Consider the following 57671-nt stretch of genomic DNA (forward strand, 5'->3'; position numbering starts at 1 on the left):
CAGTACGGGTTTGGCAATCTGAGCAATAGCAAAATACCTGCTGCATGGGCTCACCAGTGACTTCGTAGCGCACCTTGCCACACTGACAACCACCTGTTCTTTTCATGTCTACCTCGCATTGTTCCTTAAGTATCCGCTAATTTAACTGAAAGCTAACCTCGGGTTTGTGTCAAATCAGGAAACGTCGCCAATTTATTAGGCTTGTGTACAGTCAGTGGCGATCTCTTGTGGTGCTTTCGCCTTACTTTCTGTCGCCTGCAATACCAAGCAAACCATGATAAGTGCCATGCCAATCCAGCCAATAGGTGCGATAACCTCCCCGACGATTAACACCGCGAAACAGGCTGCGACAACGGGCTCAAATAGGGTCAATAAGGTGGCTTTGCTGGCGTCAACGTGACGAAGTCCAAACCCAAAAGCGAGGTAGCCAACAAACATAGGGATCAATGCCATATAGAGTGAGACGCTGGCATTACTCCAGGTTGAAAACAGGTTATCACCCGTGAATGCCAGTGTCGGCAGCAGCAGTAATGCGCCTAAGCCAAAAATCGCTGCCATGGCTGAATCAGATTTTACGCCAGTATCGATCAGCTGCTTCGCTACCCAAGCATAAATAGCGTAGGACAGACCCGCCACTAGACCCAGCAATACACCGAGTAATTTCTGGCTGCTGTCAGAAGAAACGGCAGTGTGAGCGGATTCCGCAAACGTCAGCATGACAATGCCAATTGTGCCCAGTAAAAAGCTCATCACCCAGCGGAAACTTACTATATTGGCTTTGCCGAAAAGACGGTTAATGACGACCGTCATAAAAGGTGCACTGGCAATCGACACCACAGTGCCGACGGCAACACCAGCCATGCGCATAGAAGAGTAAAAGGCGAGGGGATATACCGCGAGTGCGACAACCCCAATGAGCAAAGCGGCACGAGACTGAAGAATCAGCGACCAATCGGCTTGAAGTGGTTTTCTTGCCAAGAATGCAAGTAATAACCCACTTACTCCCATGGAAAAAGCACCAATACCTAAGGGGCTGATGTCTGGTGCGAAAGCCGCAGCTGTGCCAGTGGTCCCCCAGAGAATCGAGGAAAACAGAATGGCCAGACTACCTTGAAGCGTGCTGTCTATGTTTGTGAAGAAGCCTTTCATCACTCAACGGTCCAAATGTTATACGTTCGAATGACAGAAAGGATAGCGATGAAACTAGTCTAAGACTTTGCAGAAAGGACGCTTGTTGACGCTGAAAGGGCGCTTTATTCCCTATTACCCGCGAAGACTCTTGGTGACATGCCGAAGTACGTTGAAAAACGGCGGCTGAACGCAGAAATATCGCCATAACCCACCCGCTCTGATACTAACTGGACGGGTAAGTCTGTATGCGTAAGTAAGGCTTTTGCTTTTTCCATCCGTTGCAGGGTGATGTATTGAAAAGCGCTCATTCCCAGCATTTCTTTGAAACGCTTTTTGAATTGGGTAGGGCTTAGACAGGCTATGTTAGCCAGAGATTCTATGGAAAGCTCGGCATCAAGATGCTCGACAATGTGAGATTGGACAGCACGAATACGGGGATCCGGCACTTCGTTGTTTTCCTGTTGCGCGAGTAAACGAGAGAAAACATCAAACACCGCGCCTTCCAGTAAATCATCTACCTCATGTTCCAACTGTTTTTCCACGAAATAGAGGTAACTCAACAACGGGGCGCTGATGGAAAACACCGCGAAGTCTGGTGCGGTGATGTTTTTTGGCAGTTCGGTCATGTCCGCCACGATAAACCGGGCAGACTCGTTGGCACGGAAGTGGTGAAAGGTGCCGGCTTGAATAACAACGCATTCGCCAACGCTAACCCCGCCAGAATAGTCATCCAGTTCTATCTGGATAGTACCCTGAATGGGTAAAACCAACTGATGGTAGTCATGTGCATGACCTTGTCGTTGCCGGGTATAGGCGCGAATGCTGAGGCTGTTTTCCATGATTTCCGTGTCATCCTTGAGCGGAAAAAGTGCGTTGCGATGACATCGACAGTATGACAAAAACCAATGCGCCGCAAACCATCCTTTTGAAATCCAAAAGGTAGACGCAATACAAAAAAGGCGGCCAGAGCCGCCTTAAACGTGAGTTAAATGAAATGCTTAAACCAGCTCGCAACCTGTCACAAAGTCGATGCAGTTGGCGTCGAAGCAACCCCAAACATTGTTCACCTGAACAGACGTACCGTCGCAGAAATCCAGGGTGATACAACCGCCTGATTTAGTGATGTTGATCTGGTGAATAGAGGTAGCGAGCGAATCATCAATCTGGATTTTGTCATCCCAGCAATTGAAGTCGGTGATTTTGTCGCAGCCGTCATGAGCATCAAAGTAGAAGGTATCTTTACCGCAATTACCTGTAAGAATGTCATTACCCTGACCGCCAGCAATCAGGTCATTACCCCAACCACCATCGAGTTTGTCGTTACCGCAGCCACCGTCAAGAGTGTCATTGCCACAGTCTCCGTCCAGCTTATCGTCACCGTTCCCGCCAACCAGCTTATCGTCTCCCCAGCCGCCATTCAGGTAGTCGTTGTGGTCGCCACCATGCAGATAGTCGTTATCGCAACCGCCGAACAGCTCGTCGCATCCTGCACCACCAAACAACTGATCATCGCCATAGTAACCAACCAACTTGTCATTGCCGTTGCCGCCTTTCATGACATCATTGCCGCAACCACCATCAAGATAGTCATTCCCATCGCCACCGAAGAGAGTATCGTGTCCATCGCCCCCCCAAAGTTTATCGTCGCCACAACCACCCTGCAGGAAGTCATTTCCCCATTCGCCTTTCAAGGTGTCGTTACCATTTCCGCCATAGAGTGCATCGTCGTCACAACCACCGTAAATCAGGTCATTTCCATCGCCACCCTGAATAGTGTCGCAACCGTTACCACCTTCTAGCTTGTCATCGCCACAACCGCCTTCAATCCAGTCGTTCCCATTACCACCTTTGATGTGATCCTTACTGCCGCTTCCTATGATTTTGTCGTGACCATCGCCACCGTCGATGAGGCATTCGTTGCCATAGGCGATGATGTAGTCATTTCCACCTTTGCCGTAAATCCAATCGACGTTGCAGTCGCTGATGATGGTGTCACCGCAGGAAGATCCATATATGGCTGTCATTTGTTATTTCCTTCTATCTACATTATTGACGTTGTTTGTGCCCAAATGCATGAAAGGCCATACCAATATGACTGTATTAGTGGGCATTAACTTGTGTCGGAGATAAGAATTATCCTACTGAATAAAAACGCGATATTGGATTCTCACAGATGGATTGTTGGTTGTCGGCAGGTTTTAAATTGTCCAGCTTTACAGTCATTTGTGGGTAATAGACACACGTAAAGTGTGGGATGAAACAAAAGTCTTACTAACGCAATGTTTTTATTAAGGAAATAATGAAATTCTAATTCAAAGTACCATAAACAGCTGTGATTTGAGATGCGTCCCGCGATTGATTGTCACAAAACTGCCGATTTACCGTATTGCTTCTCCTTTAATCAATATATTTTGTGTGGGCTATTCATCAGCCTTTACGCCAACTTTTAGAAAGGCATAAAGGGATCATCCAAGGACAGAGATCAGGAGTGACCCATGCAAAATACCTTCGAACATGCACTACCAGATGCACAGGGATATTTCGGTGAATACGGCGGCAGTTTTATCCCGCCGCAACTTGAATCCATCATGATTGAAATTGCGGCGGCCTATGAGGAATGCCGGAAAGACCCAGCTTTCAGAACCGAGCTCGCCCGTCTTTACAAGCATTTTGTCGGTCGGCCAAGTCCCATATTTCATGCGGAAAATCTATCAGCCAAGTACGGTGCTGACATCTACCTAAAGCGTGAAGATCTCAACCACACCGGTGCCCACAAAATTAACCACTGTCTGGGTGAGGCCTTGCTAGCAAAGAAAATGGGCAAAAAGAAGCTGATCGCTGAGACTGGAGCTGGTCAACATGGGGTTGCACTGGCAACAGCCGCAGCATTGGTGGGGCTGGAATGCGACATCTACATGGGTGAAGTGGATATTCAAAAAGAGCATCCTAACGTCGTGCGCATGCGCATTTTGGGTGCGAATGTGATTCCAGCGACCCATGGTCGCAAAACACTGAAAGAAGCGGTGGATTCTGCGTTTGAAGCCTACATGAAAGATCCCGTGAGTCAGATCTATGCGATTGGCTCTGTAGTTGGGCCGCATCCGTTTCCAATGATGGTGCGCGATTTTCAATCGATTATCGGTAACGAGGCCAAAGAACAGTTCAAAGAGATGACCGGTGGTTTACCTGACAACCTGGTGGCGTGTGTTGGTGGTGGCTCTAACGCGATGGGGTTGTTTACGGCCTTTTTGGAAGATGACGAGGTGGCTATTCATGGCGCAGAGCCAGCGGGTCGTTCACTCAATGTGGAAGGGGAGCATGCCGCAACTCTGACGCTTGGTGAGCCGGGCATCATGCATGGCTTTAAGTCCTATATGTTGAAAGACAAAGACGGCGAACCTCAGGAAGTACATTCGGTGGCCAGTGGTTTGGATTATCCTTCTGTCGGTCCTCAACACAGTTACTTAAAAGATGCTGGACGAGTGAATTATGGCACGGTGAGTGATGATGAAGCGATTGATGCCTTCTTTGAGCTTTCTCGTCTTGAAGGCATTATTCCAGCCATTGAATCTTCCCACGCAGTCGCTTACGCCTTGAAGTTGGCTAAACAAGGCGAGAAGGGATCGATTCTTTTAAATCTGTCTGGCCGCGGCGACAAGGATATCGACTTTGTTGTTGAACACTATGGCAAAGACTACGGTATTGAATCATTGATTTAACGCTGAGATTCAAACAAGAACGCCCACCAAACCGGTGGGCGCTTTTGTTTGAATGGGTGCAACAAGTCACCTGCATGGCAAAGGGATAGGTGACCTGTTGCTTTCTCCATCTGAATAGTTATCCAAACAGAGTGCACAGCAAGCTGTACGTCATTGATAGTGAGTGCGTAACTGTCCGAACACAATGCATTGTTAATAAAGTCAGACAAAATTGACACGCCTTGAGAACGAAAACCATTAAGTTTATGTCAGGCTTTGGTTCTTTTTTGGTCAAATTGTGCTGGTTAATTCATACCTGTATGTATTGTTATGAAGACAGTTTAGTGTTGTAAATGCGCTTATTAGTTCCAGCGATCCTGACGTTTGACTTCGTTTTCGAAGTTTGACGAAAAGGCCTTCATTTTGGCCTGCAAGAGCGCCTGTCTTCCTTCCGGTGTTCTTGTGTAGATCAGCTCAGATAAACTGACATGCTGACACCAAGCTTTGTAGAAGATCATGGCTGTTTCTTTCTTTGCCCCAAATCTAAGTGGGACAGCATGGTAGTCATCACGTTTACTGCCCATAAATTTACCTTCGCGAATCACCAGATACCTTGGGTTGTCGATAGGCGAAAGGATTTCGTGCATGCAGTCAGCAAATACCGAGGACTCATAGAAGCTGCAGCCGGATAGGGAAAGATAGAATTGCCCATCTGCCGTTTCATAGACGCTCACTTTCATTCTGCGAATTGAAGTTTCAACAAATCCCGCCTGACAAAGCGCTTCGGCCAAAGCTAACCCCATTTGCTTGAGTGCCCCATCCACCGGTAAGAAACGTAGCAAGGTTTTGGTCGTCGCGACGGTTTGCGGAAATTTGTAGATAAGGGTGGCAGTGAGTGCCATAGCCAGCAGTAACAATACGTTGCTAGAGCTCTGGAATAAGTGCACTGTCCAAAAAACGGTGCCGAACAAGGTGATAAGCAGCTGTGAAAACAAATAGCGCCAGCTGTTTTTGAGCATATAACCGCGGAGCGCCTGAATTTGTGGTGTTTTGACAGATGGCAATACCCGCGCTGAGCCTTCTATCGTCAGTGCCTTTTTCCAGCGCGTACCCACTTGCTCAATATCTTCAAAGCGCTGGGTCATTTGCGAGTTGTTGGAGAAAATCGGCGAGGTCCCTTTTTTGACATAATGATGCTCTAGCCATATAGCCGACATACGGCCAAAGCCACTTTCAATGGTATCGTCTTTCTCAGATAGTCCGACAAAAGTATCGAAACGTCGTTTGAGACTGTAATAGTCAGACCAACCGGAAAAAGCCTTTACGTTAATGGCGGCAAGATGCCAAATCGAACTGATTTTGTCCGGCACGTTTTTGTCAATACGGATTGCCCGTCCGCGCATTTGGTTGGTAAGCATAAATGAACCGACAGAACTGGCGAGGATTAACGAATTGATTGCGGGTGCATCCCAACCTTCGCCCAACAATGAACGTGTACCGACCAATACCTTGAGCTTGCCTTCCATCAGCAGCGCGGTGAAAGCGACGGTGAGTTGGTTCAGCGGAGCGGTGACTTTCTGATATTGCCCTTCATTTCCCATGGCTTGGGCTTTGATTTTGTCATGACCAATATGCGCAATGAGGTCGTGCAATAGTGGAGTGGGGACAATACTCAGACGACCTGTCAGCAAGCCCACCTGCTCACGAATGGGTGAGTCTGAGGTAATGGCTTTAAACACGGGCCAAGCGCCGAGATTGGTCTCTCCAGCATCGATTTCTGATGTCAGGTTTTCGTCGCGGATATAGTCAGTCAAAACGACCTGTCGCAAGGAATCGCCACGTTTTTTCAGTTCAAGGTGATGAATCTTGCTGCAGGCTTCTACCTTGGCGCCACTTAACGCAAGCGATCGGTCATTACGGCGTGAACGTTCAAGTGATAATTCGCGTTTGTAGAGGAGCTCATTGGCTCTTAGCTGCTTCTTCAAATCGTCGATAAATAACTGATGTTCTTCGTTATGCTGGAAGGTGTTGGAGAAGAGTACCGTTTCAATTAACACCTGCCACCAATGCCGGCCAAGCTCTGGAATATCGGCAGTAGTGAGGTCCAACAGTGTTTTTAGCCTTGCATCGAGCGTAAGATTTTTGGCTTTCAGAAAGCTCAGTATTGCAATGGCGATTTCTGGTTGTTTGATCACTGCCTGCTCAATATCACCTTCATTCAGCCAAGGGTGAGCAAGTACGACGGCTTCGAAGGTTGGATTGTCGAACAGTGATTGACAAAGGGCAGATACTTGCTCGTCGTATTCTTCGATTTGTTGGCTTTCTTTTTGGGTCGCATTGCAGGCCCAAACATAATCCTGATGGGCGCAGAGCGTGCCGGCTTTCACCAACTCGGGAACTGAGATTTCTTCGTCAATGGGGCCACATAGCTGTTCGTATCGCGTCCATTCATGGCCTTGGGCGTCGTAAGGTGGTGTGGCAGTCAGGGAGACCAGCGTGATGTCGGGAATTTCCTGACACACTTTTTCCAACGCTCGCCACCACTCATTGCGAAGGTGATGGGCTTCGTCGAGGATCAGAACTTTAATCTTGTGGGTTTGCAGAAGCTGAATAAAGCAGTCAACTTCTTCGCCTTCGAGGCCATCGTCGTCTTCAAGTGTCGCGGCTTCATCTTCCTCACTTTCCAGAACATCGGAAAGCTTGGTGTGCAAAGCCTGATAAGTGATCGACGTGAGTGTTTTTGGCGCTGTAATGGAATTACTGATCCAAGGCAGTTCATGAACATTGTCGGATTCGCAGAAATCTTTTAGGCGATCAATCCACTGGTCCCGAATGACACGGGTTGGGGAAAGCACCAGCGTCGGTTTCGCTAATAAGCGGAACACTTCCAAACCTAACGTCGTTTTGCCTGCACCAGGGGCGGCAACAATATGAAGCCGCTGATCGTTCAGGTGCTCATGAATAGCCTCCAACACACGGGATTGATAGGGACGCCAGGGGTAGCAAAACGACATAGATTTGAACGGCATGGATTCCTTTCCTGAAAAACCTCAAAGTCATCGAGATGTTAACGTATTGATGTTGTGTTCCCTTAAGAGAAAACCTGAAAAGGGGAGCTGGGTTAGGAAATCGCAATGATTTGAACGTTTTCGCCAGTCGGATGAAAAAAAAGCCCGCAGATGCGGGCTTTGCTTTTTGGGGCAAGTGTCAGTTACTGCTCAAGCTTAATATTGCGCACTCGATAGACCACACCAGCTTGCGAGGCATTCCAGTCAGACAAGGTGGCGAACGGCGTATTCACTTTGGTGATATCCAGAGCGCCCGTGTTCAGCTCCGCAACGGGTACTGAAATGGTGTGCCATTGTCCAGTAGCAAGGCTGCCCAACGGATAGTCATTTCCAGAGCCAGCCGTCGATTCCATCTTGACGACCACTTCTTCGGTTTGGGTTTCACCAGGGTTTGCAGGTTCACCATAGGTTTCGATGTAAATATCGAACGTCAGGTTGCCAGAAGTGAAATTAGACAGGTTTAAGGTTTTACCCTGCACCAGCACTAAGCCTTTGTAATACTCAGGGCTTGCCGCATCGTAAGTCACGGTGAACTCATGAGTATTATCCGAAGGGTCGTTGCCAGTCACGACAACATGGTCGGTCAAACCTTCCCAAGTGTCTGTACGCGCTTGCCAAGTGTTGATGTTTGGTTCCCACGTTTCCCAGATATCAACGATATCGCCTTGGAGTGGCGGCTCAACCGGCACTTTCAACTCTTCACAGGTAATAGCGTCTTCTGCAGCATCGAGACTGCGTGGCACATAGCGAACCTCACCCAGATTGAACTCGACTTCCTCATCAGCATAAATCAGGAACGGCGTGTTAAGAATCTGGAATGCCATGCCTTCGTCAGCAAAACACTGCAGTGGGATCTTAATGGTCGTCCACTTGGTTTCATCTTGACCACTTGGCGCTGGAAGCACTTTGTGGATAGGGACTTGACCCAGACAAGGCCACTCACAATGCGTTGCCAGAATCATGCTTTGCGGCGCGGTTGATTTCATGTCGATATCAAACTGCAGGGTAGCATCCGCATTGAGGTAACTTTGTTTGTCGGTCACCTGCTCATCCGCCGTTTGCATATAGATCTGCGCAGGCGCTTCACCCGTGAACTTAACATTCACTGCATCTTGCTGGTGGAGGTGATCGATAGGGGTAGTGGTGAGAGATCCAATGGTGGTTGGTGTACCGTTGGATACTGTCACGCCGACCCAGCCATTCGATGAACCTGCAATGCGAGGTGTAAATTCGTCATCGGCTGAGCGACCAAAGATTTCCAGATTGGTGGTCGCAATGCCGTCATCTGGTGCATCTAGGCCACAACCGTATTCGCGTGGATCGAGTGGAAGATTATCCAGATCGATTTTCAGCTTGCTGCTTTTCTTCTTGTTGTAAGAAAGGCCATAGCCGTATGCGAACAGTGGTGCATGGTCACCTTCGATATCCTGCTCCATCTCCGGTGTTTCATAGTCCATAAGATTCGGCGCTTTGCGGTTGATGGTGGTAGAACACTTGGTTTTTGGCCAGGAGAAAGAAAGACGACCGCGGAAGTCCTTGTCATCAACACCAAACAGCACGTCAGTGATACCACCCGCTTCTGTGCCTGGCAGCCATGCTGCTACAAAGGCGTCAGAGTGGTTGATCTCTTCATTTACATAAAGTGGACGGCCAGAGAAGAACACGGTGACGACTTTAAAGCCTTGCTCTTTGAGCGATTTAATCAGGCGAAGATCTGCGCCATAAGAGGATTTCAGCGTGGCGTATTCCAGCGTCTTAGTTTTGTTGATGTCACCGAACATCTCGGCGTAAGGGTCTTCACCAATCACCACAACAGCTGTGGCATCCTGAGGTGCGGAAGAGACATCCGTAAAGACATTCTCTTCGCCGACTTGCGCCTGCATTGCCATCAGCATGGTTGTCGCACCTGGGAAGTCACGTTCCAGCGTGTTCTCGGTACCTTGCCAGGTCAACGACCAGCCGCCAGTCTGCTTTTGAATGTCATGGGCAGCACTGCCCACCACGAGATATTGCTTTTGAGACGACAAAGGTAAAGCTTTGTCGTTGTTCTTGAGGAGCACCAAAGATTGGGCAACAGCTTTACGTGCCAGCTCGCGGTGCGCGTCTGAGCCCAGGATATCCTGGTTACCTGCCAATCGACGCTCGGTAGGCTGCGGTTTTTCCCAAAGCGCGGCACGCATTTTCACGCGGAGAATACGGGTGACTGCATCATCAATGCGGCTCATTGGAATCGTGCCGTCATTCACCTGGTCAATGACATTGCTATAAAAAGCCTGCCAGTCTTTACGGGCAGTGACCATGAAGATGTCGTTACCAGCGAGCACTGCCTGAGGACAGTTGCCTGCGGTACAACCGTTGATTTCGCTGTGACCGTTCCAGTCTGTGACAACCAGTCCATCAAAGCCCATTTTGTCTTTCAGTACGTCGTTGACGATGTACTTACTGCCATGGAGCTTCTTGTTGTAATTGTCGGTGTCCATCACATCGTAGTTGGCTTCGTTATGCCAAGAGTTAAACGATGTCATGACCACTTGCGCGCCAGCATCCAGGCCCGAGAAGTAGCCCGTTGCGTGAATATTACGAAGGTACTCTTCGCTGTATTCGTTCATGCCACGGTCGACACCATCAGTGGTACCGCCATCACCGAGCCAGTGTTTGACGTTGGAAATAACATGGCGTTCGCTTTTCAGGCCCCTTGTGCCACCTTGCAAGCCTTCAACCATTTTGCCAGCGTATTGATAGACAATTTCAGGGTCTTCTGAATAGCCTTCATAAACGCGTCCCCAGCGATAATCGCGTGGCGTGGCGACGGTGGGGGCGAATGTCCAGTCAAGGCCAGTCGCTGCGACTTCACGTGCAGTCGCTTTACCGATTTGTTTGATGAGCTTGGGATTGTTTGCGGCGCCAAGGCCGATGTTATGTGGGAAGACGGTGGCTTTAAAAACGTTGTTATGGCCATGCACGGCATCAGTTGCCCACATGAAAGGAATACGGAAACCACGGTCTGCGTAAGCTTCCTCAAGGGCGAGATAGTATTTATCAGCTTCCTCAGCCCAATCTTGAGCGGTGGCGTATTTGTTGCCATCAGGCCAGCCGCCACCACCATTGAGCACTGAGCCCAGCTTGTATTCTTTCGCCTCTTCAGGTGTCACGCTGCGAAGGTCAGGTTGGATCATCTGTCCAACTTTCTCTTCCAGCGTCATTTGCGCGAGTATCTCCGCGACCCGGCTTTCTATCTCCGGATCTTTTTTGATTGCACTGTTAATCTGCGGCCAGTCTGGGAAGTACGGGACTTTCGATTCGAGAAAGCACCCCGTCAGAATAGCCAGCGATGTCACTCCTGACACTATGATTTTTCCTTTGAGCATAGAGCCCCTCCGAGGGTAGTCAGTTCTATTTAGACTGCGTGCTCACTATCTTGCTGGCATTTGAAAGCGCTTTCTTTAAATGCAAGATAACTCCCTCGAGCACACTAACTCCTGAGACACCGTGTGTTCAGGAAGCTAGGCATGGTAGGGGCTTTTTCTAATGTTAAACATAGCAAATTAAGCAAATATCTTAGCGCATTTGGCTTTAGCAACACTTTCTCAGATGGTGGAAAAACGTTGTTAAATTGACTGTTACGCATCTCGTTGACGCATATGCAAAAGTTGGAATTGGGTACAAACAAAAAGAAGCCCAGCAAATGCCGGGCGATCTTACTTAGGGGGATTTTCTTAGGTGTGATTAGTTATAGGCGCGGGCAAAAAGACCTTCGCAGCTGGTCTGGTAATCGCCGACATACGCTGGAATGAAAACGGATTCGCCTTTTTGCAAGGTGACCGCTTCTCCATTGCTGTGTGAAACAGTAAGAGGTGCATCAATGGCAAAGAGGATCTCTGCGCTCTGTGTACTCAGCACTTCGTCCTGGGTGTTGCGGTAAACACTGAATTTGAAATCCGGCACAGGAATCGGGTAGTGCTGCGCATTGCCTTGAATGCTTGGTGCCAGCAGAATGGTTTCTTCTGGCATTGGCAAGCATCGTGTGCAGGAAATCAGTTCCGGTACGTCCATATGCTTTGGTGTCAAACCTGCGCGAAGCACGTTGTCTGAGTTCGCCATGATTTCCAGACCTGTACCTTTGATATAAGCATGCGGCGTACAGGCATCAAGGAACATCGCTTCGCCCGGCTGAAGAGTCAGCGTATTCAGGATCAGTGGTGAGAACAGGCCAATATCGCCTGGGTACTGCTCAGACAGCGTCAACAGCAATCCAAACAATTCATCAGTTTGGTTCGCGCCTGCATAGGCCAGTAGTTTAGATACTGCTGCGTCTTTGGTTTCGCCTTCCAGAGAAAGCAGGGCACCAAAGAAGTCACTCAGGCCTTGTTCGTTCTGGTTGTCTTGCAAAGCACTTACCAGAGATGCCAACTCTTCAATGTTGAGCTGATGGAAGAAGCCCAGAATATCGCTGTAATCTCGGAAGCCGTTCATCGCCGTGTAATCAGTCAGCGCGAAAACCAACTCCGGCTTGTGGTTAGGATCTTTGTAGTTTCTGAAGCTCGCTGACAGGGGAATGCCTGCTGCTTCTTCTTTTGCAAAACCGGTTTCAGCCTGAGCTTTGCTTGGGTGAACTTGCACCGACAGCGCTTTTTCAGCACACAGCACTTTGAACAGGTAAGGCAGTTCACCAAATTGTTGGGTAGTGGATGCGCCCAGAATGTTTTCCATGTCTGAGCCAATGAAATCTGACAGCAGGGTTTCTTTGTTATCGACAGTGATTTTTGAACAGCCATTTGGGTGAGCACCCATCCAGATTTCCGCTTGCGGTTTTTTCTCTGGGTTTGGCATATCAAACAGTTCAGTCAGCGAAGTGTAACTGCCCCAGGCATAGTCCTGGATAACGTTTTTCAGAGGGAAAAATTGAGTTGTCATTGTTCTTCTTCAGGTCATTTGCAACTGGCAGAAGTTTATCAAATTCTGCGCTTGTCTTGCCTATATATTCTGCAAATAAAAACGCTCCCCGCAGGGAGCGTTTTTCATCTGACTATGCCGTTGCGACTTCGTTTTGTGCTTTCGCCTGACGCATTTTCTTCAGGGAAACGGCAACCAGTGCGGTCACTACTGCACCCACTGCCATACATGCCAGTGCCAGAACAGGTTTGTTCATTGCACCCAGAAGCGCAACAACTGGGCCACCGTGCGCCACGCTGTTAGTAATGCCGAAGGAGAAGGCCATTACTGCAGCAACCATTGAGCCGATAACGTTCGCAGGAATCACGGACATTGGGTCTTGTGCGGCAAATGGAATTGCACCTTCAGAGATACCCACCAGGCCCATCGCGCCCGATGCTTTACCCGCTTCGATTTCAGACTGTTCGAAGATACTGAACTTGCGGCCGATAACGGTAGCCAGTGCCATACCCAGTGGAGCAACAGGAATCGCACATGCCATTGCACCCATGAACTGTGTTTGACCGCTTGCAATCATGCCTACTGAGAACAGGAATGCCACTTTGTTGAATGGGCCACCCATGTCGAAGCCGGCCATACCACCCAATACAATACCCAGCAGAACAACGTTGCCTGTGCTCATGTTGGTCAGCATAGTATTCAGGCCTTCCATCAGTCCCGCGATTGGCGCGCCGATAACAAAGATGAACAGACCAGCAATGAACAGAGAACCTGTGATTGGTGCAATCATGATTGGCACCAATGGCTGGATAAACTTGTGGTAGTTACGGGTAGCCACCCATTTCACGAAGTAACCCACCAGCAGACCAGCAACTATAGCGCCGATGAAGCCTGTACCCGCTTCTGCGCCGTAGAATGAACCGTTGTTGGCAATCCAGCCACCAATCAGGCCAGGGGCTAGACCTGGACGGTCAGCAATCGCATAAGCAATGTAACCGGCAAGAATTGGGATCATGAGAGTGAAGGCAACCACGCCCACATCCAACACCTTGTTCCACATGCTGCCGGCAGGGATCGCCATGCCCGCTTCGGTAGGCTGACCACCAATTGCCAGAGCCAGCGCGATCAGAAGACCACCTGTTACCACGAACGGGATCATATGAGATACGCCATTCATCAGGTAGCGATATAAATCAGAGCGTGCCTGAGAAGCTTTGCTCTCAGACGATTCAGATGCTTTGTCATCAGCCGAAGCGACATACGCTGGGGCTTCCAGAGCTTGATTGATCAAGCCTTTTGCATCTTTGATTGGCGCTTTAACACCGGTTTTGATCAGGCGTTTGCCCGCAAAACGGGTCATATCCACTTGCTTGTCGCAGGAAACGATAATCGCTTCTGCACGGGCAATTTCTTCCGCAGTTGGACTGTTTTTCACGCCGATAGAACCGTTAGTTTCTACCTTCATTTCAAAGCCCAGTTCCGCAGCACCTTTTTCCAGCGCTTCTGCGGCCAGATAGGTGTGTGCAACACCTGCAGGGCAACCAGTGACACCGATCAGCAAGCCTTTATTGGCTTCCGGTGTTTCCAGTTCTTCTTTCTTTTCAAGCAACAGGGCCAGTGCGTCTTTGGCGGTTTCGGCTTTCATGAAGCTTTCGATGAAGCCATCTTCAATCAGTTTTGAAGACAGTTCAGCCAGCACTTCAATATGGTGGTTCGCACCGCCATCCGGCGACGCAATCATGAAAAAGAGTTTTGAAGGCAGACCATCTTCAGCACCGTATTCGATACCTTCGCGACTGATACCGATAGCGACAGCAGGCTCAATCACTGCAGCACTTTTTGCGTGCGGAAGGGCAACGCCATCTTCGAAACCGGTGTTACCCAGCTCTTCACGGGCGTGAATATCAGCCAGGAACTGTGCTTTATCGTTCACTCTGCCCTGAGCATGCAGAAGTTCAATCATCTCTGCAAAAACGTCTTCTTTGGACGTTGCTTTCAGGTTCAGGCAAATCAAATCTTCATTGATTAGCGATGTAATCATGATGTCTACCCCTCAAAATTTATCGTTATGGCGGTTGTTACCGATAGATATATTTTCCCGTTTTAGGGCGTACTGTTTGAAGAGGAGAGATAAGGCTTTTACTGGATATTTGTAACATTAAAAGTGAGGTGTGATCTTGTTCTCACTAAGAGAGGAGTTATGCTTTTGTAAGGGGGGAACATAAAATGTATAATAATCATTTGTTTATATCTATCTGTTTGTCATCTGTTAGTGCGCAGGATCTGGAGGATTTTCAATGGCGCTAGAGATTAGTAACCTAGAGGTAGTGCCAGAGACCGCATTTTTGGTGAGCCTTGTCACGCAATGAGTACGTGCTGTGGAGATTATGTGGTTGGTTAAAGTATGCGGGCGCATAATCGGCGCGTTATTGGGCACTAGAAACAACAACCATGAGTCAGGTCTTTCAACTACTGCTGGAGAATCTTCTGGCAGAGCGCGAGCACTTCAACCGTATCTGGTTTGCCAGTGATCAGGTGACACCACCACAATTTAGCTACCAGGTTAACTTTCCCCGTGTAGAGCTGGTGATCAGTGGTGAATATCCCAACCTTTTGGAAAACCCTGACAAGTCGATCACTGAATCGAAACTGCTGGCAGGTGACGCCTTATATGTGCCGCCAAACAGCTGGAACAAACCCAACTGGGACACCGACTGTTCCGTTCTGAGCCTTCTGTTCGGCAAGCGCCAACTGGGCTTCAGTCTGGTGAGCAAGGCCAAGAATCAACCTGGCTTCTACGACGTGCAAAAACACAGTATCCAAACCCGAACTGGGCACGCTATCGACCACATACTGGCAGCGCTGAATACGCTTGCCAAAGAGCCCGTGCAAACCCCGATGGATGGATATCTGCTCCACGCGCTGTTGAGCTATTGCCAGCAGATGCTCACTGCGCCGACAGCAGGCACACGCAACCGGGTGGAAGATTTGTATCAGGGGATTTGTATCTACATTCAGGAGAATTTTCACCGCCACATCACGCGTGAATCTATAGCGCATCGCTTCAATATCACCCCGAATCATCTGTCGCGGCTTTTCCGTCAGCAAGGCCATATGCGGATGGCGGATTACATTACCTGGGTACGGATCGACCGCGCCAAGTTCATGTTGAAACGTTATGATTTTCGGCTGGGGGAAGTGGCAACCCGTTGCGGCTTTCAGGACGTGAACTACTTCTATCGCGTGTTTAAGTCTAAAACAGGCATGACACCGTCTGAATACCGGGGCTCAGACTGACGCATTGGAAAGGGAATGGACGATGATGGTTTCCAGAATATCCGTATCCTGATTATCGGTGAGATAGCGGCAAAAATGTTCTTCCAATAGCAATTGAGAAAAACCAGAAAAGGCGACCACATGATCGCGAACAGGCGGCGCCGGGAGCATCATTCCGATCACCCGCGTCACATCACCGCGCTGTGAGCTCCAATCCAGTGGTAACGCTGTGGTCGCAATCATCAGATGTGCCTTACTGACATTCGGTGAAATGATATGGGGCAGTGCAATGCCATGCCCCATGCAGGTTGCTGAAACACTCTCGCGTTTATACAGCGCGTTGAACAAGTCTTCCTGACTGGCAGATTCATTCACTGATACTTTCAGCGCGAACTCTGCCAATAACGCGTGTTTATCTAATGAATATTTATCAATGCGGTGGATACAGCCCGTGAAGGGAAGGGTGACATGATTGGAAGGCTCAAACGGCGCACTGTTTTTGCCACCGGAAAGTACGTGAGCATGTTCATCCAGGAAATCGGTGAGCACCATGGAAGCAAGCTCGGCATCAGACCCTTCAATCAATAACTGGCAGAGATCGCCCGGCTTGATACTCAGGCTCATCATCCTGATAGGATGTTCGACGCTGGCTTGTTTGCGTTGGGAGATATTGCAGAACATAGTGACGGATCGGAAGTACCCCGCCAGTATTTTCAAACGGTTCAGCCTCCATGCTGCCAGGCCTTCTTCATCAACAAAGAAGGTGATCCTCCGGGTGATCATATCGTCTTGCAGCGCTCCAATACTTTCACCGGATCTGTCAGGACTTCTTCAATGGTCACGCAGTGGATTTTGCTGCCAGTGAAACGGGCGCGGTCTTCTACTTCAATGTCGGAGGCAATCAATACGACATTCGCGCGGGCGATATCCTGAATGCTTAGCGGGTTCTCAATACCCATCGCGCCTTGGGTCTCCACTGCGATTTGAATACCGATTTGTTGTGCTGCTTTTTTGAGTTCAGCAGCAGCCATATAAGTATGGGCAATGCCTGTTGGACAGGCGGTGACAGCAACGATTTTCATTCTTCTGGATTGTCTTGTTTGAGTGAAAAAAAGCGGCGTATTTTCAGCTAAGAATGTCAACGAGTCCGTGATTTATCCCACGTTGTTAAAGCCTAATGGTTCTGCTTTGCCGTATGGGCAATGTCGGCAGCCGTTTCCACAACAGTTGCCACGGCGTAAATGGTACCAAGCTGAGAATACATAGAATCCACGTTCGATGGTGTAATCCAGTCCTTCCACTAATTCTTTCTGCTCGCGATAGGGCTTTGCCAGACGAATCAAATCATTGGTGCTGTATTCCTGATAGAGGGTTTCCAGCTTCTCGTTGATGCGTTTAGCCAGACAGGTTTTACACAGACACGAGAGGTTATCTTCGCCAGCAGGAGGAAGAATATTGGGATATTGCATGCACCAGCATTGACCAGACTCAGCAGTGCATTCAAGCGCGTTTCCGCACTCAGGACATTGACTCATGCTTACCACGGATTCAAGAAATGAGTGGGAATTGTACCTGAAAGGACGCTGGCGATCCTTCCCCCCAATACTCTGCGATCAAATTCACTCTTTTTAAGAACTTATTTTACTGCAAAAAGAAATGATAATAATTTGCATTCAATATTGTTTTGGGAGTGAATCTACATGGCAAGTGAACACGCCTTTCATAGTGACCCTTTGTTAAGAGTTCGAGATCTTTGCGTTGACTACATCACGGATGATGGTCATTTCCGTGCGGTGAAATCAGTCAGCTTTGATATTGGCCGAGGTGAAGTCTTCGGGTTGGCGGGGGAATCCGGCTGCGGGAAAAGTACCATCGCATTTTCGGTGAACAATCTGCACAAGCCACCTGCGTACATTTCCGGCGGCGAAATCTGGCTGGAAGAGAGAAACCTACGCACGCTATCCAACAAAGAACTGGCAGCGGTTCGTTGGAGCGAGATAGCTATGGTATTCCAAAGTGCCATGAATTCCCTGAATCCTGTACTCACGATCGAAGAGCAATTCGTGGATGTGATTTGCCACCACAAAGGTTGGACGCGCGCTGAAGCAATTGATCGCGCCTACAAGATGTTGGACTTGGTGAATATTCCCCGTGACAGGTTGAGAGACTACCCGCACCAGTTCAGTGGTGGCATGCGTCAGCGTTTGGTGATTGCGATTGCACTGAGCTTGAGTCCGAAACTTATCATCATGGACGAGCCCACCACTGCGCTGGATGTGGTGGTGCAACGCGAAATCCTTCAGCAGATTTTCACCCTCAAAGAAGAATTTGGCTTCTCTGTGCTTTTCATTACCCACGATCTGGCTTTGATGACCCAGCTGAGCGATCGCATTGCCATCATGCGTCACGGCGAAATAGTGGAAGTAAATACTTCAAAAGAAATTCGCCAGAACCCGCAACACGAATACACCCAGAAGCTTTGGGCCTCCTTCCCGAATATTCACGACCGCGAAGGTAGCAAAGCCAAATTTGAACAGGGGGCAACCGCATGAGCAAGCCAATTATTGAAGTTAAGAACGTCTCAAAAACCTTCCTTGCAGGTGGCGGTTTCTCCAAGAAAGAACCCTTTGAAGCACTGCGCGGAATCAGCTTTGATCTTCACAAAGGGCGCGCATTAGCGTTGGTTGGAGAATCTGGTTGCGGGAAAAGTACCGTTGCGCGTCTCATTACCAAGGTACATGAGATGACGACGGGAGATATTCTCTTCAAAGGGCAGAGTATCGACACCATCAATTCGGGCAAAGCACTGCGCGAATATCGGAGCAATGTACAGATGGTCTTCCAAGACCCATTTGGTTCGCTCAATCCGGCTCACACTATTGATCACCATATTGCTCGACCACTGAAAATCCACAACCAGGCCACGACCGAAGAGGAAGTGAAACAACGCCAACGCGAACTGATGGAACTGGTCGAGTTGGATCCGAATTGTCTCTCCAAGTTTCCTCATCAGCTAAGCGGTGGTCAGCGACAGCGCATCAATCTGGCGAGGGCTCTGGGTGTGGGTGCAGAAGTGATTCTGGCGGATGAACCAACTTCTATGCTGGATGTTTCAATCCGTTTGGGCGTGCTGAACCTGATGCAGCGCATGAAAAAAGAGATGGGCATTGGCTTTCTCTACATCACTCATGACCTAGCGACAGCGCATTACATTGCAGAAGAAACAGCGGTGATGTATCGCGGACAAATCGTGGAGTGGGGCGATACGCAGGAGATTCTCTCCAACCCGCAACACCCATATACCAAGCTTCTGATTTCCGCTGTGCCAGATCCTGACCTGCCCTTTGCGGATCTTATCCATCAAACCGAAAACTACTCCCAGAACGCTGATGAGGTGCGTATTCTCAGCGCGAAACTGCAGCCTGAAATTCAGAAAGTCTCGGACAATCACTTTGTGCGTAATTGGGAGTCGGCGGCATGAGCCAGTCCAATGAACTGACGGTAGATGTCTGGCTGGGCGAAGTTCAGCGTTGGTATTGTAACCAGAACATCAATGAGATTTGCTGTTTGGAAGAAATGGTGAAGCAAGCGCCCCCATCACTGTTTCTTCCATACATTGATGAGTCTAAGAGTCAGGCTATTGGTTACTGGTTGGATGCGTGTATGCGCATCCATCATCATCTTAACGCTCAGGACAGTGTTGAAGGTGCTTACGCTTTCCTCCAATTCGCCTACAGCAAGATGCAGGAAATGGGCAGCAACATTAGGCACGATTTGAAAGTGAAGAAATGGTGCCTGCAACGGATGGATGCCTTAGTTGTGGTATTGCTTGAGTACTGCCAGTGCCAAGAGGGCGAGTACTGGCAAAGTGAAGCCAAAACCTTGATTGAAGCTCACGTGAGTTTCATGACCGCACAGAATCACTTAAACCTTTCCCAGGAAGTCGCAGCAGGATAGAACCTGCTGCAAGACTCATCAATTCTCTGTCTTTATTCCCATGCAGCATATTTCGTTAATGGCTCGTTAACAAAAACTTCAGAATCACTCAAATTCGAGACAAAGCTGAATTTAGATTCACGATATATCTATTGCCAGTTGTGAGAGTACCCGAAATAAGTCGCTCGCTACTGGTTAATTTATAAGCTAATTCAACCACTTTCTCATTGAGTGAATGGAATATCTCTCTTTGTGACTAATTATGCATAATTAGCTAGTGCAAATATTGCCAATTGCCAGTAAGTCAGACAAAAGAAAGGGTTTTCACGACTGCATAACTAAAGTCATGGAGGCAATATGGTAGACGCTGCATCAAACGGTGATGGCAAGATGAGCCTAACCGCGAAGGTAATTGTCGGCTTGGTAGCCGGTATTATCCTTGGACTCGCAATTAACATTCTGGGCTTAAACCCAGCAGGTGGATTTGTTGACACCTATATCACGAACGGTTTGTTCCATGTTGTGGGCAAAATGTTTGTTAACGCGTTGAAAATGATGGTTGTTCCGCTGGTACTCTTCTCGCTAATTTGCGGGGTTTGCGGGATTGGTGACATTAAAACGCTTGGTCGAGTAGGCTCTAAGTCTTTCGGTCTTTACATTCTGACGACCGCCGTAGCAATCGCAGTGGCAATTACTATCGCGTCAATCAGTGGTATTGGTTCTGGCATGCAAATGGCAGCCGATACTGCGTTTTCGGGCCGTGAAGCGCCGCCACTTTCTCAAGTGCTTATCGACATCATCCCTAACAACCCAGTGAATGCGCTTTCCGAAGGCGAGATGCTGCAAATCATCTTCTTCGCCATCCTGATGGGTGTGTGTATTTTGATGGTGGGTAAAGAAGCGAAGAAAGTCGTTGAGCTTGTGGAAGTGCTGAACGAAATCATGATGAAGATGGTTACCCTCATCATGGAAATCGCACCTTACGCGGTATTCTGTCTGATCGCCAAAGCCATGGCCAACCTCGGCTTGGGACTCTTCGTCGAGTTGATTGGCTATGTGGTTGTGCTGATTGGCATCCTGCTGGTTCACCTCTTTGTGGTTATCCCAACCATTTTGAAAGTGTTCTCAGGCCTGAACATCGTGACCTTCATGAAGAAGGCTCGCAATATGCAGGTATTCGCTTTCAGTACTGCAAGCTCGAACGCGACTATTCCGGTCACCCTGCGTACCGTAACTGAGCGTATGGGCGTGAAGAACTCTGTGGGTTCATTCACCGTTCCGTTTGGTGCAACCATCAATATGGATGGTACAGCGATCATGCAGGGTGTGGCGACGGTATTTATCGCCAACATCTACGGCATTGACTTGGGCGTGGGTGGCTTCCTGACCGTGATTCTGATGGCTGTTCTGGCTTCTATCGGTACTGCTGGTGTGCCGGGTGTTGGCCTGATCATGCTGTCGATGGTATTCGCACAGGTTGGTCTGCCGCTTGAAGGTATCGGTCTTATTCTGGGTGTTGACCGTCTGTTGGATATGGTTCGTACCGCGGTTAACGTCACCGGTGATGCGGCAGTCAGCTGTATCGTTGCGAAAAGCGAAGGCAAGCTGGATGAGTCAGTCTTCAACGATCCAAACGCTGGTGTTGTTACGCATGTGGAAATTGACCACGATGCGGAAAAAGAACTGGCAGATATAGCGAAAGGCTAATCTTCCTGTTTGATGAAAAGAGCGCCTTAGGGCGCTCTTTTTTGTGGCGGGCTGTTGGTGAGTTATCTGCTGAGTTTAGGAACCAACCAAGATAACAACACAGCTAATAAGGCAAACCCCAGTGTGGTTGCAGCAAGAATTTCGATGCTTGAGTTGGACACATGCCCAACGCCGCCAATCAACCCGGCAATTATCGCGACACTGACCAATGCCCAAATGAAACCCTTCTTACCTAAAGGTGTATCAATAGCCGGGATTTTCTTTTTGGTCAGGAACAGCATCACAGCGAAAGTCAGTGAAAAAGCCGCACAGTAGAGAAAAGTTGGCTGGATCTGGGTGGCGGCAAGCGGAAGGGCGACAACGCCAATCAGTGCCCATAATATCGGAGAAATAACTTTGCTCTTACGTTGGGTCAAAGCGTGTGAAACTGACACCACCAATGTACCAATCACGGCTCCGGCCAGCACGTCGGTAACATAATGGACACCAAGATAAACACGGCTTAATGCCACCAATACCGACGGTATTAACCAAATAGCGAGATATCCCTTACCTGCTTCTTTCAACCACAGGTAAACCAGTCCCCATACTGCGAAGGCTGTGGCTGTATGGCCACTCGGGAAAGCGAAACCTGAAGCGCCTGTAAGCTGAAGATCTGGGAACAGATAAAAGGGTCTGGGAACAGCAAAATACAGCTTTGCGAAGCTGACAATCAAGGTGACAGCGACGGTTGTAAACATCAATTGAGAAACCCGTTTTACGCCGCCAGATGCCATTGCAATTGGGATAAGCAAGAAGAACAATACGCCGCTTCCCATTGCCGAGGACGCTGTAAGCAGTCCACCAAAAATGGAAGGTATTGTTTTGATGATTTGTTGGAAAGTTTGGTTAATCGATGCATTCCACACATTGAACTCAGCACTCATGTGACTGAACTCTTCGAAGTGGGAGGTTTCACTAGGTGTAGCAGTTTCCAGCCAGGTTGGGATCATTCTTACCTGATCGGGGAATCGGACTTCTTTTATGTCTACTAAGCTTGGTTTCATCATGGAAACGTTGCGAACTTCCCGGCCAAAATGCTCAGCTTGCCAACTGGCCACCATGGCATTGCCATCTTCCTTATTATGGATAGCAATTGGGGATAGGGCGCGACAATCAAACAAAACGGCTCTATCTAATCGTGCAAACTCTTTGACCACTTCAACTGCAATACCCGTCTCTTCGAGGGTTTCGCGGATCGCAGCATCAGCGGGATTATCGCTATCTACAAAGCCGCCCGGTATTGAAATTCGGTTGTTCAGAATATCCCGGGTGACTAACACGCGGCCTTGATCATCTGAGACTAAACAGGCAGCGCCTCTGATGGTTTCCGGTTGTTCGGTAGCAAATGTAGGTGAAAGGGCAAAAAAGCAAAGAAAGAAGGTGAGCAGTTTTCTTGTCATCGTCATGTTCGAATTGTTTTAGATAATGGGCATTCTAGCAGTCGCTGACATTCAGGGTACGAGAAAGTTTAAAATTCGTTTTGAAGGTTAATTTCCCATTTTTAAGATGTTGGGTTTTCTGATGTCAAGCAAGAAAATGCATACTTCCTGGTGGCTTTTTGAGCATTTGAATTAAAACATGCAAAAAGGGGGTTTACAGCCTTCCGAGACCTCGCTAATATTCGCCGCACTTACGGAGAGATGGCTGAGTGGTTGAAAGCACCGGTCTTGAAAACCGGCATACGTTAATAGCGTATCTAGGGTTCAAATCCCTATCTCTCCGCCACATTCTGGAAGTTGGGCTGCAAAGCCGGATTTCACAAGAATTGGAGCGGTAGTTCAGTTGGTTAGAATACCGGCCTGTCACGCCGGGGGTCGCGGGTTCGAGTCCCGTCCGCTCCGCCAACGATTTAAGCCTCAGTCGAAAGACTGGGGCTTTTTTCTTATTCGCGCCCCAAAAAGTGCTGCGCACTTTGGGCCGCGTCCGGGAGCCCGGCGCGTTGAATCCCGTCCGTTCCGCCAATACAACGAAGCCTCGACAGAAATGTCGGGGCTTTTTTGTGCTTCAAAATCCCCCTCACTTTACCTTTTTCGGAACTTTTCACATCAAATCGCTGCCTGAATAACAAGGTAAGCGACACATGTCGTTACACAGGATGAGGTATCCAACCTTTACATCTCGTGGCTGTCAGGGAACAATTCAACAAAGCCTGAAAAATAACATGGCGCTTTAAACTGGAAGATTATGAGTAATACCGAAACCAAAAAGCCGAACGCACTATTCGAAATTGTCTTTAACGTATTTTTGCCTTCATTTATTTTGATGAAGTTCAGCGGTGAGGAGCATCTTGGCACCGTAATGGCGCTGGTTGTGGCGTTAGCCTTCCCAGTAGCTTACGGTGGTTTGGAACTTGTTCGAAGCAAAAAGCTGAACCTGATTGCGGCACTGGGCTTTGTCAGTGTGTTGCTGACAGGCGGGATTGGTCTGCTTGAGCTGGATACCCAATGGTTGGCGATAAAAGAAGCCTTGATCCCTGGTGTGATTGGTCTGGCGGTCTTGATTTCCACTTTCACGCCTTATCCCATCGTAAAGAAAATGATCTTCAACGACACTCTCCTCAATCTCGAGCTTATCAAAGAGCGTCTGGCGGAAACAAACAATACACAGTCATTTGAGCGTTGTCTTACGGTATCTAACTATCTGTTTGCCAGTACTTTTGTTTTCTCGTCTGCAATGAACTATTTCCTCGCGACTTGGATTGTGACCAGCCCAGCGGGCACAGTGGCATTCAATGAAGAGTTAGGCAAAATGACACTCTACAGCTACCCAATGATTGCGATTCCAAGCACATTGATGATGCTGGGTATCTTCTACTATGTATGGCGTCAGGTGCGAGCGATGACGTCACTGGAAACTGAGCAAATCTTTCATATGAAGTGAGTTCAGCTTAAATATACATCGACAAGCCCGGCATTCTCGTCGGGCTTTCTCTTTTTCGCTTTATCCAAATCAGCCTGTTTTGCCATCAAACTGTGAAATTTAACAAAAGTGATCATTGTCACATACGGTTTGGCTTTGCTATATTCCCCGCCCGGTTAAAGCGAGTGCTTTTCGTTAACGATTAGCGTGAATAACCAAGCTTTCAATCGGCTGCAAAATGGAAACTTGCCCCAAGGAACTGGGCCCAGCGTAACTGTGAGCATTTACGGGCCTTTGATATTCGCCTTTGGGTAAGACAGCATCTGTAGCCTCCTGCCATGTTGCCTTTGTCTGCGCGCGTCTAATCAAAACCCGCCAAAATCCAGATACATAAGCAAGGTAACATAATGCAAATCATCTACAGCTTGGCCGGCGTATTGGCCCTGTTGGCGTGTGCTTACGCACTTTCAGACAGTCGTCGTGACATTAATTGGCGAACTGTTCTCGGCGCTTTCTTCCTTCAAGCCGGTTTTGCCGCGTTGGTTCTCTATTTCCCTCTTGGTCAATCTCTTCTCGGGTCAATCAGCAACGGCGTTTCAGGGTTATTAGCTTTTGCGGACGAAGGTATTGGTTTTGTTTTCGGTGACTTAGCAAGCGGTAATTTCATTTTTGCTATCCGCGTTCTTCCTCTCATCATCTTCCTTTCTGCCATCATTTCTCTTCTCTACTACCTCGGAATCATGCAATGGCTAATCAAAGTGATTGGGGGTGCAATTAGACGTCTTCTGGGCACTTCTCAGGTTGAGTCTTTGGCTGCGACCAGCAACATTTTTCTTTCCCAGAGTGAGTCTTCACTGGTTATCCGCCCATTCTTGAAGAACATGACCCGTTCAGAGCTGTTTGCCATCATGGTGGGTGGTATGGCTTCTGTGGCTGGCTCTGTGCTGGGTGGCTACGCTGCGTTGGGGATAGAACTGAAATATTTGATTGCGGCGAGCTTTATGGCTGCGCCAGGTGGTCTTCTCATGGCAAAAATGCTGGTGCCAGAGCGTGAAGTCGCGATTGAACAATCAAACATCGAGCTGGAAAAAAGTGCTGATGTTAACGCGGTTGATGCGTTGGCATCCGGAGCAATGAACGGTGTGAAGGTGGCAGTTGCTGTTGGTACCATGCTGATTGCTTTCGTCAGCGTGATTGCGATGGTAAACGCAGGCTTCGAGATTGTGGGGGCTTGGTTTGGCTATGAAGGCCTGACATTGCAACTGATCTTCGGTTACCTGTTCTCTCCATTGGCATTTGCAGCAGGTATTCCTTGGAATGAAGCGCTGAGTGCGGGTGCATTGATTGGTCAAAAGACGATTCTGAACGAGTTCGTTGCCTTTATGGATTTCGTTAATGTGAAGGACACCCTGTCTGAGCACAGCCAAATCATCGTGACCTTTGCACTGTGTGGCTTCGCCAACATTGGTTCTATCGCGATTAACCTCGGTTCTATCGGTGCCATGGCTCCAGAGCGTCGTCAGGATGTGGCGAAGCTTGGCTTCCGCGCAGTGGTTGCAGCAACGCTGGCCAACTTGATGAGTGCCGCGTTGGCTGGCGTGTTTATCGCGCTGTAACCTTCTAAAAGTCTAAGAATGAATAAGCCCGCTATAGCGGGCTTTGTTTTTCATCTTCAAGATAAGTTTCTGCTTCAACGTCTTGGTGATAGTCGCCTAGCACTTCAAAATGAGCGACATAGAACTGCATTTCATCGCCTTCGTTACGCTGTGACTTCATTTTCGATTTTACGCGAATCACATGTCCGGTTTTATGTCTAAGCTCCAACTCTCCATCCCAAAATCCACGTCCTAAAAGTGATAACCATATCCTCGTATGGAAGGGCTTGTCTGTGGGATTTTCTGTTAGTGAGCGTGGCTTTTCACCAATCACATCTTCTGGTTTAAATCCCAACATGTCAGAGAAAGCTTGGTTGATGCGAACAACATGGCCTTTGGCATCGGCAATCAGCATAGGAAAGCCCATTTCAAATGCCTGAACAGCTTGCTGCCGTTCTTCTTCCCGCGCTTTTTGAAGCGAGATATCGCGGATGTACGAAACAAAGATATAGCCACTCTTGGTTTTTGCCGACGAGATGGAAATTTCTATCGGGAACTCACGTCCGCTTTTGCGCTTTGCTGGCAGCTCGATACGTTGGTCAAGTACTGGACCTTCACCCGTTTTGATTAAGTGCTGCATCCCCATAATATGGTTCTCGCGCAGTCTTTCGGGAATGATGGTTTCCGCCAGTCTTAGGCCAAGTATTTCATCTCTCGACCAGCCAAATAGCTGCTCTGCCATTGGGTTAAATTCAATGATGGTGTCTTGATCATCAACAACAACAATGGCGTCTAAGGAAGCGTTGTAAATAGCTTGGCTTCGTTCTTCGAGAATTTGGGTTTGTTGATGGGAAAACTCATGGTCGCGCAAAGAGGATTGAAGTTTGTTGTAGCTCCTGTCCATCTTTTTCCGTAATTGATTGACTTCATTGACCGTGGTTTCTATTTCATCAACATCGAACAGGCTGAATCTGGATGTTGGTTCGCCGTTTTCTTTAATCTGATGAAGTTTCCTTAACGGTCGTGTGATGGAGTAGAGCAAGATATAAATCACCACGATGGCAAAAAGGCCAATGCCACTGGTGCCCCAAATGAGCATCTGCCCGATGGGTGACGCCATGTTGTCAGAGTAATGATTGCGATAGCCAACAATCACGGTGCCGAGTCTACCTTCATCACTTTCAACCTCCTTGATCACCACGGTGATACCATCCTCGGGTGTATCCAGGCTTCGGCTGTGTGCTATCAGCGAGTCACCTTGGTCAATCGTTAAATAGGTCAAATCCTCGTGAGCAACGAAGCGATCCGTCATATCTCGGATAATAGTGTGGTTCTTTTCAAGCAGTGGGATCTCGAAGGTAACAGACACAAGCTCTGCGAGCTCTTTGGCGCGATAACTCATCTCCTCTTTACGGGCATCAGCCAGATAGCCAAATGCCAGAGTAATGAAAGCAAGAATGACAGCCGTAAAAATGAATGCGGTGTAGAGAACCGCCCTGGCTCGGATATTCACGCCGTCTCCCTTATTGTGAAATTGATGCACCTGATTTAACTATAAGACATTTTGCCCAAGCTACCTGATAAGACGGGACTTCAATAGGGAAGGGGCAACCCGAGAGAAGGACTCACCCAATATTGAGGAATGTACTCTTCAACAAGGGTGAGTCAGAGGGATTGCATAGTAGTGCTGAATTACAAGTGCTTACTCTTGAAGACCAGCATTTTGTCTCGCGTCATTTCATGCATGGAATACTGAATGCCGCCAAGGCCCACGCCAGATGCATCACGGCCACCGAAAGGCATCCAGTCGACGCGGAATGCGGTATGGTCGTTAACCATAACAGCTGTCGCGTTGAGCTGTTGTGTGACATTTAAAGCATCTTCCAAATCATTGGTAAACACCGCCGCCTGGAAAGCGTATGGCAGGCCGTTAGCACGATCGATTGCCGTTTGTTTGTCCGCATAAGAATAAACACACACCACAGGGCCGAAGATTTCCATCTGGGAAACACGAACATCATCCGGTGGATTCAGCAGTACTGTAGGGGCATAGCAGCTCTCAGAGATTTTTTCGCCACCACAAAGTAACTCAGCACCGCCTTTCACGGCTTCCTTGACCCACTCATCAACGCGATCCACTTCGCGTGGCAGAATTAACGGGCCGACTTCTGTGTCCGGATCCAGTGGATCGCCGACCTTCATTTTCTCTGCAGCCTGAGCCAGTCTGACCGCGAGTTCACGACAGAATCCCTGCTGTGCATACACGCGTTGAACCGAGACACAAACTTGGCCAGCATGGTAAAAGCCGCCTTTGGCGAGCATAGGCACAACTTCATCGATATTGGCGCTGTCATCAACAATGACAGGAGCTGCGCCACCATGTTCCAGCGCGCAACGCGTGCCGGGTGCGAGTTGCGATCGCAGCATCCAGCCGACTTTGGCTGAACCAATAAATGAAAGAAAGTTAACCCTCGAATCAGAAACCAGCTTGCTCGACGCTTCGTTGTCGCACACCAATGCCTGACACCAACCTTTGGGTAAGCCAGCTTCATGCAGAATTTCAACCAGCCTCAGACAAGAAAGAGGTGTGGTCAAAGCAGGTTTTACAATCACAGGGCAACCCACCGCTAGTGCAGGAATTACCTGATGCACGATAAGGTTGAGTGGGTGATTGAAAGCACTCACTGAAGCCACAACACCAATTGGCTCACGAATCGTAAAAGCCATACGATTCACGGAAGCTGCAGTTTGTCCCATCGGGATCTGCTCGCCTTTGATCTGCGGAATGTGTTCAATGGCCAGCTTTACACCGTTAATAGCACGAAGCACTTCTACTTTAGAGTCGATGTAAGGCTTACCACCTTCTTCCGCTGCCATGCGGGTGAGAGATTCCACCTGCGATGACATGATCTCTATAGTCTTTTCCAGAATCTCGATGCGTTGATGCGGTGGCATCCACGCGCTTCTGTCGAGAAACAGCGCGTGAGCAGTCGCCAGCGCTGTTTCGACATCGTCCGCTGTCTGCATTGGCAGCGACCGAATCAAACCGCCATCATAGGGGCGATAGACGTTCAGTTCAGACATGATGTTTACACTCTCCCTTTATCCGATTGAACGGCTTTCCTTGATAAGAACATTCAAAATGGAATGGTTCAGTGAGTAATCCACTGGCAAATCGATAAGGTGCACGCCAGGGCTGTTCAGAGCGTGCTTCAGAATTGACTGGAACTCGTCGTGGCTATCGGGACGGTGACCAATTGCTCCGAAGCTGTTGGCGTATTTCACAAAGTCAGGGTTACCGAAATCCAGACCGAAATTGTCGAATTCCATGCCTTCCTGCTTCCATTTGATCATGCCGTAGGCGCTGTCGTTTAGGATGATGACCACCAGATCCAGCCCCATCCGCACTGCAGTTTCGATCTCCTGCGAGTTCATCATAAAGCCGCCGTCGCCGTTAACCGACACAACTTTTTTGTTGGGATAAAGCTGCTTCGCCACCATGGCTGATGGTAAACCTGCCCCCATGGTTGCCAGTGCATTATCCAGCAGCAGAGTGTTATTCGTATGGCATTGGTAGTTACGTGCAAACCAGATTTTGTATACGCCGTTATCGAGGGTGACGATGTCCTCATCATCCAGCTGGTCACGTAGGATTTTCACCAAACGTTGGGGCAGGATAGGGAAGCGGCGATCTTCAAAGTATTTGGTGGTGCGCTCATCAACGTGGGCTTTGACACGGCCGAAGTAGCTCATGTCTTGCGACAGCCCACCGACTTTCTCTGTTAAGCGACCTACTGAAGAACAGATGTCGCCCACAACGTTAAGCTGCGGGAAGTAAACTTCATCAGTGCGTGCGGCAAAGAAATTGATGTGAATAACCTTGGTGCCACCTTTCTCCATAAAGAACGGTGGCTTCTCGATCACATCGTGACCCACGTTAATAATCAGGTCAGCTTTTTCAATCGCACAGTGCAGGAAGTCGTGGCTTGAAAGAGCCGCAGTACCGATAAAACGCTCATGACGCTCATCCACCACACCTTTACCCATCTGTGTGTTGAAGAAGTAGATACCCGTTTTATCGATGAACTCCTTGAGTGCGCGGCTTGAGCGTTTACGGTTTGCACCTGCACCAATCAGTAACAGCGGCATTTTGGCCTTTTTGATCATTTCCGCCGCTTGGTCGAGGCATTTTTCGTTCGCATCAGGTCTGCGGTGCTCAACGACATCGAACACCGTCGCACCTGAGTCTTCGTCCGCAATATCCTCCGGCAGTTCCAGATAACCTGCGCCGGGGCGCTCTTCCTTACATACACGGAATGATTCGCGCACCATAGCAGGGACGTTATTACCATCGACCACCTGCTCGGAGTATTTGGTAATTGGCTTCATGAGATTGACCACATCAACAATCTGGAAGCGGCCTTGTTTACTCTTGCGAATTGGCTTTTGGCCACCCAGCATGATCATCGGCATCGCACCGAGTTGCGCATAGGCAGCAGCAGTCACAAAGTTTGTTGCACCAGGACCAAGGGTTGAGAGACAAACGCCAGGCTTACCGGTTAAACGGCCGTAGGTTGCCGCCATGAACCCGGCTGCCTGCTCATGTCGCGTTAGGATCAGTTCAATTTTGGAGTCTTTTAGCGAGTTCAGAAAATCGAGGTTTTCTTCACCCGGAATGCCGTAGATATATTCGACACCTTCATTTTCCAGCGCACGTACAAACAAATCTGAAGTTTTCATTGTTGTCTCTCTTCTCGTTGGCCAATTACCTTGTGCTTCACGAGATGACCTTCAGACCTTTCTGCGACGTTCAATGTTAAGCAGGAAGTGCCTTCATCTCTTCGGTTATCAAAGTGATACACCTATCAATAACTCAAGGCTTTTTTCATCAGTGTAGTCACAACCTTGAGAAACTGGCTAAATCAGAGGGTTAATTGCGCCTTTCAGCGTTGAAGTTGCGTCTTTTGGCTTTGAGTTCGGTGCAATTTGGGTCTTATGTAGTCGATGCGTTTAAAAAAGAGGCACTTAACCGCGAATGTGCAGAAAAGGGGTTTACAGCATTCCACGACCCCGTTAATATTCGCCGCACTTACGGAGAGATGGCTGAGTGGTTGAAAGCACCGGTCTTGAAAACCGGCATACGTTAATAGCGTATCTAGGGTTCAAATCCCTATCTCTCCGCCACATTAGATTAAGCCCGCTCACTGAGCGGGCTTTTTCGTATTTGGAATAAACCTGTGGAGATAGGGATGCAGAACCCTAGACCCTAGGTTCTGCCGAGTGAAACGAGACAGCGTTGCCCGGCGAAGCCGAGTAGGCAACGGCCCGAAGGGCAAGGGAGATTGCGACCGAGTAAATCCCTATGTCTTCGCCACTTTATATTAAGCCCGCTAGAAATAGCGGGCTTTTACGTATTCGGAATATACCTTCGGAGATGGGGATGTAAAACCCTATTGCCTAAGTTCAGCGCAACGAGACTACGTTGCCCAACGAAGCCGAAAAGGCAACGGACCTAAACAACCGCAAAAATCCGCCAACTTCTAAGGCATTAAGATTAAGGTCACGCGCTCTTATCTATCGGAAAGCCGGCTTATCTGCATATGGAATAGACATATAGGGTTAGGGGGATAAAACCTAGAATCGCGACGGGCTCAATAATCACCTTTGACCGAAAAGAGTAAATTTAGAGTGTCGGGCAATAGATACATTGTCCTGTACTTTTTGCGGTTAAATGGAAGTTTATATGTAATTGATAAAAATGTCTTTATTGGCTATTTGATACGCCAATCGTATCGTTGTTGAAAATGTATACTCTTGTGTGGTGTGGAGGTTGCGATTGTGTGAAGGTTCGACCGTTTTTTCTAGTTGACTTGGGTGAAAAATGAGGTCGTTCGTCTTGTTAAGTTTGTGGGAGATTATCTGATGAAAATCTTTCACAAGTTTTGTCATATTTTTATTTTGGGCTTGTTCATTTCTTTGGGAGCTTTTGCACAAACAACCCCTTCACCATTGAACGAAGCTAACGACTTTTCCGCATACATATTTGGAAATTTCGAAGCGCCCAGCGGGAATGCAAATGGCGCATTGGCCATTGGTGGTGACCTGAGTCTTGGAGGATATAGCGTTGCTACACAAGAAAGCGCAACCGCTTCCGAATATAGCCTTTTGGTTGAAGGTGATGCCCGATATACCTCTGGGCGTATCTATCGCGGTAAAGTGCGAGTCGCGGGTGATATTTCTGGAATCACTCAGTCGGTTATTTGGGGGTTGCCATCAGGAACCGAAATAGAAAACAGTCCTCTTTCGTATTCGATTAATGCAAGTAGAAATGCTTATATTGAGCTCGCCGAGGAAGTGTCTTTGCTAGAAACGGTAGGCTCAGTTGAGTTTAAGTGGGGAGGGCTCTATCTCAAAGGTGACGGTGAATCTCCGCTACAAGTTTTCCAAATCTCAGGCGAGGAGCTTTCAAGAGCACACACTTTTTCTGTAAAAAATATCCCTGAAGGCGCTTCCTTAGTCTTTAACGTTGACGGTAACCAAGTTCGAGTTCAAAACCTCAGTTTTTCCGACCTAATTCCTCACCGTAGCAAAAGCTTGTTCAATTTCTACCAAGCCCAGACACTAAATCTTGGAGGTGTCAGCGTAGAAGGCAGTGTTTTAGCTCCAATCGCTTCGATTAACGCGTCGACTGGCAACTTGATGGGTACCGTTATAGCCCAGAGTTGGACTGGAGCAATGCACTTGGGGGGAGTTCGTTTTGATGGAGAGATCAGTACAAAGATAGAAGTCGATATCACAACCCCTGAGACGCTAATCACTGTAGGCAGTTCCCCAGTTTTGGTAAAGGGTACAGTGAGTGCGAGCGCCTCAGCCCTAACAATCAATGGGGTGGCTATTCAGCCCGAGGGTAAAGTGTTTGAAGCCTATGTTGAGTTGGAAGAAGGGTTCAATACTGTAGTCGCCAGGGCTACGAACCGACGTGGGGAGCAAATGACCGATTCTATCTCGGTATCCCTAGATCTTACGCCTCCTTATCTCACTGTGGATTCCCATGTAGATGGTCAAGTTGTTCATTCTGATCGCATTACGGTTACTGGACTCGTCAACGATATAGTTCGGGGGACGGTTGAAGCGCAGCAAGCGAGAGTGGCGGTAAACGGTCAACCTGCGGAGGTATCAAACCGAAGTTATGCAGCGACAGATATAAGATTAGAGGAAGGCGAAAATGTGCTTTCTATCACTGCTGTCGACCAAGCCGGAAATACCTCGACCATCGAACGTACCATTATTTATAAAGTGTTGGCTGGTGCGAGGCTCGAAGTTGTTGCGGGCCAGAATCAATCTGGCGTGATAGGCCAAAACTTATCTCAAGATCTTGTTGTTCGCGTAATTGATGACGCTGGAGAGCCCGTGGTTGGAGAGTCTGTTATTTTCCGCGTGGTGCAGGGTTCGGGTACCGTAATTGCAGACAGTTCAACATACACGCGTGCTTTGGCTGCGGTTACAGATACTCAAGGAATCGCAACGGTTGCATTTAAACTGGGGCACAGAACTGGGGTACTCAATCACAAAGTTCAGGCCAAAGCCGTTGGTTATGACAATGAGTTGAGTTTTGCTGCTTCCGCACATTCTCTCCATGGTAACAAAATTAGCGTTAACTCTGGGAATAACCAACGTGGCGTGGTCGGTCAGCCGTTACCCGCGCCATTTATTGTGGCGGTCACCGATGAAGGTGCAAATACGGTGCAGGGTGCCCGCGTAGAGTTTCGTGTGATCAAAGGCGAAGGGGTATTCCAGAATGAAGAGGCTATCTACGCGACAGTTACGGATGCGGATGGCCGAGCTTCTGCGCAACTGACACTTGGGGAGCTGGAAGGATTAGATGCCCAGCGTGTCCAAGCAGTTCTGATCGATGGCCCTGAAGGCCAGACATTGACTGCAGGCTTTATGGCAAGCGCATTCATTGCTTCCGACCCTGGTAAAACATCAATTTCAGGGGTAATCCTAAACAACCAGGACGAACCAGTCCCTGGTGTTACCTTGCGGATTGAAAAGACGGATCGCACCGTAACCAGCGATTACGATGGTAGGTTTGTATTGGAGCAAGTGCCTGTTGGTCCGGTACATTTGATTGCAGACGGCTCTACTGCTTGGCTGAGTGGAGAGTACCCAACGCTCAGCTACCATATTGTGACCGTAGCAGGTGTCGACAATCCGTTGGCGTCGCCTATCTATATGGTGAAATTAGACACTGAAAATGCGGTGTTGGCGGGCTCAGAAGATGTTGTCCTGACGCTCGACAATTACCCGGGTTTCAAGCTGGAAATAGCCAAGGATTCAGTAACTTTTCCTGACGGTTCGCGCGAAGGGTATGTGTCGGTGACATCCGTAAATGCCGCAACCGTGCCGATGGCTCCACCCAATGGGATGCAGCCTCAATTTATCGTAACCATTCAACCCGCGGGGGCCAAATTCTGGCCGCCAGCTAAGCTGAGTTTACCCAATGTCGACGGCCATGAACCGGGTTCCCAAGTTGAAATGTACTCTTATGACCATGATCTTGAAGAGTTTGTTTCCATTGGCCTAGGCACAGTAAGTGAAGATGCTTCAACGTTAACGTCAAACCCCGGTGTCGGCGTGGTAAAGGCTGGCTGGCACTGTGGCTCTCAACCTGGTGGCAGCGGCACGGCCCACAACTGTCCGTTGTGCCAAAAGTGTGAAAATGACACGTGTGTCGAAGACCCTGCTCAGGCAAACAATCCGTTACCACTAGAGATGCAAGTAGAGAAGGATTGCCAAACACTGCTTTGCAAAGGGGCTGTAGCAGCGCCAGAAGACCTACCTGAAGACGACAAAAAAGGTGATTGCAAAAGCCCCGTTTGCCTTGGTACATCCGTTGGCTTTGAAGCCAATGACAGTGACATCTTGCCGGAAGACACTGTATGTGCAACATGCATGGAAGGAGAAAAAATTCCAGATGCCGCCAAAGAAGGACTTTCTTGTTGGGACGGCTCTGACCCTAATAAGGCCTGTTTTACCTGTAAAGATGGTAGTTGTGGCAACCACTGTGAGGCGAGCAAAACTAAAGAGGTGTTTAAAGTCGCCATACCTGGCACGGTGGAAAGTTGGTTTAAGGTGATGCAGGGAGCGTTTGACGTTATCAACAGAACCTCCCCCGTTAAAGGTTCCGTCGATTTATCTGGTGAGTTGCAGATGGAGCAAGGTGAAGCTTGCTGCGCAAACTGTACGCAGACTGAACCGGTAATTGAAAACAAATATGAAGGCCAGTTGGAACTCAAAGGATCGTTGAGCGCTCAGGGTCCAATTAAGTTGCCCAACTATACCAAATACTTAACCGATGGATCTCGGTTGTACGCCGGCTTCAACTTAGGTCCCTATGGCGAGGTAAAAGTAAGCGGTGCACCAGTGGTGAATTATACGGAGCGCCTGGGTTGTGATGAAGACAACTGCTTTAGTTTGGTAGCCAAAGGAGGCGGTTCTGGTGAGATTGGTTTAAAAGGTGGGGCAACTGCTGCCGTTCAATCCTGGAATATGGATAGTGAAGCGGAAAACTGTAACTTCTACAACAAAGAAAGGCGTAAGGATCCTAAATACAAAGAATGTTGGGAAGTTGACGAAGGTGCATCTGGCGAACTGAAAGGCGGGGTGAAGACCGGTGCAGAAGCGGAAGCTGGATACAACAGTTGCGGTACGGGGTCGTGCGTGTACAAGGTGGAACCAATGCAAGCCTTCGCCCACGGAAAGGTTCAGTTTAAATTCTGGGTTTTAGAACTTGAATATGAGGTTAAACCTGAGCCGATCAAATTGTTTGAAGGCACCTCAGGGTCGTGTTCGCTATAAAGGGTAGGATTAAAAAGTGATGATTTTTTTCAGAATTTTCCTAGTGTTACTTGTATTAAGCTTTGTTAATACTAAAGCCTATGCCCAAGAATCCAATTGGGCTATAGCAAAAAATAATGGCATTGATACGTTGAGCGCGTCAGGAAGTATCAATACTTCCAGATATGTATTACCACTAATCGAGTTTAAAAACCCTAAATCCCCGATTGATGTCATATCAAATTACTTTTGGCGATTGAAGAACAATAAGATTGATGGTATCGAACATCTGTTCTATCGCAAGGATGGAAGTTTTGGAAAAGTACAAAGTATGTTGGAAAGGCAGCAGGTTAATTTCGACCAGTTTGCCAAGGTGGAAGAAGCTGAAGTAGTAGCAGTTAAAAAATGGGGAGGCCTTACCAGCTTTGATATAAAACTAAAAGCGAAAGGTGAGCAATCATTTGGCTGGCAGCAAAACGTAGTTTGTGAAAAACAATGCAAACTTATCTGGGATTTATTTGACAAGAATGAAACGACCGATATGTTGGAGTTATTTCTTTTTACTTACCTTGAGTCAAATAGAATTTATGGGGAAAAAGAAAGCGATATCGTAGGCGGAAAAGACGTCACAACATTGTTACTATCAAACAAATATAGTGCGATGGGGAGTGCAAAGGAGCCTAGACTTGAGATTTCACTCAGGCTATCACCGATTAACCATGAGATAGAATTTAAGAAATGTAGTGAAGTCAAAGAAGAAATAGGACTAAAGCTATGTGATATACATAATAAGTCGTTTGCGGCAAACACGGAAGACAGAACTGAGCTTACGACATTCATAACAAACCTAACAGGTAGGGAAGACCTAGACGGTTTGTATGTAAATGAGTTTTCTGAACCGAATGTCTACTCTAAGTTTTATGGTCCACATGCTGTTGTCCAATTCATTACGTCTTGGGAAAAAGCCAAAATACTAGGCGCAGTAAAAGGGACTGATACCGATATTATATTGTTTCGACCGATAATTACATCTGGTAAGGAATATCCTATTCAAGCATTGTCATATGACAAAACTTCGAAGAAATTGATATACGGAAGTAACTGGGACCAAAATTATCTATTTTTCTACAACGATATTTTTTCAAGTGAGTTGGAGAGAAATCTATAAAAACGTCAGGTTCTATAAAGAAATTATTATACGGAGCTTTGTTTGTCGTACTCTTTATATTGCTGTATATCATTGGTGGATCTGCCGCTAGAATGTTTTACGGATGTATTTTTTCAAAGGGTTGGGTGCAGACAAGTGCTATTTTGGTAGAGGCTGAGATAGATGAACTTGAGTATTATGATATGGATCGTCGCCGTCGTATATCCTATGCGCCAAAAGTAAATTATCAGTACCAATATCTAGGTAAGTACTATTATTCTGACCGCTACTCTTGGACTGTCAACTACGACAGAGCTGAGCGTTACTCAGCAGCGAAAAATTTGGTGTGGTATCACGTGAATAATAAGCCAATTCGTGTTTATGTCGATCCGGACTTTCCACAAAACGCGGTAATTGAGCGTGGCTGCAAGAGTTGGACATTAAAGATGACTTTCATAGCTGGTTTGGTGTTGTTCATTATTGGTTTAACAGCGGTATGGATGTTTGTCCGTATGCGAAAAAATAAATGAAGGCAAGGTAATCCCCATGAAACTAGGGCTAAAATGTCAGGCTTTGGCGCTGGCACTATTCTCAACAACATCATTTACCTATGCAGGCGAGGTGAAGCTCGACCAACACTGCATTATCAACATCCTCAACAGAACAATACAAGTCTCTGAGGACGGTGGATGGGCGTTACCGAATGTACCTTCAAATATGGGGCAAATTCGCGCGCGAGCGACTTGCACCTACGAGGACGGAAGTACTGTTTCTGGGCAAAGTGAATACTTTTCTGTGGCGCGCAATGGCGTGACCAAAGTGGGAGATATACGCTTTGATACGTTGAGCGCAATACCGGTAAGTTTAGCCTTTGATTCTACTGAACCCACTTTTTTGCGGGAGATTGGAGAAGAATATGCACTGTCTGTTTTGGCGACATACCAAGACGGAGGTGTTGTTGATATTTCTGCAGAGCAAGGGACGAACTATTCGACGTCAAATGATCAAATTGCTGAAGTGAATGAAGCGGGTGTTGTTATCGCCAGAAGCAATGGCGTTGCTTTGATCAGTGTGCGCAAAGATGGGGTCCTTGCTGCTAAAAGGGTTATCGTGAGTACCGGGGGAGATCAGGATGGCGATGGCCTTCCTGATGAATTTGAACGTCAAAATGGACTTAACCCATCGGACCCAATCGATGCACTGGAAGACATTGACAAGGATGGCTTGACCGCGTTGGAGGAGTTTCGCCTTGGCACTGATCTTCGTGTAGCGGATACTGATGGCGACGGTATTTCCGATGGAGAAGAAGTGAACCCAGGGGAAGATGGCTATGTCAGTGATCCGCTATTGCAGGATACAGATGGTGATGGCCTCAATGACGGGCTTGAAGTAGTGTTATCGACAGATCCGTCTGACCCCAATGATCATGATTACACACAAGCCATTGTTGAATACGCGATACAGCCGCTTAGCTTTACGCTATACAACAATACCATCGAACCAGAAGGCGTTGGACAGCAAGTCACCCTCACCGCAAGCCTTATTGATGGCAACACCATTGATTTAACGAGCCGTGGACGAGGCACAAACTATCAAAGCAGCGATCTTTCAGTTTGTAACTTCGGTCTCGACGCAGGAGTGGTGTTTGGTTCCGGTGAAGGCTTTTGCCAGATCACCGTTACTCATGAGGATTTCTCCGCCACCTTGGACGCCAATGTGATCAGGTTTAATCCTGAGCCGCTATCTGTTGTCAACATTCCGGGTTATGCGAATAACGTAGATGTCTCCGGTGATTTTGCGTACGTTGCTGCGGGAAACAGCGGCTTGGTAGTGGTTGATCTCAGTGACCGCAGAAACCCCCAACTCGCGGCGGAAATTGACACTGACGGTGTGGCTATCGACGTGGTTGAAGACGGCGCATTTGTTTACGTTGCCGATGGTGGAAAAGGGCTGAAGATTTACGATGTATCAGACAATGTAAACCCACGGTTTGTTGGCGGGGCAGAAACTGCGGGCCTTGCCCAAGATTTGGCGGTTCAAGGTGATGTTGTTTACCTTGCTGACAGTACGGGTGGGATTCAGGTTTTCGATGTGTCAGACAGGACGCTCCCTGTTTCAATAGGCCAAGTCAATGGTGTCGGTAACGTCATGTCTGTTGCTGTTGACGGAAATGTTTTGGTCGCTGTCAGTACAACGGGACTATTCATTATCGATGTTACCTTCCCTTCAGTGCCTGCAGTGGTGAGCAGCGTGCGCATGTCCAACTTGAAAGAAGTTGTCATTTCGGATGGTTATGCCTACATTGCCAGCTACACCAACGGTTACCATATTTATGACCTGTCCAATATCGAGCAACCACGTCAAACCTTCTCTGGTAGAGAGTTCTACCCTCGCGACGTAGCGGTAAATGGTAACCTTGCACTCTATGCCGAGCAACTATTCCCCAATGCCATTCCTTATGTGAACAAGAGAGACCCTGAAAATGCGAGCTTCCCCGGTACGATCAACATGGCCTCGCTGGGGGACTATGCGGGGACGGGGATTGCGTTGGATGACCAATATGTATACGTCTCATCTGAATATTACGTCGTTAGCAGCGACTACGGCTCTGTCGGCAACACGGCATTGATGATTGCGCAATACCGCCATATCGAAGACAACGCTGGGATTCCACCTAAATCAGAGATAACTGCACCGGAAACGGGGCTTGAATTTGTTCAGGGTGAGGTGCTGAGAATAGCGGCAGATGTGTCAGACGACATTTTCGTCGCCGATGTCCAGTTGTTGGTCAATGGCGAGTTCCACTCGAGGGACACAAGTCAGCCCTATCTTTTCAATTACCCATTGCCCAGAGACGTGATTGGCGAAATGACGTTCGAAGTGAAAGCCAGCGATCTCGGGGGGAACATTACCATCAGTACCCCGGTAACCATCAACGTGATTGAAGACCCTGGCACGACAGTTACTGGGTTGGTCATTGACCAAGATGGGGCTCCTGTACCATTTGCCCAAATCACCTGTTTAGAAGCGGTTGGTTTGTCTGATGTTGGGGGGGCGTTTTCTGTTGAAGGTGTAGCCACCGTGTCTCCTATAACCTGTTCAGCCTCGGCAGAAATCAATGGTACAACGTTTACCGGTTTGTCCGCGCGTGTATCGCCAGTGCGCGGCGCAGAGACAAACATGGGTAACATCATTATCCAAAGTGCCACATTTGATCCAGAGTATGGGAGCAACCTGCGCCAGTCTGACGACGACTTTGACTACGTTAGTTTCTCCGATGGTTTTAGTTTCCCTCTGTTTGGAAGTACATATACCGGCGTGTATGTCAACTCAAACGGTCGATTGAGTTTTGCCTATGGGGACAGAACCTATACCGAATCATTTAGCGTATTTACGGGTCAACCCAACATTGCCGCATTCTTTGATGACTTGCACCCAGGGCGGGGAGGCGCAGTGTTCTATAAGCAAATGGCAGATCGTTTTGTGGTGACATGGGACCGTGTTCCACATTTCCAGTATGGTGGGTCTAACACCTTGCAAATTACCTTGTTTCAAGATGGAAGGATCAATATCGGTTATAACGGTCTTTCAGCTGCGGGGGCGTTTATTGGCATTTCCACCGGTGACTCTTTAGGCGCTACCTCGCTTGATCTAAGTGAAGGGCCATATGTAGTCGATAACGCTGTGACCTTCTATGAGCACTTTGTGGTGGGTGGCAATACGTTCGACCTTGATCAGCAATTCTTGCTGTTCACACCCAAAGCACAGGGTTTTGCTATCAGTACTACTCCGTTGAAATAGCGCTTTGAAAACAGGATATTGAAATGAATTCAAAACCAGCAATTATCGCAGCTTTCCTTTCGTTTGTCGGATTTAGCTCAGCGAATGGGGCAACAGAAAGCCCGCTCTTATCGGTGGTAGTCACGAACCAAGGTAATCCTGTCGAACACGCTGTGGTGACGGTTATCAGCTGGACGGACAGCAATTACATCGCCAACAAGCGTACCTCAAGTGACGGTCAAGTGACCTTTGAAGACCTCCCTGAAGGGCAGTTCGACATCTCGGTGCAATCAGAGGGTTCTCCCTTAAAGGCAAAACGTAGCGGGAATACGGCATTGCAGGACTCGTTGAATGTCGTTTTTGCCTTTGAGTAGCGCCTTGTAATGCCGCTTAAGGTAGAAATCAAGTAGTCTTCTTTTTAGCAAGAGAAAACGCATTGAAAATATTGCTGAGCAATAATGCTGTACTGTGTTTTTTGTTTTCTTGTTTGGTGATAGCTGCGCTGCTTCCCCCAGACGAAGTAGCAGTGATTGACTCGTCACCTGTCAGTGAAGCTCCTAAAACATCCGCGCCCCAAAAAAGCAGTACTGTGCGTTTTTTGGAGCAGTCGTTGATGTGGGGTGTGGAGTTTGAACACCAAAGCCGGATTGGAACACTGTCGAGTATAGAAGACAGTTATGCCAGTGGCGGCTGCGTGCTCGATTTCAATCAAGACGGTTTCCAAGACCTGCTCATTGTCGCGGGCCTCGGTGTGACCAAACGATATGGCAGGGAGCACTGGTGGTTAAGTTCACAAAAAACCGTGTTGTACCAAAACATCGGCGGTTTGTATTTTGAAGACGTTTCTCCCCAGATATTAAGGGAAGAGGTAACAGGCTTTGGGTGCACAAGCAAAGATATCAACCACGACTCGGTACCTGACATTGCTGTTGGCTTAAAGGGGGCTGTGCGCTTGTTTTTGAGTGGGGACCGGGGTTACAAGCCTTACCATTTGAAATTAGCGAGCCCAAATGCGCTGACGACTTCCCTGCAGTTCGACGATATCAATAACGATGGCCGGCAAGACCTATTGGTTTCGACACTGGTGGATTACCAGCGGGACATTAAAGTTGGACAAGAAGAATACCGTTACCATTTAGGTGGTGAGTTTGCTTTTGAAGGCTTTGCGCCTAGTAACAACGCCCTCTTTGTTGGGCAAGAAGGTCGCATTGGTCCCCCATTTAGCAGTGTATTGCCATTTGGCCAGTTCCGAACTTTTTCAATTGCCCCTAACAGTTTGGAAAAAGGCGACAGCAATCGCAGCTATTTGTTGGCGAATGCTGCCGGGTCGGCGAGTAAACTTTTTAATCCTTTAGCAAACCAAGTCGACTCAAACCAGACTGAGCCACACGGTAGGGCGGCAGTACAGTATTCTCGCATTACTGTTGGCAATGCAGGACACTGGTTGGTAACGGGGGTCGAAAATACGGGTTTGGAGCTGTTCAGGTTTGGATCACCACGGAAAAATTTGGCAAGTGAACACGGTATACAAACCAGCGAACTTACCACACTTTCAGGTTGGGGAACGTTAGTCGCTGACTTTGATAACAATGGCATGGAAGATGTGGTAGTCGCCGTTGGTTACCATACGCCCTCAATTAACTCAAAGTACCGCCCTCAATCTGGACACAACGTACTTTTGCTGCAGCAGCATGGTGAGTGGTTCTCCAACCAAAGTAAAAACTTTGTTCCGATGCTGTCCCGCTCTTCGCGGGGGGCTGCCTACGCGGATTTCAACAATGACGGTTTTCTCGATGTGGTGTTTTTCAATAACAACGGGTTTGCCTCACTGTTTATCAATCAGGGGAATGGCAATCCTTGGATAAGCTTCGATTGCAGGCCAGCTTCGCTTTGTGATGGTAGTACATGGCAACTGGTGTCGGATGGTACGTTCCATGAGCAAGTTTACGACAAAACGCAGCCCTACCTTTCTTCGACACAGAACCGGGTTCATTTTGGATTGGGTACCCATCCGACAGACACAACACTTAGGGTGCAGTTTTCATCAGGTAAGGAACTTCACTTTTCTGGGCTTGAAACTGAGCGTGTCTACAGGGTAGACCTTGAATCCGGCGAGGCAGTCCTCTATGCCCCCAAACAGCAGGCAATGTCCGTTTCCCACACATGGGAGAACCTCTTTCATCAGGTAATGGGAGTACAAGATGAACAAGAGTTGCGGACAGCCCTTCAACGAGCATCGCCGCTTAGTGACAATGAATTAAGCATGTTCATTGGTTCCATTGCTCATTCCGTTGGCATGAGAGATGGCCAATCCAAATCAGATTTTAGGTTGGTGAATACCGTCAGTTGGGTTCTTTCTCATGTTTTACAGTATGACCTGTCATCGCTGTCCACTCAGTCTGTAGAAGATCTGCTGGATATCATCATCCACACGGAGCAAAAGGTATTTGTAGATTACGTTGCCCCCTTGTTCGAGCAATTGGACGATAAGGCGTTTTGCCATTTGGCGTACCGGTTATCGTACTGGTTTGAAGAAGAAGAGATCCTGCCAAACACAAAGCAGTTGCTTTATGCGCCGCTGTTGAAAGCAGGATCCTTGGGATCTCGGAATAAATTTGTATGTGCAGTGGAAGGGCTATCTTTTTCTGAAGAACCAACCTTGGGCAGTACCATAACCGGCCATTTAGCGGACGAAGACCCTGTTGTTCGCGCCGCCTCGTTGAGGGCGCTCTCGCGTCTTAAGTACTATGACGCGTTTGAGGCTGTAAGCCTGCAATGCGACAAGGAAAGCGATGCGATTGTCCTCCTTGAGTGTGAAATATACATAGCAACCCTGCAGCCTGATATGACATCCAACCCGGACGTTGTTAACAAGACTCACACCGCGCTCATTAAAATGTACCCCAAAGCCGTGGCACTGAATGATGGGGCGGCAGTCATGCGCCTTTTGCGCGCAGAAAATGAGGCGCTGTTGAAACATGCGGCATCGCCGATCCCTTTCCACAAAAGTGTCGCACTTTATTTTTTGTTGAGGAATAGCGAGTCAGGTGAACTTGCGTCTGTAGCATTGGGCTCATTGCGTGAGCAGGAAGCATTGGAGTTCGCCAGACTTTTGCACCGTATCGATCCAGATGCGACTGATGTGTTGCTGAGCAAGCAACTAGAGAAAGGGAGGCTTTCCCCTCATCAGAGTTTGCCATACATGTCGAACGCGGCATTGATGTCATTGCTATCTAGTCGTGAGGAGAACTCGTATTCGGTCAGTTTCTTGCTAGCGATGATGAAGCAATGTGGTGAACGAAAAGCACTGTTCGATGCTTGCTCACGAATTTGGAATGAGGGCAGCTATGCTCAGTTGGGCTTTAAGGGCCAAAAGCTTCGGTTGTTATATGAAGCGGATGCTCTGGGAGCGGCACTTATTTCAAATAGGTTGTATACCGAAAGTTTGTTTGATGTGGACAACAAAACCCTAATGGAAATTATCTATTGGTCAGATGCCTACCAAAAGTTGGACATTACGAAGCTGGAAGGCGAGTGGTTAGATGCGTTTATCGAATATAGCTTCGTTAATCGCCTAGAACTGTCACCCGTTTGGCTACTGCAATTACAGAAAACGAAAAAGAAACTGGACTCATTCCCTTGGGCGGATCTGTTGGTGAAGACATATGAAAGATAAAACCCTAAGGGAAAATGGCTATTTAAGAGGCGTGAGTACATCGCTGTTGATTGTGTTGCTAACAGGTGTGCTCAACCAGCTTTTCTTGCCACCGGGCAAGCTAAGCCAGTTGCTATCGCTTGTCCACCTATTGGTGAGCATTATCTGGGGCTCCTGTGTATTTGCTTATGTTGTCGTGCATACCAAGCGGACGTTGGGAATGCGAAAACGGGGCGTTTCTTTGCTTGGCGTGCTGGCGTTGCTGTGCGCAGTGTCTCTGGTCGTTACCGGCGGGTATCTCGCATACGACGGTGCATTGGTCGCTAACGAAAAAGTACTCAGTGTCCATCGGGTTGCATCATACTTCCTTATCGCCAGTTTAGTTTTTCATGTGCTTTATCATATCCTGACAAGCCGAGACACCCCTTCCAATGGCCGCAGCCAAGCCTACATGACGGGGATTTGGCGCAGTTCCCTCAACGGCGTGCTAATAACTCTAGTGGTCGCGGCGACTTTATTTGCTGCCGATAAGTATTTTATGGATACGACACCGTCCATTAAGGTTACGGATTATGCATTCCCCTACGGTGACGGAAAATTTGCGCCGAGCCTCGCCACTACCACTAACGATGAATTTGTTCCCATCCATGAGATAGGTAACTCTGGTCAATGCATTACCTGCCATATCGGTATCGGTGAACAGTGGTTGGCATCCGCACACAAACATGCAGCCGATGACCCGGCATACGTTAGGAACATTAACCTTCTAGAAAGCAAAAAGGGAATTGAAGCAACGAGGTATTGTGAGGGGTGCCATGCCCCCACTGCTTTGCTAAGTGGGGCGCTTACACCGGGTGGTGAGCACGGCGGCGTCAAAGGAACGCTGCAAAACAAAGAAGGCGTTGGCTGCATGTCGTGCCATGGGATAAATGAAATACACAGCACCAGAGGGGTGGCCAGTTACAACTTTAACCCCAAAAGTAAGTATGTTTTTGAATCGACACCTGGCTTAGAACGTTTAAGCTTGCTGGCACTAAACCTCCGGCCACAGCAACACATACAGGAATTATCGCCGGATATTCAGCGCACGGCGGAATTTTGTAGCACTTGCCACACCCAATTTATGGATGCAGCCATGAATGATTGGGGGTGGGTGAAAATGCAAGATGAATACCTTGCATGGAGTAAAAGCAAATTTAACCTTGGGAAAGACGGGCGCTCAAACCACAGTGAACAAAAGAACTGCCAAGCTTGCCATATGCCGCGTATAGCAGCTGACGACCCTGCTGCTGATAGCGAGGGAAAAGTACGCTCACATTATTTCCTTGGCGCAAATGCGGCGCTGGCAAAACATTTTGGCCATGATGAGGTATATGCCCTCACGAAAGACTTCCTGCAACAGGACAAGGTCTCGATTTATATTGAACCCCCTGAAAACAATACCTCACAGGAAACAGATTTGTTTGTTAGTTTGGATGCAGGGGCTAAGCGAAAACCGCCAGTATCATTCATTCGTGGCAATGAGAACCAAGTTAGGATTTTGGTGAGCAATAATGGCGTAGGCCACAATTTCCCTGCAGGTACTATTGATCTCAGTGAATCCTGGATTGAATTCAAAGTCCTTGATGCTGAGAAAAACGAAATCTTCTCCAGCGGTCACTTGCTCGAAGGCGGAGAAATAGAAAATAGTGCAACTGTCTACAAAGAAGTTGCTGTGGACAGGTTTGGGAAAGAAGTGTGGCGTCATGATTTGTTCAACATGGTGGGTAAAAGCTTTGTGAACGTTATTCCTGCAGGTGGCATCGATACGGTGGATTACCAGTTCAAAATACCTGATTGGGCACTATCCCCAATCCACCTGTCAGCAACGCTAAAGTATCGGAAATTCAACCCTAAGTACTTTAATTGGGTCAATGAAAAAGAAACTTTCCTTCATAATCCGATCATTGAGCTTTCACGAGATACATTGGTTGTAAAGCTTGAAAAAGCCATAAAAGTAAGTGGTAGGGGAAAAGATCGCAACGACTGACCGTAAACATTTCGCAGGAATCATTATACTTGATGGTCGTGACGATATTGTTGTTAGAACTATCAGGAGTGTTTCTAAGTACTGGATTGCTCGCTGAGATTATATGTGCTGTTAGTGAGATGGACACATGTATTTCTCCACCATTTAAGATTAAGCCTGCTCTTTGAGTGGTTTTTTCAAATTTGTAAGCTCCCAGTATCACTAACTCCTTCAAACTTCACACAAGTGCATTTCCTGCAATCGCGGTTGCAAACAATTCCAAATATCACCTAGTCCAAATCTGTACTCTGTCATCTACTCGAGCTAACCCAAGAAGTTAGCGTTGTATATAGCCTCGCTTTTTATTTAGGGAGGGAGTGATGACACAACCAACTTATGCCCATTGCCTTCGCCCGTTGTCTTTTCAAGACAACGGCACATTTACCGCAGACCTCTGCTATCAGGAACGGATAGATACAGTGGTTCTTTCTTGGAGTGATATGTTTTGCCTTGCCGGTATGCAGGATGGTTCCGTCCGCGCCGCATCAAAATTTCTGCCTGCTTTGTTTCCACTAAATCGGTGGGGAGATGCAGAAAGTACCCGAATGCTTGTTCGTGAATTGCAGTCGACGGCGTGCCATATGCTGAGACTCCATGCTCCACCATCAGAAGCTGTTCGGAGAGAATTGGAAAAACTCAATTTTAGCGCAGTTCAACTGTGTAGATTGAGTGGCTATTCCCAAGGTAATTTCAGCCGCACGGTTGAAAGCAAAAAAGAGGCGGACATGGCGCTTAGCCTTGTTCTCGCCACGCTGCATCGGCTTCGAGCCCTGACCATCATGTCAGGACAGCAGGGGCGGGCGGCTGCGACCGATAGCAAAGACCAAATGTTAGCTTCGTTTAGGGTCAAACTTCGAAATGTAGAAGATATGAGCCGTCCTTTGGTTGGAACCCAACGAGCTGATCTACCCTCTGTTGTTTTCGATCTCATGGGGTACGGTGTAGTTCGTCTGACCGTCATAGACATGGTTCAACTGATGATTGGTGAACGTCTTCCGCCACCACTCGCTTGTTTGGAAGAGCGACTGGGTCAGGATGAACAAATCAACGCGGAACTTGTTCGGGTCAGTTATGAAGTGCTTCTCAAAAAATGGATGAGCAAATCGGTCTGGCAGCATGTTTTGGCTGAGTTTGAACTCAGCACTGGAGACATCTTTCAGCTAGGTGCACCTTTCACCGAAGCAGTGTTGTCAGATACTTCTTCAGCGTTTGATTGTCCGCAACCGCCTTGGCTGATTTGGATTATCCCTTTCCTGACCAACTCTGGCGTGGGGAGCACCGTTCCAAAGCATGCTGATTATGCGCCACAGGCTCCGGCGAGTGAAATAACGCCGCCTCCAGTATTTAGTTAGCTGCAGATAAACAGAAGAGTGCTTTCGCAGCAAAGGGATGCAAAAACTGCAGACTAATGTGCACTTATTTCCATAGCGTGTGATGTCCTGAAAATTAATCATAGATACCGACAATCTGATGCTCTCAGGAGCGAGTGGCTCAGATTGTTCGGGTATTTGAACACAGCCAAGATGCTTGAATTTTTCACGCGGCTGTCCTGATTTGTAGCCTGGACGCTGGAGACGCAATGAATAATATCAGTATGGATACGAGGGCGGCGGTAGAAGCGAATAACGACTTCGACACCCGTTTCCCTGCAAAAGAGGATCTGTCGCTTCCTTATCGCCAACTCTTTCCCCTTATCACCAAAGCGGCAAACACCCCATTTCACGCCATGTTACCCCATCGAGTTAAGCAAAATATTGTGGGTGTGAAGCACGTGCTTTCTCGATATTTGGGAGAGCGTTTTCAAGTGTTGTATGCCATGAAAACCAATCGTTCTGCTGCGCTGGTAAAGGCGGCCGCCGAGGAAGGGATTGGTATAGATGTGTCATCCCTTGAAGAGTTCCAATTGGCACTAACGCAAGGTGTGCGCGGGCAAGACTGCAGCTTATCGGGTCCTTTTAAATCAGTAGAATTTCTGACACTGGCGCTGAGACAAGAGGCGAGAATTGTTGTCGACAGCGATGAAGAGTTGCTTCAAATCCAGAGCCTTGCTGTATCGATTGGAAAAACCGCGCGTGTGCTACTGCGCTGGAATGCAGATCAGCCTTACACCCGTTTTGGGATGAACACCGACAAATTGAAAGCAGCCTCTTTGGTTGCTGATAGCTTGTCCAATATTGAGCTGGAAGGGGCAGGCTTTCACCTTTCCGGTTACTGCCCGCTAGAGCGTGGCAAAGCACTCTCTCAACTATTGGATATTGCTGATGCGTTGCGGTATGGCGCTGATATTCGCTGGAAAGCAATAAACATTGGCGGTGGCTATCCACTTCGCTATGTCGAAGAAGCCACTTGGCGACGCTTCCAAAATGCCATCGACAAACAGGACTTTGTTGCGGGTCGAATGCCAAAAAGCTTTTATCCCTACTGGCACCCAGATACGTTGGAGACTGCTGTAGAAAAAGTGCTGCTCGAAAGCGGCAATGCTGAGCGTTTGAGAGCGAACAACATTGAACTCAGTGTTGAACCAGGACGTGCATTAACGGATGGTGCTGGATTTACCGTTTTTGAGGTGCTGGGCACTAAAACCACTAATGCTGGAGACCATTGTGTCGTAGTAAAAGGCCTCAGCTTCAGCTTCTCTGAAACCTGGTTCAATTCGGAATTTATCGTCGATCCTGTTCATCTTCCAGTCTCTCAAGAAGTCATTAAACCCACTAATGCCGTCCGCGCCTATATCGCAGGGCAGAGCTGCCTTGAAGAAGATGTACTGACTTATCGCAAGGTGCCTTTCTCCCAAATGCCCAAAGCCGGCGATTTGCTGGTTTTCAACAATACAGCGGGTTACCTGATGGACCTGCTGGAAACCCGTTTTCATGGTTTGCCTATCCCTAACAAAGTTGTTCTGGATAACAAGGAAGATTCTTTTTCAATCGAGGAGGTACGAGGATGAAACTCTGCACAGCGATGCACCAAATGATTGGTGAGACACCGATGCTTGCCCTGAGGTTTGCCCACAGTGATTGGACACTTTGGCTAAAAGTGGAAAAGAATAATCCTGGACAAAGCATGAAAGATCGCATGGCACGCGAAATGCTCTTTGATGCGTTGCGCTCAGGCCGATTGAAGCGCGGCGGAACAGTGGTGGAATCTTCTTCCGGAAACACAGCCACTGCCCTTGCATATATGTGTGCCGAGATTGGCATCAACTTCATTGCGGTTGTTGACCATCACGCGGCACCTGACAAGCTCGCAGCAGTCAAAGCCTATGGCGGGAAAATACACCTGTTGGAAGGTGACTTTGCCGATGATGAAGTGGCAACAGTGGCCCGCATTGAAACTGCACGAAACCTCGCAGCTTCGATTGATGGTGGTCTGTTTATGGATCAGTGCAATAACGCCGCGAACCCTGCAGGTTACACCAACACGCTGGCGGTAGAGCTTCAGGAACAACTTGGCGACAACCTTGATAGCCTGGTTTGCTGTGTTGGCACAGGCGGAAGTATTGTTGGTGTAGGCGAGGCACTTCGCGTGCGTTATCCAGCGCTGGAGATTGTAGGTGTGGAACCGGTTGGTTCGGTGATTTTCGGTTTTCCAAGTGGGCCTTACTGGCAATCTGGGACGGGTATGCCAGAGGGTGATGTGATGGGGCCATTTTATGACCATGACCTTCTTGACGAAGGTGTTCGCGTCAGCGATGCGGAAGCTTTCACAACCTGTCGATATCTTGCCCGTGAGCACGGATTGCTGGTGGGTGGGTCAGCGGGTGGCGCGATTTACGAAGCCATTAAACGCTGTGCGAAGCGTGAAGGCAGCGGCAACATGGTTTGTTTGATTTGCGATGGTGGAGAAAAGTATCTGAACACGGTTTACAACGATGAGTGGCTGTATGGTAAAGGACTTTACCATGGCTCTGTTTATGAGTACCTAAACGATGTTGTTGCTAAACCACAGCGTGCGGAAACGCCATGGTTTGATACTGAGCAAGAGGACAAGGAGGCGTCTTTTGCATAGAGAAACGCATTGGAGTGGGCTGGCGATGATTTTCCTGGCTGTCGTTTCCGCGACAGCCATGGATGCATTCATCAAGCTCGCTGGTGGCGATATCGGGACATGGCAGTTGCTGTTTATGCGCTGGATAATTGGCGCTTTAGTCATCTTGCCTGTGGTGGCCTACTACTGGAAAAAGCGCGAGAAGATTAAAGATCGTCGTATCTACTACTGGCGCTTTGCGCTCAACCTGGTGGGTTGCTATGCCTTGTTTTACTCCTTGGCCAATCTGCCGTTTGCCACTGTGATTACCATTTTGTTTGCAGAGCCCATTTTCATTATCCCGCTGGCTGTTGTTCTACTCGGTGAAAAGATTTCGCTGAAGAACGTTATCGCGAGTTTAGTGGGTTTTGGCGCGGTGTTTTATATCAATAGACCTGAAGATGCAGGCAGCGGATTTAGTGTGATTGCGCCAATCGTGGCAGCACTGACGCTGGCAATTGAGCACGTGTTGAATAAGCGTTTGGGATCAGAGGAAAACCCTCAGTTTATGCTGTTCTGGTTGGCAGTACCGTTGGCCGCAGTATCCCTCCCAATGACGGTGTTCGTGGAAGGCTGGGTGGAAATTTCGGCTATGCAATGGGGTGTTGTACTTCTCGCAGCCGTATTGGGTAATGCCTATAACTATTTTATTATTATGGGGTTTCGTCGTGCGCATGTGGCAACAGGCAGTGTGTTGTTGTACCTGTCAGTACCTATGGCATTCATCATCGGCGTGATGTTCTTCAAAGAAGTCCCAACATTGTCTGATGTGGTCTGTGGTGCATTGATCTTAGGAGCAAGCATGTTAGCAAACATGCGAAGACCGGGTGAAAAGCAGCGCGATGAGTCAGGTGACGAAGTGCCAGTAAACTCTTAATACGCTCTGTTAGATGAGCCACTACACACGATAAAAAACTCGCCCTAAGGCGAGTTTCTTTTTATGCGACATCAGCCTGTGATAGAGCAGGGAGATTGAACTGGCAATTTTCTGTCAGCCACTTTTCCAAAAAGCGATAAGCGTCTTCGTCCGGCATAACGCGCGAGCCAGCAAGCTTATAGCCAAAGCCTGTCGGCACAACTTCCGGCGTCACCATGACCAACTCTCCGCTGGCGAGTTCATTTTGAATAAAAAGAGGGTCAACGACGGCTATCCCACCAATCTCTTTAACGATAGAGATCGCACTGCTAATGGAATCCGTCATCATTCGTTGCGAACACCAACTTTGGCGAACATCCATATCCAACTTGTCCAGAAAAATCTCCCAATCAGCTTCTGTTGAAGAAGGGTGAATGATACGACCGTGTTTGAGCAATTCCGGCCATGAGGCGTCGATGAGCGTTTCAAGATATTCAGGCTTAGCGACGGCGACAAGCCGCTCATCGTAGAACTTTTGGTCTTTGCTGTTAACGGTATAAACCACGGCCATATCAAAGTCTTCATCTGCAAAGTCGATGGTATGGCTGTAGGCAACATGAAAGTGAAATTGGCCGAACTCGGAGGCTAATGAAAAGTTATCGTGAGTGTTAGGAAGCAGCCAGCGCAGCCCGAAAGAAATAGGGAGTTTTACATTCAGCGAATCGTCTTTTTTAAGCGTTGAGCAGGCAGAATTGATGATCTCGAAGCCATCATTTAACTGCTTTGCCAATTGTTTTCCGGCTTCACTGAGTTTTACGTTCCCCTTACTGCCAAGCACCAGTCGCTGATCAAAGTAATTCTCGACAGTCTTAATGTGCTTGTAGACGCCTGTTGCATCGATACACATTTCCTCTCCCGCGAGGAAGTAGGATTGGGTTCTGGCAACAGCGAGGAACACTTCAAGGCTTTTATAAGAGGGAGTGCATCGTGACATCGGTTAATTATTGAGTCCTGTTTCAATAGTGGAAGGATTATATGACCTGTGTTGTCTTGTTGTTGCAACGAATGTCCGAAATTTTGGGTTTGATATGAGAGGTGAATCCAATTATGGCCACACACGTGTTACAGAGAGTAGTGAGTCATCTCTCTGATAACCCCTGTATTTAGTGCTTTTGTCGGAATATTTTACACTTCATCCAATTTGATAGTCATTTCGGCTTGAAATGCTGATGTATGTTTATTTGGTCATTTTGTTACGGAATGAATCAATGAAGGGTGTCGATAACGTTGGCAAGTGGAACAACAACTCCCTTTTTACTTACGCTCACTCATCTGCCACTACAAATTGAAAATGTTCCAAGCGCTTTGGAAGAAACAGAGAAACTTCGACTTGTCGTGTTTTGCGATGACATCTGCTTTTTTATGCGCGCGCTAAGTTTTTATCTCGCTTAAATTCAAGCTCTTAAACTAAGATGAATTCCTTGAACTTTGATTCATTGAAGGTGGGTTGGGTGCAAATTAAGACGATTTTGACAGGGGCTTTTTTCTCCATGATGGCCATAGCTTCGCAGGCTGCTCCGCTTAATGCTTATCCCAAAATCGACATCGACTACCGCCAAATTTATTCCCTAGAACGCCTATCTTATTGCGATTACTTCGTTTGTCTGAAAATATCACCATCTGGTCAACCAGTTTTAAACGAACTCGAAACTGATCAGGTTTTCAGGAAAGCTTTGAAGCAAGTCGCAGGTGAGGCTGCGGCTCGTCAATATCGCTATCTCAATGAATTACCGGCCAAGCGAGCCGACTTTTCTAACACGGTAATCGCACCTTCTTTTCCTCTAACGGAGCAGGTGCCTTTATGTGCAGATGAGAGATACTAATACAGCCACCAATACCTGAAACTGCACAGAGTGCCACTGAAGCCAATTTCTTCGCTGCCAACCCAGATAACTGTCATTCGAAACAACACTGATTCATCACCCTGTTAAGGAGAGAGAAATGAGCCGAGAAAAGGTCGCGGACCTGATTGCTGGATGGAGTCTCAAAGAGAAAGTTGGGCAATTGTTTATTCTGGCGTTTCCTGGGAAATCAGCTGCCACAGCAGAGCGCATGATTACCGAGTACAACCTTGGCGGCTGTTACCTGAGCCAAGACAATGCGGAAACTTTTGAAGAGGCCCAGAGCCTCAACAAAGCGCTTGATGATTTGTTGGGAAAAAATCATCGGCTTCCATTGCTATTGGGTGTAGATCAAGAAGGCGCATGGGGTGTGTTGGTCGGTGAATCCACAACAGGACCGGGCAATCTGGCTTTGGGCGTGCAAAACAGCACTGAAGGGACAGAGTTGATGTATAAAGTCTGCGGCGATGAAATGCGAAACGCAGGCTTTAACTGTATTCTCGGCCCTTGTTGCGATGTGAACCTGAACCCAGCTTCTCCGATCATAGACACGAGATCTTTTGGTGATCAGCCGGATAAAGTCAGTGGCCATTCAGCCGCAGCGGTGAAAGGACTCCATGCTGGCAGTATTGTTGCCTGTGCTAAGCACTTCCCCGGACATGGTGACACCCATGGTGACACACACCGTGAAATCCCACGGGTTGATAAATCCTATGATGAGCTTAAAGCCAACGATTTAGCGCCATTTCAGGCTGCAATCGATGCAGGTGTTGATCTCATCATGACCAGTCATATTCTCTATCCACAAATTGACAGGGAATATCCGGCTACCTTGTCTCCGGCGATTTTGCAGCAGGTGCTGCGTCAAGATATGGGCTTCGATGGCATCATCATTTCAGACAGCATGAACATGGGTGCGATTCAAAACCACTACACCCCGGTAGACGCAGCAGTGAAGGCAATGAAAGCGGGTATCACCATGATTATGCTTTCAGAAGAGCATTACGATCATTCTGATGCGTATCTCGACAAGCAGTTGGCAATGATCCATGGCCTGATTGATGCGGTGGAATCTGGCGATTTGGACGAGTCTGTGATTGATTCTGCGTTGGAGCGCGTCGTGGCATTTAAACTAGATAAATTGGTACCTCAGGCGCGCTATGCCGAGGTCTCCTTCGCACAAAACAGGCTGATTGCCAGTGAAGTGGCGGAAAACGCCGTTACCTGGATTCGCGGCGGTTTGGAAGATGTGGCTGAGAAACCGGTTTACTTGCTGAACGCTACGCCTGCGGAAAGCTACCACAACCTGATGAATCCGCGTGGCATTGGTCCGAATCAGGCAGAATCCGCGTTTGGCACCTTTAGAGAGGTGCTTCTGCGGGAACATAGTAATAGCCGAGAGGTGACCCTCGAAACGCTGAATCACTGTGATGATGGATATCTGGTGGTGGTCACAGAAAATTACCCGCTGCCGGGAGAAGACTTTGATCAGGTGAAGGCGAAAGAAACGGTTCAACAGCTCAGCCGGGATTTCGACAACTTGATTGTGGTTGCATTGCGAAGCCCTTATGACCTATTGGTTTACCCTGATGTGACTCACTACCTATGCGCGCACTCTTCAAGACCGGAAAGTGCAGAAGCGGCGGCCAATGTTCTACTAGGGAAGATTCCCGAGGCTTACGGCATCGCGGTGAGTCGCGTTAAGTGATTTTCGGTTGGAAAAAAATAGCCGCTTCAGCGGCTATTTTTTGTGCGGCCCCAATCATTTTCAAAGGGCAGCAGCCCCTAAGATAAATGGGCGGGCAAGGCCTCACACAAGTAGTTCCATACCGCATCAACGGCTTTGCTTCGGGTATGTTTCCCTAGGCACACAAGCTGTATCGGTAACCTGGCTGGGCTTGGAAAATGTTTAAGAATAGGCACCAGACTGCCCGATTTTAATTCGGCTTCTACTGTTTGTCGGTCAACGTGGACAATACCCAGCCCCTGAACCGCCATGTCGATCAGTGCTCGTCCGCTATTGGCAACAATTGACTCCTCGACGGCAATGGATGTAATGCCACCCTCTTTACTTTCAAACTGCCAGTGGTTCATCTTGCTCTTGTTGTTTTTGAAGACAAGACAATCATGTTCACGCAAGGCTTCGGGGGTTTGGGGTTCTCCATGACAAGCTAGATAATCTGGTGATGCAAAGCAGCCGGGGTCTTTCCATCCAATTGATCTGGCCACCAACGAAGAGTCAGGAAGTTTTCCGGTTCTGATGGCAATATCAATCCCTTCATCAAGCAAATCTTCGACATCATCAGAATAACTGATATGAAGCGTCACCTTTGGAAGCTGAGCGCGAATCATTTTGATGTGAGGTGTCAGATATTGCTGCCCTATGAGTGAAGACGTACTTAACGTCACGCGCCCAACAGGTTCTGCCTGCTTTTCGATGAGTATATCTCGGGTGCCAGAAAGTAAACCCTCTAGGCCCGAAGTGGCTTCGAGAAGGCGAAGCCCATCTTCGGTCAACTTCAAATTACGGGTGCTGCGTTGCAATAACCTTTGCTGCAAATAGTCTTCAAGTTGCGCAATCTTCTTGCTCACGGATGAGCGTGGAATGTTTAACTGTGTGGCAGCAGCCTGAAAACTGCCTAGTTCGCTAACCAATCGGAAAATGTACACATTAGGTAGTTGTAGGTGAAGTTGTTCCATTAGTTTGGTTCTTATATGGAAACATTGTGATTCGATTTTAGTAGCTTATTTGGAAACAATCTAGCCACTACTATGAATTCTCCATAACGCGTATATCGAGGAGAATGACGATGAAAAATAAAACCTTTTTAGTAACGGGTGGCACGGCAGGTATCGGCTACCAAGTGGCTTCTGAATTGAAAGCGCTTGGTGCGAATGTTCTCATTACGGGAAGAAACAATGCGAAGTTGGATAACGTATCGGGTGAGCTAGGTGTCTCTGCATACCATTGTGATAGTGGGAAGCCGGAAGACATTCAGGCGCTAGCTGATACGTTGAAGAAGCAAGATGTCACTCTCGATGGTGTGGTGCTAAATGCGGGAGTCTTTTTTCCGAAGCCTATTGGTGAAGTGAACGTGGATGATTTCGGTCATACATTTGCCGTCAACACCTTTGGTCCGTACTTAACGCTTCAGGCGTTGCTTCCATTGATGAAAAACCCTTCCAGCGTCGTATTTGTTTCCAGTGTGGTTGTCGAAAAGGCGTTTCCGGGGACGGCGGTATATACCGCCAGCAAAGCGGCACTTGAAGGGATGGCGGGAATATTGAACCTTGAGCTTGCCCCCCGGGGAATTAGGGTAAACTCCGTGCGGCCAGGTGTGACGCTGACAGAGATCCAGTCGAAAGCGGGTTTGTCGGAAGATCAGATAGAAGCACTGGCCAAGGATATGGAAACAACACCAATTGGACGAGCATTGAAGGCTGGTGATATCAGTGGTTCAGTGGCTTTCCTCTTGTCTGATGCTTCATTGGCAATGCGAAATGCATCGGTGACGGTTGATGGTGGTGTTCGTCTCTAGTCATAAAATGCGCCGCTCAAGCGCGGCGCATTCCTCGCTCTTTTAAAGCTCCACACTCTTCACCATACCGGCTTCTGCGTGGCCTGGGATGTTGCAGGAAAACTCCACACTCTTGTCACCATGGAAGTGCCACAGCAGCTGTTTGGCTTTACCCGGTTTAACGGTCACTGTGCTACCTGAATCATGATCGTGGTGGCTCGTCATGGTTTTCATCATCTCACGATGTTTCAGTTGCTCTTCCATCGAACCGATAGAAAATTCATGGTCGATTTTACCCACGTTCATCACCACGAACTGCACCACATCGTTAGGTTCGATAGTCACGTCTTTTTTGAAGTTGATGCGCATATCATCAGCCAGGATGACGTGAACCACTTTGTCGGGCTTCGCGCCGTTAGCTGGCATACCTACCGCTGACATGCCTTCCATGTTCATCATGTTTGAATGGTCCATTTTAGAGTGGTCCATATCACCATGACCCATGGCGCTGTGATTCATTTCTCCATGATTCATCGTGCTGTGGTCCATAGAACCGTGATCCATTTTCGAATGGTCCATCGTGTCAGCAAATACACCAGTGGTAACCAGAGCCAGAGAAAGTGCAATCAGCGTATTCTTCATCGTGTTTATCCTTTTAAAAATGGTTATCACTGG

General features: G+C 48.1%; 41 protein-coding genes, 3 tRNA genes and 1 other RNA gene (1 of these 45 only partly in view). 26 read left to right on the plus strand and 19 right to left on the minus strand.

Annotated features, from left to right (window positions below; all coding sequences use genetic code 11):
- From GCE9029_RS03180 to GCE9029_RS03195, 4 genes are all read right to left on the minus strand, one after another.
- Positions 1 to 106: the 5' end (the start) of a GFA family protein gene (locus GCE9029_RS03180; protein ID WP_062660994.1), read on the minus strand. Its footprint begins 308 nt before the window's first position; only the first 106 of its 414 coding nucleotides appear in the window; the start codon lies at positions 104 to 106; the stop codon falls past the left edge of the window.
- An 89-nt stretch (positions 107 to 195) separates the two neighbouring features.
- Positions 196 to 1149: a DMT family transporter gene (locus GCE9029_RS03185; RefSeq protein WP_062660995.1), complete on the minus strand. Its 954-nt coding sequence runs from the start codon at positions 1147 to 1149 to the stop codon at positions 196 to 198.
- A 104-nt stretch (positions 1150 to 1253) separates the two neighbouring features.
- On the minus strand, positions 1254 to 1970 hold the full coding sequence (locus GCE9029_RS03190; protein WP_062660996.1) for an AraC family transcriptional regulator: 717 nt from the start codon (positions 1968 to 1970) through the stop codon (positions 1254 to 1256).
- A gap of 159 nt (positions 1971 to 2129) precedes the next feature.
- Positions 2130 to 3155, minus strand: coding sequence for a calcium-binding protein (locus GCE9029_RS03195; protein WP_062660997.1), 1026 nt, complete (start codon positions 3153 to 3155; stop codon positions 2130 to 2132).
- A gap of 471 nt (positions 3156 to 3626) precedes the next feature.
- Between GCE9029_RS03195 and trpB the strand changes: the two genes are divergently transcribed.
- The gene (gene trpB / locus GCE9029_RS03200) at positions 3627 to 4850 is read left to right on the plus strand and encodes a tryptophan synthase subunit beta (RefSeq protein WP_062660998.1); all 1224 of its coding nucleotides are present in this window, start codon (positions 3627 to 3629) and stop codon (positions 4848 to 4850) included.
- Here trpB and GCE9029_RS03205 read toward each other — a convergent pair.
- The 5 genes from GCE9029_RS03205 to GCE9029_RS03225 all read right to left on the minus strand — a co-directional run bounded on the left by GCE9029_RS03205 (position 4847) and on the right by GCE9029_RS03225 (position 14831).
- Positions 4847 to 5059 carry a hypothetical protein gene (locus GCE9029_RS03205; protein WP_062660999.1) on the minus strand — a complete coding sequence of 71 codons (213 nt, stop codon included), beginning with the start codon at positions 5057 to 5059 and terminating at the stop codon, positions 4847 to 4849. The genes trpB and GCE9029_RS03205 overlap by 4 nt on opposite strands.
- A 132-nt stretch (positions 5060 to 5191) precedes the next feature.
- A complete protein-coding gene (locus GCE9029_RS03210) occupies positions 5192 to 7858 on the minus strand; it encodes a DEAD/DEAH box helicase family protein (protein WP_062661000.1) in 2667 nt (888 codons plus the stop codon).
- A 182-nt stretch (positions 7859 to 8040) separates the two neighbouring features.
- Positions 8041 to 11265 (minus strand): glycoside hydrolase family 3 protein, encoded by a 3225-nt coding sequence (locus GCE9029_RS03215; protein WP_062661001.1) that lies wholly within the window; start codon positions 11263 to 11265, stop codon positions 8041 to 8043.
- A 358-nt stretch (positions 11266 to 11623) separates the two neighbouring features.
- Positions 11624 to 12811: a mannose-6-phosphate isomerase, class I gene (manA, locus tag GCE9029_RS03220; protein WP_062661002.1), complete on the minus strand. Its 1188-nt coding sequence runs from the start codon at positions 12809 to 12811 to the stop codon at positions 11624 to 11626.
- 112 nt (positions 12812 to 12923) lie between these two features.
- Positions 12924 to 14831, minus strand: a complete 1908-nt coding sequence (locus GCE9029_RS03225; RefSeq protein WP_062661003.1) for a fructose-specific PTS transporter subunit EIIC — start codon at positions 14829 to 14831, stop codon at positions 12924 to 12926.
- Positions 14832 to 15241: 410 nt separating this feature from the next.
- Here GCE9029_RS03225 and GCE9029_RS03230 point away from each other — a divergent pair, with 410 nt between their 5' ends.
- Positions 15242 to 16087 (plus strand): AraC family transcriptional regulator, encoded by an 846-nt coding sequence (locus tag GCE9029_RS03230; protein WP_062661004.1) that lies wholly within the window; start codon positions 15242 to 15244, stop codon positions 16085 to 16087.
- Here the strand turns inward: GCE9029_RS03230 and GCE9029_RS03235 are convergent.
- The 3 genes from GCE9029_RS03235 to GCE9029_RS03245 form a co-directional block, all read right to left on the minus strand.
- Positions 16079 to 16849, minus strand: coding sequence for a PTS sugar transporter subunit IIA (locus GCE9029_RS03235; protein WP_062661005.1), 771 nt, complete (start codon positions 16847 to 16849; stop codon positions 16079 to 16081). The two genes, GCE9029_RS03230 and GCE9029_RS03235, sit on opposite strands and share 9 nt — an antisense overlap.
- Positions 16846 to 17148 (minus strand): PTS fructose transporter subunit IIB, encoded by a 303-nt coding sequence (locus GCE9029_RS03240; RefSeq protein ID WP_062661006.1) that lies wholly within the window; start codon positions 17146 to 17148, stop codon positions 16846 to 16848. Before GCE9029_RS03240 ends, GCE9029_RS03235 begins: the two co-directional genes overlap by 4 nt.
- A 72-nt stretch (positions 17149 to 17220) precedes the next feature.
- A complete protein-coding gene (locus tag GCE9029_RS03245; protein WP_231870024.1) occupies positions 17221 to 17601 on the minus strand; it encodes a cysteine-rich CWC family protein in 381 nt (126 codons plus the stop codon).
- A gap of 165 nt (positions 17602 to 17766) precedes the next feature.
- On the opposite strand from GCE9029_RS03245, the gene GCE9029_RS03250 reads away from it, so the two are divergent.
- The 4 genes from GCE9029_RS03250 to GCE9029_RS03265 all read left to right on the plus strand — a co-directional run bounded on the left by GCE9029_RS03250 (position 17767) and on the right by GCE9029_RS03265 (position 21709).
- Positions 17767 to 18618 carry an ABC transporter ATP-binding protein gene (locus GCE9029_RS03250; RefSeq protein ID WP_062661008.1) on the plus strand — a complete coding sequence of 284 codons (852 nt, stop codon included), beginning with the start codon at positions 17767 to 17769 and terminating at the stop codon, positions 18616 to 18618.
- A complete protein-coding gene (locus GCE9029_RS03255; protein WP_062661009.1) occupies positions 18615 to 19547 on the plus strand; it encodes an ABC transporter ATP-binding protein in 933 nt (310 codons plus the stop codon). The genes GCE9029_RS03250 and GCE9029_RS03255 overlap by 4 nt, the downstream gene beginning before the upstream one ends.
- Entirely contained in the window at positions 19544 to 20023 is a 480-nt protein-coding gene (locus GCE9029_RS03260; RefSeq protein ID WP_062661010.1) for a hypothetical protein, read from the plus strand. Before GCE9029_RS03255 ends, GCE9029_RS03260 begins: the two co-directional genes overlap by 4 nt.
- Positions 20024 to 20359: 336 nt before the next feature.
- Positions 20360 to 21709, plus strand: a complete 1350-nt coding sequence (locus tag GCE9029_RS03265) for a dicarboxylate/amino acid:cation symporter (protein ID WP_062661011.1) — start codon at positions 20360 to 20362, stop codon at positions 21707 to 21709.
- Positions 21710 to 21771: 62 nt separating this feature from the next.
- On the opposite strand, the gene GCE9029_RS03270 is transcribed toward GCE9029_RS03265, so the two are convergent.
- The gene (locus GCE9029_RS03270) at positions 21772 to 23151 is read right to left on the minus strand and encodes a bifunctional NUDIX hydrolase/phosphatase PAP2 family protein (RefSeq protein ID WP_062663103.1); all 1380 of its coding nucleotides are present in this window, start codon (positions 23149 to 23151) and stop codon (positions 21772 to 21774) included.
- A gap of 234 nt (positions 23152 to 23385) precedes the next feature.
- Here GCE9029_RS03270 and GCE9029_RS03275 point away from each other — a divergent pair.
- The 4 genes from GCE9029_RS03275 (at position 23386) to GCE9029_RS03290 (ending at position 26226) form a co-directional block, all read left to right on the plus strand.
- Positions 23386 to 23476 (plus strand) — tRNA-Ser (locus tag GCE9029_RS03275).
- A gap of 42 nt (positions 23477 to 23518) precedes the next feature.
- Positions 23519 to 23595: transfer RNA gene (locus GCE9029_RS03280), tRNA-Asp, on the plus strand.
- Positions 23596 to 23935: 340 nt separating this feature from the next.
- Positions 23936 to 24631 carry a VC0807 family protein gene (locus GCE9029_RS03285; RefSeq protein ID WP_062661012.1) on the plus strand — a complete coding sequence of 232 codons (696 nt, stop codon included), beginning with the start codon at positions 23936 to 23938 and terminating at the stop codon, positions 24629 to 24631.
- Positions 24632 to 25017: 386 nt separating this feature from the next.
- The gene (locus GCE9029_RS03290; protein ID WP_062661013.1) at positions 25018 to 26226 is read left to right on the plus strand and encodes a NupC/NupG family nucleoside CNT transporter; all 1209 of its coding nucleotides are present in this window, start codon (positions 25018 to 25020) and stop codon (positions 26224 to 26226) included.
- Positions 26227 to 26257: 31 nt separating this feature from the next.
- Here the strand turns inward: GCE9029_RS03290 and GCE9029_RS03295 are convergent, their stop codons facing one another.
- The 3 genes from GCE9029_RS03295 to GCE9029_RS03305 form a co-directional block, all read right to left on the minus strand.
- On the minus strand, positions 26258 to 27718 hold the full coding sequence (locus GCE9029_RS03295; RefSeq protein ID WP_062661014.1) for a PAS domain-containing protein: 1461 nt from the start codon (positions 27716 to 27718) through the stop codon (positions 26258 to 26260).
- Positions 27719 to 27897: 179 nt separating this feature from the next.
- Positions 27898 to 29289, minus strand: a complete 1392-nt coding sequence (locus GCE9029_RS03300; protein ID WP_062661015.1) for an aldehyde dehydrogenase family protein — start codon at positions 29287 to 29289, stop codon at positions 27898 to 27900.
- 18 nt (positions 29290 to 29307) lie between these two features.
- Positions 29308 to 30945 (minus strand): acetolactate synthase large subunit, encoded by a 1638-nt coding sequence (locus GCE9029_RS03305; RefSeq protein WP_062661016.1) that lies wholly within the window; start codon positions 30943 to 30945, stop codon positions 29308 to 29310.
- Between the two features lie 353 nt (positions 30946 to 31298).
- Here GCE9029_RS03305 and GCE9029_RS03310 point away from each other — a divergent pair.
- From GCE9029_RS03310 to GCE9029_RS03370, 13 genes are all read left to right on the plus strand, one after another.
- Positions 31299 to 31389 (plus strand) — tRNA-Ser (locus GCE9029_RS03310).
- 44 nt (positions 31390 to 31433) lie between these two features.
- Positions 31434 to 31579, plus strand: a non-coding RNA gene (locus GCE9029_RS03315) — RtT sRNA.
- Between the two features lie 548 nt (positions 31580 to 32127).
- The gene (locus tag GCE9029_RS03320) at positions 32128 to 36066 is read left to right on the plus strand and encodes a choice-of-anchor A family protein (protein WP_062661017.1); all 3939 of its coding nucleotides are present in this window, start codon (positions 32128 to 32130) and stop codon (positions 36064 to 36066) included.
- A 43-nt stretch (positions 36067 to 36109) separates the two neighbouring features.
- Entirely contained in the window at positions 36110 to 37213 is a 1104-nt protein-coding gene (locus tag GCE9029_RS03325; protein ID WP_231870025.1) for a hypothetical protein, read from the plus strand.
- Between the two features lie 38 nt (positions 37214 to 37251).
- Entirely contained in the window at positions 37252 to 37722 is a 471-nt protein-coding gene (locus GCE9029_RS03330; RefSeq protein WP_062661019.1) for a DUF3592 domain-containing protein, read from the plus strand.
- A 16-nt stretch (positions 37723 to 37738) separates the two neighbouring features.
- Positions 37739 to 40993 carry an NIDO-like domain-containing protein gene (locus GCE9029_RS03335; protein ID WP_062661020.1) on the plus strand — a complete coding sequence of 1085 codons (3255 nt, stop codon included), beginning with the start codon at positions 37739 to 37741 and terminating at the stop codon, positions 40991 to 40993.
- A 23-nt stretch (positions 40994 to 41016) separates the two neighbouring features.
- Positions 41017 to 41346: a carboxypeptidase-like regulatory domain-containing protein gene (locus GCE9029_RS03340; protein WP_062661021.1), complete on the plus strand. Its 330-nt coding sequence runs from the start codon at positions 41017 to 41019 to the stop codon at positions 41344 to 41346.
- A 62-nt stretch (positions 41347 to 41408) separates the two neighbouring features.
- Entirely contained in the window at positions 41409 to 44648 is a 3240-nt protein-coding gene (locus GCE9029_RS03345; protein ID WP_062661022.1) for a CRTAC1 family protein, read from the plus strand.
- On the plus strand, positions 44638 to 46656 hold the full coding sequence (locus tag GCE9029_RS03350; protein ID WP_062661023.1) for a multiheme c-type cytochrome: 2019 nt from the start codon (positions 44638 to 44640) through the stop codon (positions 46654 to 46656). The genes GCE9029_RS03345 and GCE9029_RS03350 overlap by 11 nt, the downstream gene beginning before the upstream one ends.
- 359 nt (positions 46657 to 47015) lie before the next feature.
- A complete protein-coding gene (locus tag GCE9029_RS03355) occupies positions 47016 to 48047 on the plus strand; it encodes a hypothetical protein (RefSeq protein ID WP_062661024.1) in 1032 nt (343 codons plus the stop codon).
- 227 nt (positions 48048 to 48274) lie between these two features.
- Complete coding sequence (locus tag GCE9029_RS03360; protein ID WP_062661025.1) at positions 48275 to 49642, plus strand: alanine racemase; 1368 nt, start codon at positions 48275 to 48277, stop codon at positions 49640 to 49642.
- Positions 49639 to 50703 (plus strand): PLP-dependent cysteine synthase family protein, encoded by a 1065-nt coding sequence (locus tag GCE9029_RS03365; protein WP_062661026.1) that lies wholly within the window; start codon positions 49639 to 49641, stop codon positions 50701 to 50703. Before GCE9029_RS03360 ends, GCE9029_RS03365 begins: the two co-directional genes overlap by 4 nt.
- Positions 50696 to 51598: a DMT family transporter gene (locus tag GCE9029_RS03370; RefSeq protein WP_062661027.1), complete on the plus strand. Its 903-nt coding sequence runs from the start codon at positions 50696 to 50698 to the stop codon at positions 51596 to 51598. The genes GCE9029_RS03365 and GCE9029_RS03370 overlap by 8 nt, the downstream gene beginning before the upstream one ends.
- A gap of 61 nt (positions 51599 to 51659) precedes the next feature.
- Here the strand turns inward: GCE9029_RS03370 and GCE9029_RS03375 are convergent, their stop codons facing one another.
- Positions 51660 to 52571: a LysR substrate-binding domain-containing protein gene (locus tag GCE9029_RS03375; protein WP_082804260.1), complete on the minus strand. Its 912-nt coding sequence runs from the start codon at positions 52569 to 52571 to the stop codon at positions 51660 to 51662.
- A gap of 517 nt (positions 52572 to 53088) precedes the next feature.
- On the opposite strand from GCE9029_RS03375, the gene GCE9029_RS03380 reads away from it, so the two are divergent.
- Both GCE9029_RS03380 and GCE9029_RS03385 read left to right on the plus strand, forming a co-directional pair.
- Positions 53089 to 53460, plus strand: a complete 372-nt coding sequence (locus GCE9029_RS03380) for a hypothetical protein (RefSeq protein ID WP_062661029.1) — start codon at positions 53089 to 53091, stop codon at positions 53458 to 53460.
- Positions 53461 to 53578: 118 nt separating this feature from the next.
- Positions 53579 to 55186 carry a glycoside hydrolase family 3 N-terminal domain-containing protein gene (locus GCE9029_RS03385; protein WP_062661030.1) on the plus strand — a complete coding sequence of 536 codons (1608 nt, stop codon included), beginning with the start codon at positions 53579 to 53581 and terminating at the stop codon, positions 55184 to 55186.
- A gap of 77 nt (positions 55187 to 55263) precedes the next feature.
- Here the strand turns inward: GCE9029_RS03385 and GCE9029_RS03390 are convergent, their stop codons facing one another.
- Positions 55264 to 56178, minus strand: a complete 915-nt coding sequence (locus GCE9029_RS03390) for a LysR family transcriptional regulator (protein ID WP_063856839.1) — start codon at positions 56176 to 56178, stop codon at positions 55264 to 55266.
- 110 nt (positions 56179 to 56288) lie between these two features.
- Between GCE9029_RS03390 and GCE9029_RS03395 the strand changes: the two genes are divergently transcribed.
- On the plus strand, positions 56289 to 57017 hold the full coding sequence (locus GCE9029_RS03395) for an SDR family NAD(P)-dependent oxidoreductase (RefSeq protein ID WP_062661031.1): 729 nt from the start codon (positions 56289 to 56291) through the stop codon (positions 57015 to 57017).
- 42 nt (positions 57018 to 57059) lie between these two features.
- On the opposite strand, the gene copI is transcribed toward GCE9029_RS03395, so the two are convergent.
- Positions 57060 to 57638: a copper-resistant cuproprotein CopI gene (gene copI / locus GCE9029_RS03400; protein ID WP_062661032.1), complete on the minus strand. Its 579-nt coding sequence runs from the start codon at positions 57636 to 57638 to the stop codon at positions 57060 to 57062.
- Positions 57639 to 57671 lie beyond the last annotated feature (33 nt).

Origin of the sequence: Grimontia celer (assembly GCF_900055185.1) — a bacterium.
GTDB classification, from domain to species: domain Bacteria; phylum Pseudomonadota; class Gammaproteobacteria; order Enterobacterales; family Vibrionaceae; genus Enterovibrio; species Enterovibrio celer.

What these genes read in the sequence shown, in the direction of transcription:
- GCE9029_RS03185 (WP_062660995.1), bottom strand. Translation starts at nt 1,149, where the DNA reads ATGAAAGGCTTCTTCACAAACATAGACAGCACGCTTCAAGGTAGTCTG.
- GCE9029_RS03190 (WP_062660996.1), bottom strand. Translation starts at nt 1,970, where the DNA reads ATGGAAAACAGCCTCAGCATTCGCGCCTATACCCGGCAACGACAAGGT.
- GCE9029_RS03195 (WP_062660997.1), bottom strand. Translation starts at nt 3,155, where the DNA reads ATGACAGCCATATATGGATCTTCCTGCGGTGACACCATCATCAGCGAC.
- trpB (WP_062660998.1), top strand. Translation starts at nt 3,627, where the DNA reads ATGCAAAATACCTTCGAACATGCACTACCAGATGCACAGGGATATTTC.
- GCE9029_RS03210 (WP_062661000.1), bottom strand. Translation starts at nt 7,858, where the DNA reads ATGCCGTTCAAATCTATGTCGTTTTGCTACCCCTGGCGTCCCTATCAA.
- GCE9029_RS03215 (WP_062661001.1), bottom strand. Translation starts at nt 11,265, where the DNA reads ATGCTCAAAGGAAAAATCATAGTGTCAGGAGTGACATCGCTGGCTATT.
- manA (WP_062661002.1), bottom strand. Translation starts at nt 12,811, where the DNA reads ATGACAACTCAATTTTTCCCTCTGAAAAACGTTATCCAGGACTATGCC.
- GCE9029_RS03225 (WP_062661003.1), bottom strand. Translation starts at nt 14,831, where the DNA reads ATGATTACATCGCTAATCAATGAAGATTTGATTTGCCTGAACCTGAAA.
- GCE9029_RS03230 (WP_062661004.1), top strand. Translation starts at nt 15,242, where the DNA reads ATGAGTCAGGTCTTTCAACTACTGCTGGAGAATCTTCTGGCAGAGCGC.
- GCE9029_RS03235 (WP_062661005.1), bottom strand. Translation starts at nt 16,849, where the DNA reads ATGATCACCCGGAGGATCACCTTCTTTGTTGATGAAGAAGGCCTGGCA.
- GCE9029_RS03240 (WP_062661006.1), bottom strand. Translation starts at nt 17,148, where the DNA reads ATGAAAATCGTTGCTGTCACCGCCTGTCCAACAGGCATTGCCCATACT.
- GCE9029_RS03245 (WP_231870024.1), bottom strand. Translation starts at nt 17,601, where the DNA reads ATGAGTCAATGTCCTGAGTGCGGAAACGCGCTTGAATGCACTGCTGAG.
- GCE9029_RS03250 (WP_062661008.1), top strand. Translation starts at nt 17,767, where the DNA reads ATGGCAAGTGAACACGCCTTTCATAGTGACCCTTTGTTAAGAGTTCGA.
- GCE9029_RS03255 (WP_062661009.1), top strand. Translation starts at nt 18,615, where the DNA reads ATGAGCAAGCCAATTATTGAAGTTAAGAACGTCTCAAAAACCTTCCTT.
- GCE9029_RS03260 (WP_062661010.1), top strand. Translation starts at nt 19,544, where the DNA reads ATGAGCCAGTCCAATGAACTGACGGTAGATGTCTGGCTGGGCGAAGTT.
- GCE9029_RS03265 (WP_062661011.1), top strand. Translation starts at nt 20,360, where the DNA reads ATGGTAGACGCTGCATCAAACGGTGATGGCAAGATGAGCCTAACCGCG.
- GCE9029_RS03270 (WP_062663103.1), bottom strand. Translation starts at nt 23,151, where the DNA reads ATGACAAGAAAACTGCTCACCTTCTTTCTTTGCTTTTTTGCCCTTTCA.
- GCE9029_RS03285 (WP_062661012.1), top strand. Translation starts at nt 23,936, where the DNA reads ATGAGTAATACCGAAACCAAAAAGCCGAACGCACTATTCGAAATTGTC.
- GCE9029_RS03290 (WP_062661013.1), top strand. Translation starts at nt 25,018, where the DNA reads ATGCAAATCATCTACAGCTTGGCCGGCGTATTGGCCCTGTTGGCGTGT.
- GCE9029_RS03300 (WP_062661015.1), bottom strand. Translation starts at nt 29,289, where the DNA reads ATGTCTGAACTGAACGTCTATCGCCCCTATGATGGCGGTTTGATTCGG.
- GCE9029_RS03305 (WP_062661016.1), bottom strand. Translation starts at nt 30,945, where the DNA reads ATGAAAACTTCAGATTTGTTTGTACGTGCGCTGGAAAATGAAGGTGTC.
- GCE9029_RS03320 (WP_062661017.1), top strand. Translation starts at nt 32,128, where the DNA reads ATGAAAATCTTTCACAAGTTTTGTCATATTTTTATTTTGGGCTTGTTC.
- GCE9029_RS03335 (WP_062661020.1), top strand. Translation starts at nt 37,739, where the DNA reads ATGAAACTAGGGCTAAAATGTCAGGCTTTGGCGCTGGCACTATTCTCA.
- GCE9029_RS03340 (WP_062661021.1), top strand. Translation starts at nt 41,017, where the DNA reads ATGAATTCAAAACCAGCAATTATCGCAGCTTTCCTTTCGTTTGTCGGA.
- GCE9029_RS03350 (WP_062661023.1), top strand. Translation starts at nt 44,638, where the DNA reads ATGAAAGATAAAACCCTAAGGGAAAATGGCTATTTAAGAGGCGTGAGT.
- GCE9029_RS03355 (WP_062661024.1), top strand. Translation starts at nt 47,016, where the DNA reads ATGACACAACCAACTTATGCCCATTGCCTTCGCCCGTTGTCTTTTCAA.
- GCE9029_RS03360 (WP_062661025.1), top strand. Translation starts at nt 48,275, where the DNA reads ATGAATAATATCAGTATGGATACGAGGGCGGCGGTAGAAGCGAATAAC.
- GCE9029_RS03365 (WP_062661026.1), top strand. Translation starts at nt 49,639, where the DNA reads ATGAAACTCTGCACAGCGATGCACCAAATGATTGGTGAGACACCGATG.
- GCE9029_RS03375 (WP_082804260.1), bottom strand. Translation starts at nt 52,571, where the DNA reads ATGTCACGATGCACTCCCTCTTATAAAAGCCTTGAAGTGTTCCTCGCT.
- GCE9029_RS03385 (WP_062661030.1), top strand. Translation starts at nt 53,579, where the DNA reads ATGAGCCGAGAAAAGGTCGCGGACCTGATTGCTGGATGGAGTCTCAAA.
- GCE9029_RS03390 (WP_063856839.1), bottom strand. Translation starts at nt 56,178, where the DNA reads ATGGAACAACTTCACCTACAACTACCTAATGTGTACATTTTCCGATTG.
- GCE9029_RS03395 (WP_062661031.1), top strand. Translation starts at nt 56,289, where the DNA reads ATGAAAAATAAAACCTTTTTAGTAACGGGTGGCACGGCAGGTATCGGC.
- copI (WP_062661032.1), bottom strand. Translation starts at nt 57,638, where the DNA reads ATGAAGAATACGCTGATTGCACTTTCTCTGGCTCTGGTTACCACTGGT.